The following is a 57,671-nucleotide window of genomic DNA, read 5'->3' on the forward strand; positions in this document are numbered from 1 at the left end:
GGGTTGATATCAAAATCACGAGATACAGCACCGTACACATCGTCACTCACCTGGTTCAAGGTACCAGGTGCGCGCTGATCACGAATAGAAGCATTACCAATCAGACCAATCTGTAACTTATCGTTTATCTGCGTACTCCCTCTAGCATTAAAAGTATATCTATTGGCATTGTCGGCAATACTCCAACCATTATCCCTAAGATAGCTGGTAGAGAAATAAAATGTTGAATTCTCTCCTCCACCGGACATATTTAGCGAGTGATCGGTCATCAGAGAGTTTTTAAAGAGTAGATCAAACCAATCTGTATTGGCATAAATAAATTTGTTCAAAAACTTACCTCGTCCTTCGACAGTATTATCGATTAAAGGTCTTCCATCCTTCCAAGTAACTAGACCTTCGGCCAACTTGCCATATGGTCCGGAACTAGGCATGTTTTTAAACATCGCAAAATCAATGAGTCCCTTTCGTTCCAACTCTGCCAAAACGGAAATCTGGTCATACGAATTCATAATATCGTATTCGGCATAAGTAGGCTTTAGATAGGTCGTAAAATTGCCTGTATAATTGACCACCGTAGGCCCTCTTTTTCCCTTTTTGGTTGTAATCAAAATAACTCCATTCATAGCCCTAGCACCATACATCGCAGTCGCAGCAGCATCTTTGAGCACTTGAAAGGTTTCAATGTCATCTGGATTTAAGCCTGCCACTGAAGATCCTTGCAACGTGGAAACATCGCCTGTAGCCAATTGATCGTTGGAGACGTTTACAACATCTTCGAGGACAACACCATCTACCACCCATAGGGGCTTATTGTCGCCAGTTATTGAAGTGGAACCTCGAACACGTATTTTTGGAGCCGCGCCAAATGTCGCTGAAACGTTCTGTACCGATACGCCTGCCACTTGTCCTTCAAGCATTCTGGATACATCAGGAATACCCGAACGTTCTGCTTCTGAAGCCTTAAGGGTTGTAGCAGCTCCAGTAAATTTGCGGCGGTCGAAGCTTTGGTACCCTGTGCTGACTATTTGTACTTCTTCTATTTCAGCAGGAGACTCTTGAAGTACAATTTCTATGTCTTTTTTCCCATGGACTGTAATATACTCGTCCCGATACCCGATAAATACAACTCTTAGTCTTTCCTCCCCACTGACTGATATCCCAAACCTACCTAATTCATTAGAAACCACTGCTTTATTACTACCTAGCACATATATGGACGCCCCACTGATACGCTTCCCTTGCCTATCCTTTATTATCCCCTGGAGAATATATTGTTGTTGGACAGCTCTATCTAATTTATGAAGTATAATGGTCTTATCATCTATTTCGTAATGCCAACCTTTAGATAACGTAACCTGGCTCAAAACATCGTCTAGAGGAGTATTCTTAAAATTGATATTATCCAAATATTCTCGGTCCAACATAAAACCCGAGTAAAAAGTCGAATAACCTATTTGTTTTCTAATTTCAGAAAAGAACTGTTCAGCAGATATCCGATCCTTTTTTAATGATATCTTTTGAGCTTTTCCTCCTGCAGAGACATGCACTAGTCCATAGAGCATTAGAATAGCCATTAAATTAATTTTCATAAATACGGTTCTTGCCGGGGGTCTTCTTACCTCCCGAATACTAAAACTTCGTTTAAAATTCATAATTTTGGTTGTCTGATTAAATTTTTGTTTTTATTAGCAATGATTCATTATTAATTAGATTTTAGGTGAGTGCTGCAAACACTCACCTTTTTTATTTTTCTTTTCTCGAACTAATTATAAGCTTTCCAGACTTATAATCGATATTTACAGGTCCTGCCTTCTTTATCATATCCAATACTTTTCGAACGTCCTCATATTTTGAGATGGTGCCTCCAAAGGGTAGTCGCTTTACTTCTTCGTCAGCATAGTACACTGATACATCATACCAACGGCTTATTTTATCAACAACACGCTCTAACGGTTCATTTTCGAAAATGAAATACCCATTTTTCCAAGAGACTACCTGCTCTACATCTGTATTTCGAATAGTTAACTCCCCATTGACTAAGCGCGCCTGCTGACCAGGAACCAAAAGCTTACCATTGACCTTTACGGCCCCCTCCACCAGTGTGGTACGGACGATGGGTTCATTATCATAACTGCTTACATTAAAATGTGTACCTAGCACTTCGACTTTCTGTCCGCGACTCTTAACGATAAATAAACGGCGCTTATCTTTAGCTACTTCAAAATATCCTTCTCCTGTTAATTGAACCTCCCGCTGTTCTTGGTTGGTAAATCGAGTCGGATAATGTAAGGATGATTCTGCATTAAGATACACATGAGTATTGTCTGGAAGCATAACCTGAATCTCTTGTCCACGGCTAGTTCTAATGGTATTGTATCCGATAGGACCACTTTCATTGGACATCACTTCGTAACGAATCTGTCCACTATGGGTTCGCGAGATCTTCACACCAGATTGTTCGGCTATGTTTCCTCTTATTGCGTTGTTAATAGGTACATTGCTGCCATCAGCCAAAGTCAAAGTGGCTCCGTAATGTCCTGGTACGATCTCCTGAATAGTGCGAGGACCTTCATGATTATTAACAGCACGATAGCTTTGATACATATAGAATCCGGCAAAAGCTAAGAAAAGGAGTATAGCTGCTGCCACCATCTGTCTTAAATAGGTTATGAATGATACTGAAGATCTTTCTTCGCTTTGTCCTTCTACCTCGACAGAAGTATGCACTGGATGAAGTTTTCTAGAAAGTTCAACACGGACAGCTTCTCTAATCTGACGCTTTTCTAAAGAAGGAAGATCATCCCAAAGACTACTGTTCTCATCAAGCCAATTTAAACAATGTATATACTGTTCAATTTCCTCAATGGTCGCTGTACCTTCCGCAATCTTGTCTGCAATCGCTATAAATTCTTCTTTACGCATATACAATCTTAAAAAAGTTACGATTCTATCCGATAGTCGGTCTTAGGAAACTATATATAACATTAAACATGAGTATCTCCTACTATGGACTTATAATAGTAAAGCGATAATACGAATAGCAACCCCTAAAGAAATAATTCGATTTTAAAAAAAAAGAAGTAACACACTGATTATTAAATCAAAAAAAACAATAAAAAATAACAATTGCCCAAAGAACCTTTCAGTCTCTTTAACGCAATAGTCATCTGTGCTTCAACTGTTTTTTCGGAAATTCCCATCTTTTTCGCTATTTCCTTATTTGAGTAGTATTCTAATCGACTAAGCTTGAAGACCTCTTTGCATCTATCGGGCAAGGTTTCAACTAAAGATTCGATCAACTCCTTTAGTTGTTTAGCCTCAAAATACAGACTGTCGTCTTGGTATTTTGAGGGGATAGACCTTATCTGTTGAAAAAAAACATCCTGGGCTTTACATGATCTAAAATAACTTACAGCTTTATACTTTACTGCCGTAAGCAAATAACCTTTACATGTGGTGAGTTTCCACAAGGATCTGTTGCTCCAAAACCATGTAAAAATTTCTTGAATAATATCCTTTGCTACATGTTTATCACGCGTTACATTGTAGGCGTAACCTATTAGTAGGTCGAAATGTCTGGCATATAGTTCTTCAAAAGCCTGATAATCGTCCTCTTTAACAAGTTGCAACAATATCTCTTCACGCTGTTCAGAATAGGCTATCATTAATCTATAGGTTGGATCCAATAAAAGTAAGTTACAGCAATTATAACAAAAAAAAATCATATAATCTTCAGAAACCACAACAGGCAAAAAATCCCTGAAGATCCCCACTTCGGGGTGTTTTTTTAAAGGTTATCAAATGTGGTATATAATTTGATGATTCAATAATGCTAAATTTGCTATTATGAGGTTATTCTGTTTTCTAACTGTCCTATCAAGTATAATATTTCTTTCCTTCAACAGGCAACAACACCCTTTGCATAAAAAATGGCAACTGGTAGCCGAACGGATGACCTATTTCAACCTGGATCATACGCCTTATGAGGAAGGCAGAGAGCGGCTGGATTCGGTAAAGAATGTAACGGTACAATTTCTACCGGACGGCTCATTCCAGTCGCCCGAAGGCAATGGAAGCTATACGTTATCCAAGGATTCCATATACCTAAACCTCAATGGTAAAAAAACTGCTTTCAAATACGAGGTAAACAATTCGAAGCTCATGATAGAAAGCTATATCAAGAGGCCTGAATATTTGATCAGGTCAAGGCTGTACCTGGAATAGAAACGCTATAAATTAAAAGGTTTCTTAGCATCGCCAGACCATTGGTATTTATAAATCGTACTTTGCTGCTGCCCCTCTTTGGTTCTTCTATTATGGGAGATATAGAACCATCCATTGCCGATAGGACATAAACCGGTAGCGCCCCACGCAAAATGCCATCCTGAAATACCTGAATTCATATCCTTATTTCCACCTTCGGCCAAATGTAAGATAGCGACTTTTTCTTCCTTGTTATCAGACTGGATGATTCCCTTTGTAGGCTTCTTTTTACCATCGATGGCAAACAGGTCATAATTGGGATAGATGGATTTCTTTCCTTTATAAACCGCAGCGAAAAAATTACCGGTATAACTATCATAGGCTAGATTCTGAATACCATAGGTCGTATTTCCTGTTTTTAAAAAATACTTTGCCTTTGGTTTTTTGGGTCCCGACTGATGCAACTTGCCTAATAAAAGTTGCTGTCCATATTTATCCCAATCCTTGATATCATACTGTAAAATAACCTGATGATCGTTGTCATTTCTAGTGGTATCACCGTACACACCATATGCTACGTAGAGGTAGTCTTTTTTGCTTTTTGGGTGACCAAAAGCAGGCCCAAAAGTAAGCCCATCGATACCCGAGCACGCATAGCGATGCTTCTTGATCTGTGCACCTACCCTGACCGAAGATTCGTGATCTATGACGGGTTCAGCCAGATACACTGTCTTTAGCAAATCTTCCTTCTCGGCATTCATACCGGGACGTACAATCTTAGCGCCGTCAAAAACAGCTACGTAAAATCCATTTTGCTTTGAAACAGCTACCCCCAGTTCCTTGCTGATGCCCTGCCCTATACCATCGCTTTTATATTCGAGAGAACCGTATACTTTTCCATCTTTGAAATCAAGATCGCCCAAGTGTCCGGAAAATCCGACCACGCTGCCGATCAATTTGCCCGACAAATCCATCTTAATCAAACTGTTGGTAAACGAGAAGTAGACACATTCATTTATACTGTCTATCGCCCCCCCTTGCACATGAAACTTTCCTCGATCTCCGGTGGCAATAGAGTCCGGCCAGGCGGTCATCATTTTTTGACTATACAGTGAACCTATGCAAGCTATATAACAGAATAAGATTAGAATTGATTTTTTCATAGTACAAATGTAAACTTATTATACCTTAATGAACAGTACTATTTAATCTTCCCACATTCTAAATTGAAAACACGAATAGAAATATAGCCCACCTCTAAAAATGGCGCATTTTTTGTAATTTGGCTCATCATGATTGTCGAATGCAGTCAGTAACAAATTAAGTATATGAAAAACATCGGAAGAAAAATCAGTTGCACAGTAGCTCTGGCCGCTGTCCTATTAACCCCTAGCCTTAAAACAGAGGCCTGCACCCGTGTAGTCTACAAAGGTCCCAACAACACGGTAATAACCGCCCGCAGTATGGACTTTTCACTTGAAATAGCGGCCAACATGTGGGTATTTCCTCGGGGAATCGCACGCGATGGCGCTACTGGTACCAACACAGCAAAATGGACATCGAAATATGGAAGTGTAGTCACCAGCTCTTGGGACATCGCCGTATCCGATGGTATGAATGAAAAAGGATTGGTAGCCAATATGCTCTGGCTTGTCAGTTCTCAGTATCCTAAATTTGAAAAAGATGGGAAAGGAAAGAAAGGCTTGGCCATATCCCTATGGGCACAGTATGCCCTGGATAACTTTGGCACCGTAGCCGAAGCCGTCCAAGAATTGCGCAAAGAAGATTTCGTGGTTGTCACGGATTTTATCCCTGGCACGGACAAGTTTACCACGGTACACCTGTCGCTGTCAGATGCTAACGGTGACAATGCGATTTTTGAATATATTGACGGCAAGCTCGTGATCCATCATGACACTTCCTACACGGTCATGACCAATGATCCTACATTCGAAGAGCAGCTAGCTATCAATAAATATTGGAAAACCATTCCAGGAAACATCTTCCTGCCGGGCACCAATAAAGCAGTAGATCGATTTGTTCGCGCTTCCTATTATATCACTGCCATTCCACAAACGGATAATACCCGAGTAGCCGTCGCCGGTGCATTCAGTGTCATCAGGCAATGTTCAGTACCTTATGGTATTTCTACCGAAGGATTTCCGAATCTTTCGACAACACGGTGGCGAACCGTTTCGGACCAAAAGAATCTGGTATATTATTTTGAAGATGCATTAAGTCCCAATGCGATATGGGTAGATTTCAAGAAGCTGGACTTCGACAAAAAAGCTAATGTTAAGAAGCTTGCTTTGGACAAAAACCAAATTTATGCGGGAGAGACGTCCATGCAGTTTGCAAACGCCAAACCTTTTGTCTTTCAAGGAATATAACAGCATTTCTGTCTATAAGCACGAACGGGTATAAATATACCTATTCGTGCTTATTGCGTTCTCAGGATCTTCTCTATCTTCTTACCCTTTGCCAGTTCATCGACCAGTTTATCCAGATAACGCACCTTTTGCGTTAACGGATCAGCGATCTCTTCAACGCGATAACCGCAGATTACCCCTTTGATCAGACAGGCATCAGGATGCAGTGTGGCTTTCTCAAAGAACTCTTCAAAAGTCAACTTGTCCCGAATTGCATCGTAGATTTCACTATCGCCCATACCTGTCAGCCAAGCAATCACTTGCAGTAATTCCTCACGCGTCCTTCCTTTTCGTCCTATCTTTGCTAGGTAGTGGGGATATACGGAAGCAAACGTCATCTTTGCGATCCTTTGGTCCTGTGTATTCGAATTATTCATGACAGTGTAGTTTTTTAATTATTTTTCTTTACTAATATCCGATTTGCTGCTTATATTTGATCAAAGAGATACTCTAAATTATAAAATCAGCAGCATACCAACCTAATCATTTACTACATCAACTTCCAAAAAGAAATAATCAAAAATAGAATTACTATTATCATTATACCAACACACTGAATAATAGGCCTATGAAACGTATCCAAAATTATTGGAATATGCTAACGCATATCGGTACCGATACGTCTATGTCATATATGGATTTTAAGCGAGCTCATATGGTCAATCTCATTGCATTGCTCTGTATCCTTCCTGCTTTCTATTTTTCTATTACCAATTTTGTAGAGCAGCGGCCACTATTGGCACTGATAAACCTGTCAAATGGTCTCTGTGATATTGCTGTTCTCTTCTTTCAATATCACCGCAAGCATAATTATGCCAAACTCATGTTATTGGGAAGCAACTTTATTTTCTTTTTTGCCGGCGCCATGCTCTATCAGAATGGAGCTGAATATTTTTTGCTGTGCATCCTGATTTCTTCTACATTGCTGTATGAAGATCGACGTATCCACATGCTTTTTGCGCTAGCCGTCACCTTGGCTATGATACTGATCTATATATACCCAGATCTAAACTCTTTCGAACAGCCAGTCCCGGTGCTTCGGGTACTATACAACATTATCTGTTCGCTTATCTTCATTGTAGTGTCGGTCAATTTTTTTCTGAAGATTATCTACAGCAATATGCGAAAAATCGAAGATCAGCGCCAGACCCTACAAGCCATCAACAAGGATAAGGAAAAAATATTCTCTATCATCGCACATGATATCAAAAGTCCTTTTGCCACACTGGAGACCATGGTACTGGCACTCGAGCAGCAGGTCCTGGACAATAGCGTATCGGCTGATTTTATCAGACAATTACACCTGCGTATAGTCCAACAGAATCAAGTGCTGGATGATCTATTGCAATGGGGCAGCAGCAGTCTTCGAGGAATGGCTGCAGCACCATCTCCTATTGCTGTCAGGCCTGTAATCGTAGATATTCTCCTTGCTTTTGAGGAACAGATTACGGTCAAGCAATTAAAGGTAACAGTGGACATCGAAGAGCAGGAAGAGGTCATGGTCAATAAGGACCATTTGGTGATTATCTTACGCAATTTTATCAGTAACGCTATAAAATTCAGCTATGTGACCGGCGAAATCGGTGTTTTCAGCTCACAGGACAAACATTTTACATATATCCATATCAAAGATCAAGGAATAGGAATTCAACCCTCCACATCCGCCCTGCTGTTCAATGTAATACAGCGCAAATCATTGGGTACAGTGGATGAGCCGGGTACTGGACTGGGGCTGGTCCTGTGCAAGGATCTGATCGAACGCAATAAAGGAGTGGTCAATATCAACAGTACTCCTAATAAAGGTTCCATATTTACGGTAGGGTTGCCTACGGTCGAAAGTCCTCCGCATGATATCGCGACGAAAAGCTCCCCGCTCTCGCAGGTCAAGGAGAAAACTGCAACACCCCAAAAAACAGCCGGATCTTTCGAAATACACTAGAAAAATACTGAACGCTTACATAGAGCTCCACTCCCACACGCTATGATACCCTTCTACAGACTCTGCGTAATCAAAGAATTCCTTATAGAAGATATGTTGTCCGACGGTGCTGCTATCCCCTATTATCACAAGCTTTTTCCGGGCCCGGGTCATCGCAACATTCATACGTCGCACATCTGATAGGAAACCGATATTGCCTGCTGTATTGCTACGTACAAGGCTGATATATATGATATCCTTTTCCTGTCCCTGAAAACCATCTATCGTATTGATCTGGATATCTATGTCTTCGTGAGATCCGCTTTCGGCCAGCATATCCTTCAATAAACTAGCCTGCCTGCGATAAGGGGTGATAATACCAATACTTGGTAAAGGGGTATTCGGACTATTGCTAACGAGATCCGACTGTAGACCGCAGAGATGGTTTATCAAAAAATGGGCTTCTTCTTTATTGGAGATCGCTCCGTCTTCTTCCTGTTCTTCAAAACCCGTGCCTGCCGTATCGATAAACATGAGGGGCTTGGCATCTCCTGCCAATGTCCATTGGGATGCAGTGGATGCACCTTTTAACTTTCCTTCATAAATGACTGCTGCTGGATACGCCATGATCTGCTGGTTCATTCGGTACTGGGTATCCAAGAAGGAAACCGATTCGGGATACAGCTTTACCAACTTTTCAAACAGGGTGTGAAACAGCGCTTTGCTCTCCCGTTGTTCAGACTTAACTGTGGGAGGCAACTGACAGTGGTCTCCTGCCAGGATCAAGCGGTCTGCTTTTAATATTGGTATCCAACATGCGGGTTCTAATGCCTGAGCTGCTTCATCGACAATAACCGTATGGTAATGACGGTCGCGGATGTAGGCATGGTTGGCACCAACCAAAGTCGCGGCAATAACCTGACTTTTGCTCAAGATATCTTCTATGACGTAGTCCTGCATACGATCGATATCTTTTCTTATCTTCTTAGCTTCATTCAGCAACGCTTTCCGCTGTTCGTATTCGGCCCGCCCAAAACTACGCTTATATTTATGAGCCATATCTGTATAGGCTCGAGCTTGCTTTTCTAATGCCTTCACTTCCCGATATCCAGGATGCTTACTCGATTTTTCTTCAAGTGTCAAGTCCTGTAATCTGTCGGATACGCGGACCGGATTACCTATGCGCAGCACATTTACACCTAAGCGATCAAGTCGTTCAGCCAGTACGTCCACAGCGGTATTGCTCGGCGCCACGATCAGCAACTGTTGACCGCTATTGTTCAACAAAGCCGTAATAGCTTTAATCAATGTCGTCGTCTTGCCTGTTCCAGGAGGCCCGTGCAGGATAGTCAGATCTCCTCCTGACAAGATCTGCTGCACAGCTTGATTTTGACTGGAATTTAATGCCATATCTTCAAAGCTGTGATCTAACTCTTCTGTATGGCTTAACGATTCCAATCCAATCAGCTTTCGAACAAGGCTTCCCTTTACAGGATCATTGGCAAGAATCTCAGCATCTTTCATTGCGCTGTTCATCTCTCTGTACGAGTTCTCGTCAAACATGAGGTCTATCCCAAGTTTGCCCTTACGCCCCCATTCGGGCAGTTCTTCTGTACGGAAAGAAACCCGCATTTGATGCTTGTTTACAAAAGTTATGACACCATGAATACGGTCTTGCTGCGAATCATAATTAGAAAAAAGCGCTACTGGCATTCCAAAGCGGAATCTGTGACTATTTTCAAAATCATTGGTTTTATTAAAAGTCACCTGCAGGTAATCACCACGACCGAGTCCGCTATCTGAGATCTGCACAGGGTACCAAGTCATGCCTAGCGATTTTCGATCGCTTGTACTTCTACCTGATAACAGAAGCTCATGTTCTGCCCTATCGTGTGATAATTCTATTTGCAAGAGTCCAGCCAGATTTTTAAAATAATCCATCAACAATCGTTCTTTTTTAGTTACCTGCAAAAGTAACCGCTTTTTTTCTAAAGCAAGTTAATTTTACACTTTTCGCATCAACGATCCCACTTAGAGCAAAGCGATGGTCCTGGTCCGATAATTATAAACAAATGTGCTGCGGATATGTCAGAAAGATTTTTTAGTTTTAGACAGTAGGCAATTAGAGTCAATAAGCGTATAAGAATAATGGAAAAACAAGTAAATGCCGACGAGTATGTAGAGCGGTTCATGGTCGGCAGCCTAGATCATTTAAAGTACAAGCAATTTCCTGTTAAGGTATTCCAGCTTAACGAGATCGCTCCCTTCATCAAATTTCCGACACCGCCTATATTCTTAGCTTACAACTTATTGGTACACCTTACAGAAGGTTACTTTACCTATCAGATCGGCCCCAAAGAATACATGGTCAAAGCGCCAGCAATCCTCATCAGCAGCTATGGCAACATCTCCGCTGTAAAGACTGCCGATAGATCGGTCAAGGGACACTGTATCCTGATCAATGAAAGTGCCATGACTTCCATTTTCAGAGCGCAGGAAATTCTGAATATTTTCAGCATTTCTCCCCTCATCGACCTGTCTCAGGAAGACAGCACCGATATCAACCTGCTATGCCAACTTCTGTACAAGGAGCTGTACGCTACAGATGCTTACAAGGAACTCAACGACACACTTTTAAAGTCTATCCTTTTAAAAGTTATCAAACTGTCATCCTCTGACAAATTACTGAGCAGACGCCAGGAAATCGCGATGATGTTCAAACGTCTGGTGCACAAGAACTTTAAAAAACACAAACATATAGGCTTTTATGCGGATAAACTAGCGGTATCGACAAACTATCTAAACCGCTGTGTCTTTTCCGTATTCAAGCAATCGTCTAAGGAAGTTATCTTGGAAATTTCCGTGATGCACGCCCAACTGTTGCTTTTTGAATCCAACAAGAGCGTAGCCGACATCTGCTATGAACTGGATTTTTCGGATCCTTCTTATTTTTCGCGCGTATTTAAAAAAGTAGTGGGGATGTCCCCTACCGAATACCGCAATAGTGCAAAATAGCGCCAACCCCGAATGCACGATTTGTCCTAGCATTGATACGGGATTAGACACGCGCATATCTATAGAATAAGCTACATTTGTATCAAACGGAGGGAACACCTAGGTTGATAACATGTCTATTCCTTTTGATCAAATAAAAGAACAGTGTTTGATTTTGTGCTAGACCATAACCTATGTTTACCGATCCACATTTTCAATTAAAAAAACGTTTGTTATGCTTAATCTTTTGAAGCAAACCGGTGTACACCAAGATTTCAATCTGTATATAAAATCCTTCAAGGAACGGTTATCTAGTTTGTTTAATACAGAGTATGATTATAATTCAATCAGCTTGTCAAGAGGCTTGCCTCCTACGTTCCTGAGTGAAATTATGGCCATGAATCCTTTGTCGGTAGCTATTCCGGAAGAACACGGTGGCAGAGGTGTACATGTCAAAGAATGCCTCGGTGTACTGTCAGCAGCCTCCTACGAATCGCTGTCACTGTCACTCATGTTTGGGATCAATATTGCTTTATTTCTAGAGCCTTTTGCCAAATATGCTGATCCATCGTTGCATGCCGGTGTTTTTAAGCGTTTTTTGGAAGACAAGGCAATGGGTGGGCTGATGATCACCGAACCTGGATACGGTAGCGATGCCCTCAATATGCGCACAGCCCATGATTTACAAGGTGATACCTACAGTATCAAGGGACAAAAGCATTGGCAAGGATTGACAGGAGCCGCTGATTTTTGGCTGGTTACTGCCCGCAAAACCGTGGCAAATGGAGAGTTGGCAAGGGATATAGATTTTTTCGTAACAGATAATGCGATTGCAGATCAAAAGATAATTGTTCAAAAGAAATTCAACAACCTCGGTCTATACGCTATTCCTTATGGCCTAAATGATATCGATATTAAAGTCCCTGCCAATCAAAAACTGATTGCCGAAAGTACAGGTATTAAGTTGATGCTGGACACCTTGCATCGCAGCAGGCTGCAATTCCCAGGTATGGGAATGGGCTTCATAAAGCGTCTGTTGGACGAGTCCTTATTGCACTGTAAAACCAGACGTGTATCAGGACAGCCTTTAAGTGAGATAGACGCTGTTAAATTTCAGTTATCGCGTATCCAGGCAGCATTCACCATATGTTCGGCTATGTGTTCGTACAGTAGTGGCATGAGTTCTATTAATGCCGATTTATTTGGAAATGCGGTAGATGCCAACAGTGTCAAAGCCTTGGTTACAGACCTTATGCAAGAGTCTGCACAGATCGCATTACAATTAGCTGGTGCAAATGGATACCGACTGGATCACATTGCCGGACGCAGCGTAGTGGACAGCAGACCTTTCCAGATATTCGAAGGCTCTAACGAAATGCTTTACTCACAAGTAGCCGACGCGATCGTTCGTACGATGCGTAAAACAAAAGTCAACAGCCTGTTGGAGTATCTCAAGGGATATGAACTGACAAGACATGCTGCAGGAGTATTTGCTGCCAGCCTAGATATTAATATCGCTGACCAGCCTAAGCAACGTCAGATGGTAACTTTGGGAAGAATGATTGCTAGAGTAGTCTGCTTTCAGTTTGTCATCCAGTCTAACCATCTTGGTTTCAGCAATGAGATGACAGAAATAACACGTCAACACATGCAAATGGACTTGAGCATGTTGGCTGGACAATGGTCTGCAGGCACACAGGCTGACCCACTGATGGATTACGAAGATAGTAGCGATTGGTCCAATTTTATACACCAATAACAAAGTGTAACGATATCACGAGCAAAAAATCACTGCTATAAATAGAAAGAGGCCTGAAACAATATGTTTCAGGCCTCTTGTATACGATAGGTTTCCGTTCCGAAATCTTCGGAAACTAGCTCAAATGATAGCTCTGGTTCTTGAATTCCATGGAGATATAATATTGATACTTTTGCCTATCCAAGGGGTAGTCCCAACAGCCCAACCGATGATAGATATCACCGCCAAAGCCAGACTTAAACCGGTAGAGACCATACATAGGATGCGAAGGGTCCGCTTGAGGAGCCACTCCAAAAAAATCATATTCGGTACACCCCTTATCCCGAGCGATCTGCATCGCACGCCATTGCAGCGCATAGGTCGCCATATAGTTTCTATTCTCCGTAGCCGATGCGCCGTAAAGGTAAGTTCCTCTATTGGCTGCTACAACCAGAAACATCGCTGCCAACGGCTTATCCTCTACTTCGGCCACTAAAAGATATACTTCTGCTGGCGACAATGTATCATTTGCACGGGCAGAAAGAATAATCCTGAAATTATTGATGTCGTGCAGAAAAAAATTATTGCGCTCTGCTGTCTGCCTATATAGATCATACCAAACCTCCAAGCTTTCCAGTCCCAGCGCGCGGATACGCACGCCTTTCCGTGTAGCAAGATTAATATTATACCTGGTCTTGGCCTTCATATTGCCCAACAGGATATCGTCATCATGCTTGAGATTCATAAAAATGGTATTGGACGGCAATATATCTGTATTGGCCTTATGCAGGTTCCAATGCTCGGTATTAAAGTTGAGCCGCATCTCCTGTATACGTCGCTCGGGTACGCCCAGCCAGTTGCCATGCAAATCGTAACAATCATCATCTTTGGCCCAGTGCGATTCCCATGACAGGTCGTAACGGATCATGATACAATTGTGCGGCAGCTGAGAACGCAGACTCTCGGACAGTTGCTCCAGAAAAAAACCTTGATTTTCTTCCGAAGGCTCCACTTCAGGACCATAGGGTACATAGGCGATACAATGGTCTTCATCCACAGCCTGCAAAATCACAAGAAAGTCTCCAACAAAATAACTGGTATCCTCAGTGTCGGTATAGAGATCAGAAAACCTCGTTTTAAAATTGAAAGCCTGAGACTCTAACCCCTGAAGCTTCTTGACTGTAGACCAATAAGCAGTCTGTTGAATAATACCTGTTTTATAGAGGCTGTCGACCTCTTTGTCTTGGATATCCGCTATCATGACACCTGTTTGTAATTCCCTATTATAAAAATGGCCTATCAACAATCGTCCTTTGGGACTTGCTGGTAGGCTAAAGGCGGCAAACATATCCAATATAAATGGATAAAGCTACAGTACATTGTTATTTTAATGTTAAAAAGCGATATCCACTTCGAATCACTTTCTACGATTCTATCATTCGAGATCTATCATCCATGTCGTTTTTTTTATTCTTGACACGCACATAACGGTTGATATAGAACATCAGAACTATCGTCAGCAGTACACAGACAGAAACGACATAGCCGACCATATCGTAGTGCTCCAGCGGAGCCGCTGGACTTTTTTGGTAGACAATAAGACCGGCTACAGTGGCAGCGATACCTCCGGCAATCTGTTGCAGAGAGGATTGAATACTCATATACGCGCCACGGTCACTATCATCTGGTACAGCAGAGATCAACGCCATAGAGGGCACCATACGGCAGAGTACGCCCAACATAATACCCGTATTGAAAATCAACACCATCCAAAAAGGTATCCCGCTAAGGTTAGTATATATAATACAAAACACAATAAGCCAAAGACTTCCCACCCCAAATAGCTTAAATTTATCAACCTTATCACTCAAACGCCCGATTATAGGCATAAACAACAGCGAGACCAGCCCAGATACCATAAAAAGAACAGGCAGTTGATCTTCGTGGACATCGAGGTTATTGACCGCAAAAATAGTTCCGTAAGGCATCATCATAAATCCTCCGAGAGAAAGTAATGATGTTGTCAAAAAACCTCTTTGATAAGCGGGCCGTCTCAGCGTACTAAGCAAGTGCGAGAACACATTACTATCCTTCGACCTTATCCCCAAATGTGCATTGACAGGTTTCAGTAGGAATATAATGCCCAATAATATCAAAACAGAAAATCCCGCTATATAGATAAACGGAGCTTCCCATCCCTGATGGTTGGCTATATATAGGCCTATGGGGATACCTAATACCTGACTGGCTCCAAATCCCATTTGTATAAAGCCCATGACTCGTCCTCGCTTCTGCAAAGGAAACACGTCAGTCAATATAGCCATCGAAATAGATCCGATCACCCCACCAAACAGACCTGTTATAATACGTGCGGCTACTATGGTAGCGTAGCTATCGGCAATACCACAGAACATCGTCCCAATAACAAAGCCCACATAAAAAAAGACCAGCAGCTTCTTACGGTCGAAACGGTCCGCAAATCCAGCGGTCAATAGTCCTGATATCCCTGCACTATAAGCATAAGCTGACACAATGTTCCCAAATGAAGAAGCATTGATATCCATGGACTTGACCAGCATATCTCCCAGAGGCGACATCACCATAAAGTCAAGAACTACCGTAAATTGAGTAATGGACAAGAGGAATATAACAGTTCTTTCGTAGCTTGAAAAGCCGGATAGAGCAGATTTATCGGACATAGCATTTGCTTTTTAAGAGTCCAAAAATAAGGAAATCTACGTAAAAAAGTAAGTAAAATCGAAACGGCTCACTTGGATCAGCTGTCGATCCTACGTACCAAAAGACTATCACATACCAACGAGGTAAGTACAATAGACGTACGTCCTGAATAACTCACATGCATACTGCGATCGAATGATTCGACAGCATCAATAGAGATCACTACGCCCAAAGCAAGCTCTCGTGTATTGAGATACTTCAGTAGAGATGCTGAAGACTGTCCAACGGCCATCAATTCGACCTGATCTCCGACCTGGTAATCACTCAGCTTGAGGTATGGTTGCGTACTTACGGTTCCCTCTTTACTGGGGATGGGGGATCCGTGCGGATCGACTGTTGGATAGCCAAGAAGTTCGTCCATCTTGTTAAAAAACTCAGGCGCATGTATATGTTCTATCTGTTCCGCGATATGATGTACCTCTTCCCAACCAAAGCCCATCTTTTCTACTAGGTACATCTCTGTCAGGCGATGTTTTCTAACAACCAAGGCAGCCTCCAGTTTTCCTTTATCGGTCAACTTAAGCGGTTTATAATTTTCATGAATTACTAAACCTTTCTCCGAAAGACGCTTCATCATACTGTTTACCGTCGGCATTTTTATGTCCAAAAAGCGACTGACCTCGTTGACAGTTGCTTCTCCTTTTGTGCCCGACAACATGAATAGAGCCTTTAGATAATTTTCCTCTATGGATGAGTTCATACACAAAGCTACAAAATATTAGAGCATACTAAGTATCTTTATCGAATAAAACTTTATTACTAACGTCCAACTTACTATTTTTGCATAACAAATAAAACCAGGATCAATCCATTACTATGTTTGACGGCATCATATCTTTTTTTGAACAAACCGATCCTGTCTGGGCTGCATTTTATGCTACCATGTTCACCTGGTTTGTAACAGCATTGGGGGCATCTTTGGTATTTTTCACCAAAGACACGCACAAAAAATTCATGGACAGCATGCTTGGTTTTACCGGCGGTGTCATGGTAGCCGCCAGTATATGGAGCTTACTGATACCCGCCATTGACATGAGCGATGGCGAAGGCTTCCAAAAAGTGATGCCTGCCGTACTGGGATTTCTGGCAGGAGCAGGTTTTCTGTTTACACTCGACAAAGTCCTGCCCCATCTTCACGTAAATTTCAAACAAGTAGAAGGTATCAAGACCCCTTGGCAAAAGACCACTCTTCTGGTATTGGCCATCACCTTGCACAACATTCCTGAGGGGCTTGCTGTAGGTGTACTCTTCGGTGGTGTAGCTGCCGGGATTCCCGAAGCCAGCATCGGTGGAGCGATAGCATTGGCTATCGGTATCGGATTACAGAATTTTCCCGAAGGAATTGCTGTCGCCATGCCACTGCGAAGAATGGGAATGAGCGGACGAAAGAGCTTCTTTTACGGCCAGCTTTCTGCCATAGTAGAACCTATAGCTGGTGTCATCGGTGCGATAGCTGTTGCCGCTTTTACGCCTGTTCTTCCCTATGCCCTGGCATTTGCCGCTGGCGCAATGATATTTGTTGTGGTAGAAGAAGTCATCCCTGAAGCCCAGCAAAATAAAAGCTCCGACATGGCCACTATAGGTTTTATTCTTGGCTTTGTCGTTATGATGACACTGGATGTCGCTTTGAGCGGTTAACTAATGACACCTTATTCAACAACAATCTTCAATTCGAATCCAATCGGAATTAAGGGATAATCGAGACTGTCGGTTCTTGCTTTACTGATTTGCAGCAGGACATCCAATCCCTCATAGACTTCTCCAAATACGGTATAGTCACCATCCAGCCTAGGCTGTCCGCCATAAGTACGGTATATCTCTCTTTGATAATCGGTATACTTTATCCCTTTCTTATGCTCCAGTGCATCCAGGTCCTTATCAGAAACAGGTTTGCCGACAACAAAATAAATCTGGTTAAGAAACGAAGCTTTCCTCGGATTGTCATCACGTCCAGCCCCTAAGGCTCCCACCTTGTGGAACGCACGGTCATCAAACTCGGGATCCAAGCGAGGTTTTATACCAGCAGGATCAGCAGACTCCCGCTTCTCGATATCGACATCGTGTTCACCACCCTGCACCACAAAATCGGCTATAATCCTATTAAAAAAAGCATGGGCATAGGTTTCATCTTTTACCGCCTGCAGTATCAGTTGTCGGTGCTTAGGCGTAAAATCGTAAAGCATCACACCGACATCTCCCAATGATGTACTAAACAGCAGGCGACTCGTCTGTCCGAATGACGACACCTGAACTGTGACCAACAACAGAAAAAACAGAACTACTCTCATACAGCCAGAATATAGTAAAATGTCAACGTCTTGTCATTTGACAAAAAAACAAGACAAAATATTTGCTAAGTGTACAGATTACACTTATATTTGCACTATCATAATTTAGGTTTATAATTGGTTACAAAAGGTTTTCATTCTCCCCGTTTGAAAACCTTTTTTTATTGCCATAATATGCCTTATCAATTGCATCATATATCGCATCCCATAAGGCTATCCTTTTCTTCAGCGCCTCTTTTGATACTGCTTTTATTGCATCCCATTTTGCTTCGTCTTCACCAGCGAGCTCCAAGATCATCTGCATCGCCAATGGCCCATGCTCATCCCCATCCAACTCAATATGACGTTCAAAATAATATATAAACTTCTGCAAATCCGTATCTGGAAACTGGAGCTGTATTTCTTTTAGTATTGCATTGAACATTCCTGGTATCAAGTCTTCGCGACCAAAGGTAAATGCGGCAGCAACCTCATGATCGCCTCCATTAAAAATAACATCAAAAGTGTATAATAGAAATTCTTTGATACGTACATCTATATCCATTTTGCGAATAGCATCTTCGACCTTCGTACCATCCTTGATAACGGAAACAAACTGCTCAATAGCACTTGTATCTGCTCCCATAGACTGCATAGCGTCCAGATACATTTCATAATGACTCAACCTACTGCCATCGATATACTCATCCGACTCCTCTGCCAGCACAATCTCGTTAATCAAGTACCTGGTATTTGGGTAATCCGAAGCTATCCAAGGTACCCGTACACAAGTCAAGCGCCGTTGTAAGCTTTTCAACAGGGACATAAAATCCCAGACTGCATAAACATGGATTTCGGTAAACAGTCGCAAATCTGTAATATTCTTAATATGCGAATACAACGGATGGGTCAAAAGCTGCTCTCTTTCTGCATGGATGCAGGCATTAATCTCTTCAATCTTATTCATATACAAAAGTAGTATTCATTAGGCTATCCTTCCAACAAAAAGTGAGAGAGTTTCGGATCCATCTATCCGACAAAGAGTCATAGTCCCGTAAAAAAACAATATTTTGATTCTTAGACACATAAAAATTACCTGTTATCGGGGATATAAAAAAGACGAAACTATTAGCATATTTGCCTCGTAATTTATACAGAAAGATGAAAAAATTCACATTAACCCTTTTTATGGTACTTCTACTATGTACAAGTATCTGGGCACAATCCCAAAAATCATTTCGGATTGATTATCGCGTCATAACTGATGCAAGTTCCACAACAGAAAATAACGAATCGCTTATCAAAGCATGGGTGAATAAAAGTCACTTCAGAGTGGACAATGCAATGATGGGAAGTATCATATATGTTGGAAACAAAGATGAAAATTCAGCTTTCGCATTGCTACCTGATTCTGAAGAGTACGTAATTATCGCAGACGGCTCACAAGACGATGAGGAAGAGTACGTTTTACCCGTAGAACTGGTAGCAGGTAAACAGAAAAAAATTGCTGGTTACAACTGTAAATTAGCGACCGTCAAAGTTGACTATGGCACAGGAGAAGATGAGAGCACTACTATCGAAATCTGGTATACCGAAGACATTCCTAACCTTTATTGGGGTGAATTTTCCTTCTTCAAACAACTCAAAGGAGCCGTCCTATCATTGAAACTGGGTGACTACGCTTTCACAGCCACCAATGTTGTCTCTGAAAATGTCGACAACAGTTTCTTCGAAATACCAGACAGTTATACAGAAATGGAGGACGAAGGCATGAATGGTATGAATGAGCAGCTTACCGAAGACCGCTTCGTGTACGCTGATGAAGAAGGTGTATTATACGGGATGAGAGATGGCGAAGGTAATGCAATCACCCAACCATTATATACCTATATAAGCGCATTTACAGAGGATAATGTATCCGTCGTTATCGACGACAAGGAGAAATATGGCGCCATAGACAAAGATGGCAAACTATTGGTCCCGTGCAAATATGACTACCTCAGCTATGATGAGGGTACACAGCAATACCTATTCGGCCAAGGCGAAAAATACGGCTTACTCCACAAGGACGGAAAAATCTATGTCCCTGCAAAGTATGATATGATCTCGTTCTTCAATCAAGGGTATGCAACAATCACTCTAAATGACAAAAGTGGTTTGATCGATCAAAATCAGAAAATAGTAGTTCCGGTCCAATATGATGTCATCTTTGAATACAACAAGCATAATTTCACTACCATAGAAGATGAAAAGTATGTTTTAAACAGTATTGCACAGAAGAAAAAAGTAGTAGGTGGTTTTGACTTTCTGTCGCTATCCTTGGATTGTAATGTCATCTTAGCGCAAAAAGACGGTAAATATGGCTATATTGATGAAAATGGAAAAACGATCATTCCTTTTAAATTTACATTCGCAAATACCTTTTCTGACGACATGGCTGCCGTAGCAGAAGATGAAGAAACAGAAGACATATACTACATCAATACAAAAGGCCAACGTATCGATGTAGCACAAAACTAAATGAACAGCACTCTTCCGCTAGGCAATTAGCGGAAGAGTCTTTTTCTACGCTGCGGTTATCCCCACCACTACAGCAGCGCTGTTTTATTTCCAATAGAAAACTTATATTCGTTTACTGATTTGAAGAAATCAATGCTATTTGGCATGAAAGAAAAAGTGATAAGACATATCCTCCATTACGTTATATGCATTTTTAGCATGACATCCCTCTTCTTATGTCCGCACAGCAGTCACGCCCAAGATTTATTACAACAACTGAAAGCAGATTATGATAAGACAAAAGTAGCCAGCATACCACGTTTCCAATTAACAGGAAAATATGCCCAGGCCCTTTTCTTCAATAATGAACAGGATAAAGCGATTACTATTCTAGAGGAAAATGTAAAACAGGCTTCAAAGCTCGCTGAAGGAAAATATGCAGCCTATCTCTACACCGTCCTAGCCATCAATAATCGTATTTTAGAACACATTAATAATTCGGAAAAAAATATAGAAAGAGCAAAACTCTTTTCTACAAAAACAACCGATTTAGAGACTAAGGGTTATGTCAAATATGGTGAAGGATGGCTCGCTGCAAGAAATAATAAAGAAGCGGAAGCAGTACGCAATTTCTTACAGGCTACACACTACTTCGACAAAGCCCCTCCTTCCCCATCTTTAGATTCCAGAAAATCTTCCGTCTATAAGGAGCTGACCTCTATATACGCCAATTGGAATGAATATGAACTGCAGGAAAAGTATGGTAACCTTTCCCTTCAGGTCGCACTTAAACAGAAAGATGCTTCCTCTATTTTTGAAGCTTATATGTCCATGGGATATATACATGAGCAACAATTCACCCAAAATCCACACCAAGAAAAACACCGGGATCTGGCCGAGAAGTATTATCTCAAAGCAATAGACCTATACTACAAGAACAAGCAGTCCTTCGCTATCGCTTCCAACCTTTCATTTGTCGCCAACAACCTGGCCAACCTCTACCTTCGGTTCTATCCCGATAGCTATCGAGAAAAGGTCAGATATTATGCACAATTAGCACAATCACAGGGTCAAGCATCAGAACAGCGCAACCATATCGCCTCTTCCTACGGTATACAGGCCGAGCTCGCAATTCAAGACGGCGACCTTCTTAAAGCCAGGGTCTATCTTCTTTCCTCGCTTGAAGAGATCAACAGCGAGCCCGTGGCCGATCAGCACATTCTACTCAGTATATACGAAAATCTGAGTGACATTTGTGAGCGGGACAAAGACTATAAAGAATCCCTACATTACTACAAACTCTACGTAGAAACCTTTCAAAGCATCTATAACAAAGAAAAATTAGGTCTAAGCAAGCGTCTTGAGGCTCAATACGAGAAAGAAAAGCAAATGCAAGAGCTACAGAATCTCCAATTAGAAGCCCAGAAGAAGGAACAGAAACTACAATTGATGCAAGTCCTTGATCTGCAGCAGCGACAAGAACTGGAAAATCTAAAGCTACGCGACGAGAATAACCTCAAACGCTTAGAGCTTTCCCGCATGGAGGGGGACCAACAGCGACAGGCCCTCCGTCTCTCCAAGTTAGAAAGTGAGACAAGAGCCAATGAAGCACAAAACTATCGCAAGGAGCTCTCCTATCGCGAAAATATAAACCGCTTTTACACGGTCCTCATGATTGCTTCCTTTTTGCTACTACTTGTTTTGCTGTATGCGTACAGGCAACGCACCCGTCGCATGAAACAACGCGAAAAACTGCATAATCTTGAGTTAGAGAAGGAAAAACAAAGATCCAACATCTCCACCTTAACAGCTATGCTCGATGGACAGGAACAAGAACGGGGACGCCTGGCCCGAGATTTACACGATGGTCTTGGAGGCTTATTGTCTGGCACAAAACTGCATCTATCCCATATTACGGAGCAGTCTGACCCTAGCGTAAAAAACCAGCTTTCCAAATCAATCGACCAACTTGATATTGCAGTGGATGAGTTACGACGGGTAGCCCACAATCTAATGCCAGACCTCCTACAGAACTATGGCCTGGAAGAAGCTCTAGCCGATTATGCTTCCCGCATGTCCAATGACAACATCGAAATCGATGTACAATTTCTACACTACACCTTTCCCATGACTAAGGAACAGGAATTGATTACCTATAGAATCATCCAAGAATTGGTCAATAATGCGATCAAGCACGCCTCTCCGCATCAGATCATTATACAGCTGGTGGAAGAAGAAGAACGCTACAGCATTACCGTAGAAGACGACGGCAGAGGGTTTGAAATAGATAAATTAAAAAACAACAATAGTGCAGGCTTGCACAACATCAACTCTAGAATACGCTTTTTAAATGGCAATCTGCATATTCAATCAAGCGTAGAACTGGGTACCAGTATCGAGTTTTACTTTCCTAAAAAGACGACACATGATTAAAATCGCAATCACCGATGATCACCCCTTATTGCTAGAGGGTTTAAAAAACATTTTATCCCAAGATACAGACCTACAGATTATGGGATGTTACGAAAGCGCTACAGCCCTAAAAGACGGCTTACAGCACCATCCTATAGATGTACTCTTACTCGATATTAATCTTTCGGACAGCAATGGAATAGACCTCATCAAGCCGCTCCGCAGCCAGTATCCCAGCATGCAGATCATTATCCTGAGCGTACACAACGAGTATGCAGTCATCAATACAGCCTTTCAGGAAGGCGCCCTTGGCTACATCCAGAAAAATGCCGGAGTAGAAGAGATTTTAACAGGTATCAAGACTGTACTCTATGGAGATCGTTTTACTTGTTCGCAGACCAAGACAATAATCGATAAAAAAGCGAAAGATGGACTTAGCAGCGTACCAAAGCTCACCCGCAGAGAGAAAGAAATATTAGTTGAAGCCGCTATGGGACTTACTACTGCTCAAATTGCTGAAAAGCTATTTATCAGCCCACATACGGTAGAGAGTCACCGTAAAAACCTCATCGAAAAATTCAAGACATCCAACTTAAGCTCAGCCATAAAACTAGCGATCGAGTATGGTTTAGTCCGTGCTTAGTATAATAACTAATCTACTTTGGGGTCGACGAAAAGCTTGTTTTCAATGCGGATCGTCGATCTATACCCAATATTTCGTAGATCGCTTTCAAGTGGTACTTTACTGTATTTTCCGAAATAAACAAAATCATCCCAATTTCTTTATTGGTCTTACCTTGATTGACAAGATCAATAATTTCTTGTTGCCGGGATGTAAACGAAAAATCTTTAAGCTCTACTTGAGTCTTCTCTAAAGTTTTAGTCTCTGATGCTATTTGCTGCAATGTAATGCGCATACGTTCGTTATCTTCTTCTACCAAAATACGTTTCTGTCTATTAACCCTATATAGAAGGCATAATACCAACAGCAATAACAGTAAAACAAAAGTAAAGCTTATCAGATAGTACTTAAAATAACGTTCGCTCTTTATTTCTAAATCCTTATGTTCTTTTAAGAGACTGTTTTCGATCAAGTTCAATTTGCCGACCTGGTTATTCGCATCGTAATTAGTCCTTGCTTCACTAACACGTTTTTGCGAATACAAAGCATTCTTATAATCCTTGATATGCTCATAATACCGAGTTATGGTTTCCTCCATAATTATCTTATAGATTGCCATATCGTATTCATTGGCATAGAACATTCCGTCCTTGTAAGCCTTCAGCGCCGCATCGTGATTACCCATCTCCTGAAATAGCCTAACCTTAATACGGTATATACTGGGGAGATTTTTCGGATTATCAGCCTTTTGGATTTCGATTGCACGATTCAACTCCATATCCGCAGCAGCATAATCCTTATTCCGCATCGCGACAATCGCAAGTATACATACAAAGAAAGACTGTGTTTCAGCAGGGAGCAGTCTCAATTTGTTTTGGTCTATCGACTTAAAGATCGCTTCAAACTCTTTTTGCTGTTGCAGGTCAAAATAAACAAATAGACGCTCGATCTGTACTCTAAAATCAACTTCTTCTCTCAGCCTATCCGGTACAGGTTCCGCGACGGCTAAATCCAGATTTCTTAATGCCCCCGTATAATTATAGAGTCTTTTATAGGTCAATGTTTTTTGTAAGTAGGCATTATATCGTGCATAAGCAGTAGCCTCCTTGTCATTCAGGATGTGTTCTAATTTTAAGATTACTTTTTCATACTCCCGCTTATCATTCAAATCACCTATTTCTTTTGCAAACACAAGAGGATCGAATTCTTTGGAATAGGCAGTTCCCATATAGATCATTCCAAGAAAAACTGCAAAAAAATATGTATATAGCTTCATTACAAGATAAATGTTGTCATCTTGTCAACTAAATTGATGACAAACAAGCAAAAAGTTAATCGTTCGGGCTTCAAAGGTAGGCCTTTTGTATTAAAATACAATATTGACTTATGATAAAGATTACTTCGTATCCCAGACCATACAAGGACAACTGCTGGACAAATAGGCTAAACTACCCGAGCACTACCCATCTTTATTCGTCCTCTTACCTGCATATTTATGATATTTGCCGCACAGCACCAAAACAATCATAGTATGACAGAAAAAACGAAAGCCCTTCTCAAAATAACCATTTATGGAGAAACAGCTTCTGAACAGAAAAGAGTGTATGTGATCGACAATCAATCCTTGAAAATCGATTTGAACAACCTTTGCCCCATCGGAGAACAGGTCAATCTTAAAATGATACCGAACTATGGGACTAAGCCCAGCAACTTATCCCCCATAGCCCCAGAGTAAAGCCTATCTCCACAACAGCTGTGCTTTGAAAACACAGGTTTTATCCAATAGATTATAAGACTCATCATAAGTTGGGGTATAAAAGAACAGATACACCGGCTTTTTCATACTCCCGACAGACACTGTTTCTTCCGTGTCCATAAAATAGAAGCTATTGACCGTCCGGGTAGCCTGCCACAATTTCTCGTTTCCTTTAGCCCCTACATCAAAGCGATGGTCTTTTGTTGAAGTAAAATACCAATAGCTTGGCGCCTCATCGTTGACAAACACCTCTTTATCGGCATTAAAGAAAGATTCAGCCATCCCCGTCTCCTCAAACCACATCACCTCCAGGTCGGCTTCGCCCAATGCAGACTTATAAATATACTCATCTGTCGTCACCCCTACCAAAAAACCCTCCACTCCGGCAGACTTGAACTCAAAGGAAAATGTATTGGGTGAAAGTACATACTGATCTCCCTTGGGTAACACCACCTTTCCCTCTTGTAGAATCTTAACCTCTAGCTTTTGCGCCTTAGCCATACCTAATGTACACATCAGGGTCAAACAACAAAACAGTTTCTTCATATATCGTTTTCTATTATAATTTCAAAACTACTCGACAGTCCGCACAGCTTACAGGTTTTGATTGTTTTCGATACACATCAAAATGCACCGTATTCAACATTTTATCTAGCATTTCATCCCCCGTTGCTGTGCTTTCCTCTTTGACAGCCTCCATTCTTAGGTTCCCCTTCTCGTCCATCTGCAAGAGATAGTATCCAAAATATCCCCGCGAATCGAGCATCAGTGTATCCCCTTCCAACCTCCACTGATACGTCTCCACCTCCGCTACATAACAGGTATCCAGATTTCCCTCATAGTAGGTATAGTCCACCGTATTATCCGATCTAAACACAAAATTCCGAGACAGACGGCATGCATCAAAATCCTTAATCACCTCCTTGCCCTCCTCGATAAAGCCCGACCGCTCCAATTTCCATACACCGATTAACCCAGCAGCATCTATTTCCTGTGCGCTCACCTTAGCACAACATGCAACCAGTAGCAATAAGACCATTCTCCAGTACATCATATAGCTACAAAAATAACAATTTCCGTCAGCTTCTTCCCTCCCTGTTTCCAGTGATTTCTGCTGTTATCCCGCCAGCGAACTGACTCCAATATGACAGAGATAAGTACCGACTCCTTCTAAAAAAGGCTATCTTTACCCTGGCTTTAGGGGTGTCCATTGTTATGGACTGAGATAGACCCTTTGAACCTGACACGGTTGGTACCGTCGTAGGGAAAAGCAAGAACCTATCCAGAAGGCACAATATATTATATTGCTGCCAACTATTCCTTAAAGCCTTTAAAAACATATATCTTTTTAAATCAGGCTTACACATGGCACATTCTATCATTAAACAACTAGAGGAACTAAGAGAGCTCAATCCTCTGGTACACAACATCACCAATCTGGTAGTGATGAACAACACCGCCAATGCCTTACTGGCATTGGGCGCATCTCCAGTCATGGCGCACAGTCCTGCCGAGGTCAAAAACGTAGTGGAAATATCCAGATCTTTAGTGATCAATATAGGCACACTTAGCGCGTCGTGGATCGAATCCATGTATCAAGCCGCATCCCATGCCACAACCATAGGATGCCCTTGGGTCCTCGACCCCGTCGGTGCTGGCATCTCCGCACTCCGTAATGATGCACTCCAACAGCTCTTGAACCTACGACCGACCGTCATCCGGGGCAATGCTTCCGAAATACTGGCTCTAGCCGATTTCAGCCAAGCTACCACAAAAGGCGTAGACAGTACTGCCCACAGTTCCACCGCCCTCCAAGCCGCCATTAAGCTTCAGAACAGCTACAACGCCATCATATGTGTCTCCGGAGAGATTGATTATATCGTCTCTGCCAACGAAATCATCGAAGTACACAATGGCCATATCATGATGACAAAAGTTACAGGACTGGGATGTACCTCCTCGGCGCTCATCGGAGCCTTTTTGGGTCTCCGCAACGATACCGTCGAAGAAACTATTGCCGGAGTCGCTGTACTAAGCCTGACAGGAGAGCTGGCCGCACGAACCGCTAAAGGTCCCGGAAGCCTACAGATGCATTTGTTGGACGCCCTGTACAACCTGGATCCCCTTACCTTACAACGTGAACTTAGTATACAGCGCTATGCCCGAAGAGATTAACTTTCCATATTCCCTGTATCTGGTTCTCTCCGAACAGGACTGCATACACCTACCTTGGCTCCAAGTTGCTGAGGAGGCCATCCTTGGTGGTGTTGATATGATACAGCTGCGCGAAAAAAATGCAGATTATCAAGAGTTTGCAAAAAAGGCAAAAGCACTAAAGGAAATAACAGATCGATACCGAGTACCCCTAGTTATCAACGATGCTGTTGATATAGCCGCTGCCGTGGATGCTTGGGGCATCCATGTCGGACAGCAAGATACCCCTCCCAGTGAGATTGTAACCCAATACGGAACCAAATTTCGCATCGGATGGTCTATAGAATCCCTCTCACAGTTGGATCCTCCCGAGATCAAGTATGTACATCATCTAGGCGTAAGCCCCGTGTTCCGTACAGATACAAAAAAAGACACGATTACCGAATGGGGGCTCTCCGGCATCAGGCAGCTGAAGACTCTGACACCATTACCACTGATCGCCATTGGCCATATCAACGAATCCAACATTGCCCAGGCACATCAGGCCGGAGCCTCCAGTATGGCTGTCGTATCCGCTATATGCCACAGTGACAATCCCAGAGAGGCCGCATTGGCCTTAAAGCAAAAAATCAAAAACCAGCTATTGTAATGGAAACAAAGAAATACACCGTAGTCTCCGTACTCTCCATTGCCGGCTTTGACGGCAGTGGTGGTGCAGGCATACAAGCAGATACCAAAACCATCTCCGCATTAGGCTGCTACGCCATGAATGTACTCACAGCCCTACCCGTACAGAATACGCAGGGCGTCAAAAGCATCTACGAGATACCTACCCAAGCGATAAAAGATCAACTCGAGACCATATTTGAAGATATATATCCTACTGCTATCAAAATCGGTATGGTGCACAGCACCGCTCTGGTAGAACTTATCGCTGATTTTCTAAAAGACTACAGAGGACCGATTATCTTTGACCCGGTAATGGTATCCACCAGTGGACACCGCTTGATCCAAGCAGAAACCATACAGGCCTGTATTGACAGGTTATTTCCACTAGCCACATTGATCACGCCCAATCTGGACGAAGTTGCTGTCCTGATCAACGAACCCGTAGACAGTCTGGCAAAGATGCGTACGGCCGGAGCGAAGCTCCTTCAGATGGGCTGTCAGGCCGTGCTTGTCAAAGGAGGACATCTTCCGGGAAATGACCTTTCCTCAATACTCCTCTGTGCAGATCAGGACATCCAGTTTGACACCACAAAAATAGAAACACGCAATACCCATGGTTCGGGCTGCACCCTGTCTTCGGCCATAGCGAGCTACCTAGCACGTGGCGAGGACCTCCCGACCGCCGTTGGCAATGCGCTTGACTATGTCAACAAAGCCATACAGGGAAGCCAGCGCCTCACCATAGGCCACGGTAGCGGACCACTCAATCATTTTCATAACCCTCAAAAACTCATAACATATGACATGGACTAATCAAGCTTGGCAAACCATACAGCCTTTATATCAGGAAATACTGGACATGCCTTTTATACACGAACTCAAAAACGGTACACTACCATTAGCTAAGTTTCAGTTTTACATGCAACAGGATGCCCGTTATCTCGAGCACTATGGCCGTGTACTTGCTTACATGGGCAGTAAATGCACGGACAACGACCAGGCATTGGATTTTTTCGATTTCGGCAAGAATGCGCTGATCGTAGAGCGAGCGCTCCACGAGAGCTATTTTACACAATTTGGCATTACTAAAGATAGCGTAACAGCAGATCTCGAACCCGTATGCCACCATTATGTACATTTTCTAAAAAGCACAGCAGCCTTTGATCCTCTAGAGGTCGCATTGGCAGCCGTACTGCCCTGCTTTGTCATTTACAAAGAAGTCGGTGATTATATCATCAGCACACAGACCCGTGCAGACAATCCCTACAAAAACTGGATCGATACCTACAGCGGTCCCGAATTTGGTATAGGTGTACAAAAAGCATTAGGTTATGTCAATGCTGCTGCCGAGCGTACTACAGACGCTATTCGTAAGCAAATGTTGGACGCCTACGTAACTGCCTCCCGGATGGAATTTAAGTTTTGGGACGCAGCCTACAACAAGACAACTTGGTAACGATTAAGAAGCAGAACAAAGCAAGGGTGTCTGAAAGTAGTTCAGACACCCTTGGTTAATTATACGCGCTTCAGGATCATCGCTGAAGCACCACCACCACCATTACAGATCGCGGCTAGACCATAGGTACCCTGCTCCTGCTCCAGCACGCTGCTCAGCGTCACGAGAATACGTGCACCCGAGCACCCTAGCGGATGTCCTAGAGACACCGCTCCGCCGTATATATTTACCTTGTTGAGATCAATGCCCAATAGCTGCGCATTAGCTAAAGCTACGACCGAAAAAGCCTCATTGAACTCGAAGAAATCAATATCAGCAATCGTCAATCCAGCCTTTTTCAGCACCTTCTCCGTCGCCACACTCGGCGTAGTCGTAAACCACTCTGGTGCCTGTTCTGCATCCGCACAGGCAATCACCTCCACCAATGGCTTCAGTCCCAAAGCGTGCATCTTCTCTTCACTCATCAAAAGCAACACCGCAGCACCGTCACTGATTGTCGATGCATTTGCTGCTGTAACCGTCCCGTCCTTTTTAAAAGCCGGTCTCAGCGAAGGAATCTTATCATAATTCACCTGGCCAAACTCCTCGTCCTGTCCTACCGTCACATCCCCCTTGCGTCCTTGTATGGTCACCGGGACAACTTCCTTTTTAAACTTACCCGCTTCCCAAGCCTCCTTACTACGCTGGTATGAAGAAATAGCATAGGCATCCTGCGCCTCCCGTGTTATCGAATATTTATCCGCACACAACTCTGCAAATACCCCCATTGCATCCTGACTGTACGCATCAGAGAGACCGTCTTTCTGAAGTCCATCCACTAGTGTCTGATCGCCAAACTTCGCTCCCCACCTCGTTGATGTCGCATAGTATGGCGCCTGACTCATACTCTCCATCCCTCCGGCCAGTACTGTATCGGCATCTCCCAATCGAATGGCCTGCGCCGCCAATGCTACTGCTTTCATACCACTCGCGCAGACCTTATTAATGGTCGTTGCCGGCACATGATCAGGCAGTCCGCCTTTTTTCGCAACCTGTCTTGCCGGAGCCTGACCTAGATTCGCCTGTATAACGTTTCCCATCAACAATTCATCCACCTCATTGGCTTCCACCTGCATATCTTTTAACATGTGTTCGACGACTTTAGCACCTAGATCCGTGGCCGACAGACCGGACAATCCACCCCCAAAACCACCTATGGCAGTTCGCTGTGCAGCAACGATAAATACTCTTCTTGACATAACGTAAAACCCTATATATGATTATTTAAAAGTTTATAATTGGGATTGCCCCAACACCCACAGTGTGCAAACAAAGCGCTCCATTGTGATAAGCAACAAATTTAGTATTAAATATCAAAATAAATAGGAAATACAAAACCTTTTTGGCTAAATTAGCAATTATCCCGAATTATTAACAAAACATCGGGAGGTTATAACCAGTAAACTTAAACGTATATGCGGGCATCACTATTGACAGCAGAACACGAAACATTCCGAGAGACACTACGTACATTCATACGTAAAGAAATTCTTCCTCACGTCGATCGTTGGGAACAGCAAGGACAGATAGATCGCGAGATCTGGAAGAAAATGGGCGATATGGGCTTTATGGCGCTCAACTATCCCGAAGAATATGGCGGACTCGACCTGGACTTCTATTTTTCCATGATACTCTGCGAAGAGCTGTCTTATTGCTTTTCGGGTGGATTTACCATATCCGCCCTAGTCATCCAATACATGTCAGCCCCCTACCTATTGAAACATGCATCCGAAGAACTGAAACAAAAATACCTACGTCCGGTATTGAGCGGCGATCTCATCAGTGCTGTAGCTATCACCGAACCTGGAGCGGGATCGGATGTCCAACACATCAAAACAACAGCACGTCGGGAAGGCGACTATTATCTAGTCAACGGTTCAAAGACCTTTATCACCAATGGTTATTACGGCGATTTCTTTATTACCGCTGTAAAAACAAGTCCCGAAAAAGGACACAAGGGAATCAGCCTGCTCCTTATCAACCGCAACAGCCCAGGGGTAACGGCTACCAAGATCACAAAAATGGGCTGGCTGGCCTCAGATACTGCCGAGCTCGGCTTTAACCAGGTCAAAGTACCGGTCTCCCATCTCATCGGAGAGGAAGACGCCGGCTTCAAATATCTGATGGGCGGACTACAATTAGAACGCCTCACCGCCGCCATACACAGTTTAGCCACCGCAGAATCTGCTCTAGACTACACCCTAGACTATATGCGACAACGCGAAGCCTTTGGCAGAAAGCTACAGGAGTTTCAGGCCCTACGCCACCGTGTCGCTCAGATGGTAGCCGATATCACAACAACCAAAGCATTTATACAGCATTGCTGCGACCTACAGCAACAGGGTGAATATGCTGTTAAAGAATGTTCCATTGCCAAATTACAGGCCAGTGAACTCGCTGTCAGAGTCGTCAGTCAGTGTTTACAGCTATTCGGCGGCTACGGTTTTACCGAAGATTATAAGATAGCCCGACTGTACCGCGATGTACGCGTAGGGACCATCATCGGTGGCACATCCGAGATCATGCTCGAAATCATTGCTAAGATAGCCATTGACGACATCCAGTATCAACCCAAGACCAATACATAACGCTATGTCACACCCTCCATTTAATTTTTCCCGTATAGGTATTATTGGTGCCGGTATGATGGGCGCCGGAATTGCCTTCGAAGCGGCAAAGGCCGGTATCCAGGTATTGCTCAAAGATGTAACCATCGAGCAGGCACAACAGGGCAAATCCTATTCCGAACGTGTCTGCCTAAAGCTCATCGAACTCGGGAAAATGCAGGCCGAGCAAATGGCACCACTTTTAGCAAATATCCACCCCGTGGCCGATTACGATACATTCCACGACCTGGATATGATCGTTGAGGCTGTGTTCGAAGACATGGACCTGAAAAAGACGGTGATTGAAGCATCGCAGTCCGGTCTTCGGCCCGGAGCCTTTTTTGCTTCCAACACCACATCCCTTCTGATCAGTGAGCTGGCCGAATCAAGTCAAGATCCGACAAACTTTATAGGCATGCACTTCTTCTCACCTGTAGACCGGATGAAACTAGTAGAGATTATCCGTGGCAAGGAAACAAGTCCACAAACGGTAGAAAAGGCTACACAATTAGCCCATATATTGGGCAAAACGGTAATCGTCGTCAACGATGGTCCCGGTTTTTATACCTCACGCGTTTTTTTCAACTACCTGCTTGAAGCCATCAGCATGCTACTGGAGGGCATACCTGCCGAGATGATTGAGGCACAAGCCCGTCAGGCGGGATTTGGAGCCAGCCCACTTGCGGTGTTGGATGAGATCTCCCTTCCGCTGATGCTGCATGTCTATGACCAACTCCCATCTCTGAGTAACAGCCAACGGCGAGCATACCGTTATTTAGAAACATTGATTGCTCAAGGCCGATCGGGGCGTAAAACAGGTAAGGGCTTTTATAACTACGGAGAGTCAAAAAACCTATGGAAAGACCCGACATTGCCAACGTCTGCTCCCCTTATCGATGAGGGAACAATAGCTAAAAGACTCTTGCACATAATGGCGTTGGACAGCTACCGCTGCCTAGAAGAAGGTATCTTGGACAGTACAAGCGATGGGGACACAGGCTCTATACTAGGTATCGGGTATCCCCGTCATACCGGCGGTGTATTCCAGCATATCGATCAGGTAGGCTTGCCTCAGTTCGTTCAGGAATGTGAACAATTTGCCGACAAAGGTGAGCAGTGGGAGATTCCGGATTCTTTACGGGAGAGAGGTTAATGGAGTTATCTAGTTAACGTGTTATGGGGTTATCGAGTTATGGAGGTTAAAAAGTTAGAGGATGGACGCCTTTATAGAGTTAATGATAATTACTTCGTCATAGCGCTGCGTCCCGATTTATCGGGTAGCGAAATAGCAGAAAGCGAAGCAATCCCCTTACCAGAAGGAGATTATCTACGATGAGCCCTTCGGGGTTGCTTCATTTCATTACCAATGACAGATTACCTACGGTGAGCTCGCAAGCTCCTTTTGGAAACTATGTCGTCCTCTCGACCGAAGCGGAGAGATCTACAAGCTATATATTAATCCTATGCAGTTGATAAACCCATTCGACTCCACTGCATTCCGCTCACTGATGACTCGGCACATAGCAGGGTGACGTTGACAGTATTACTTCATCATCAGATCGACCATATCATTGACGTCCATCGCGATGAAGGTGTCATAATCCAAGGTTGATTCGCAGATCTGCCGCTGTTGCTTCTCGGAAAAGATCCGAGCTAGATTACGTTTATACTTTTCGATCAGTTTAGGTATCCCTTCCTCTCTGCGTCTAGGATGCCCTATCGGATATTCTACAATCACTTCAGGCAATACCGTTCCGTCTTTCATCTCTACCGTAATCCCGTTGGCGATAGCACGTTTCTCTGGATCATGGTAGTCTTTTGTAAACTGTGGATCTTCCACACAGACCATTTTATCCCTTAACTCGTCTATGCGCGGATCCAGTGCCACTGCATCTTCGTAATCCTCGGCCGTAAGTCTGCCGAACAACAAAGGCACAGCGACCATATACTGTATACAGTGATCCCGATCTGCCGGATTATGCAATGGCCCTTTTTTATCAATGATACGGATAGCCGCCTCATGTGTACGGATAGTGATACGCGCTATATCAGCTGCCGACCGTCCATAAGACTCCAATTGCGCATGCAACTGCATAGCACATTCCACCGCTGTCTGCGCATGGAACTCGGCCGGAAATGAAATTTTGAACAGCACATTTTCCATTACATAAGAGCCGTATGGCCGTTGAAATTTAAACTCCTGCCCTTTAAATGACACATCGTAAAAACCCCATATCGGTGCAGATAACACCGAAGGATACCCCATCTCCCCTGTTTTTGCAATCAATGCCAAACGTACCGCGCGCGAGGTCGCATCCCCTGCAGCCCAGGACTTGCGGCTTCCGGTATTCGGAGCATGTCTGTAGGTACGCAACGCCTGCCCGTCCACAAATGCTAAGGACACCGCATTGATCAACTCTTCACGATCCAGTCCCAATAGCTTACCGACTACTGCTGTCGAGGCCACCTTGACCAATAGCACGTGATCCAGCCCAACCCTATTAAAGGCATTTTCCAATGCCAGCACCCCCTGGATCTCATGCGCCATAATCATCGCATCCAGAACAATATCCGTCTTAAGTGCAGCTTTCCCTTTTGCCACATTCGTACGGCTTATCCAGTCCGCAGCGGCAAGGATTCCTCCTAGATTATCCGACGGATGCCCCCATTCAGCCGCCAACCAGGTATCATTAAAATCCAGCCAACGGATCATTGCACCGATATTGAATGCTGCCTGTATAGGATCCAATTGATAGTTCGTACCTGGCACCTTGGCCCCGTTTGGCACCATTGTTCCTTCGACCACAGGCCCCATAAGCTTCGTACAGGCCGGATAAGTCAATGCTTCAAAGCCGCACCCCAGCGTATCCAGAAAACAGTAAAAAGCAGTTCTTTTGGCGACCGTACTTGTTATATTATAATCCAGCACATAATCCGCAATATCCACCAACACCTGATCAGGTTGAGGTCTTTCATTCGATAGTATAGAAGACATATTAAAATTTAAAAAGTAAAAGTTAAAAAGTGAAAATGTTAAAGAGTTAGAGTTTTAAAGAGTTAAAGCGTGAGAACAGGAATTAACGTTGATTTAAAGGCACAAAAGCTCTATTCTCCGGACCTACATAATTTGCACTAGGCCGTATAATCTTGCCATCCTGCCGTTGTTCGAATACATGAGCCGACCAGCCCGTAATGCGCGACAACACAAATAAAGGTGTAAACATCTCCGTAGGTATGCCCATCAGGTGGTAGGATACTGCCGAATACCAGTCCAGGTTAGGGAACATACGCTTCTCTTCCCACATCACCTTTTCCAATCGTTCGGCAATATAGTACAGGTTCATATCCCCTGCTTCTTCCGATAGCTCTCGGGCGACACGTTTGATGACCTCATTGCGTGGATCCGAAATCGTATACACCGGGTGCCCGAACCCGATGATCACCTCCTTATTGGCCAGCCGCTGCCGTATATCTGCTTCCGCCTCATCCGGATTTGCATATCGGGTCTGTATTTCATAGGCTACCTCATTGGCGCCTCCATGCTTAGGTCCTCGTAACGCGCCAATTGCCCCTGCTATACAAGAATACATATCCGACCCCGTACCTGCGATCACGCGGGCGGTAAATGTCGAGGCATTAAACTCGTGTTCGGCGTAGAGATTGAGTGATATCTGCATGGCACGCACCCAAGAATCCGGTGGCACTGTGCCATGTAGCAGGCGCAAGAAATGTCCTCCCAATGTCACATCATCGGTCTCTACAGCGATCTCACGTCCGTTTTGACTGAAATGGTGCCAGTACAGCAATGCCGACCCCATCGAAGACATCAACCGATTAGCGATATCACGGGCTCCTGCCAGCGGATGACTATCCTTTTCCGGCTGTAGACTCCCGAATACCGAAACATAAGTACGCAATACATCCATCGGATGCGATGTCGTAGGCAACTGCTTTAGTACCTTTTGTATCGCAATAGGCAATCCGCGCTGACTGAGTAGTTGGGTCTGATATGCATTAAGCTGTGCCTGTGTGGGCAGTGTACCGTAGATCAACAGGTAGGCCACCTCTTCAAAAGTAGCCCCATCCGCGAGTTCCAAGATATCATATCCCCTATAGTGCAGATCATTACCTGTCTTCCCCACGGTACTCAGGGCCGTATTTCCTGCAGCCACGCCCGATAGTGCGACACTTTTCTTCGGCTTAAATCCTTGTTCGTTAGTCTCGTTCATCGTATTTAGTTTTGAAAAGGTTATCTAATCGGTTTTCATATGCATAATAGTCTATACTGCGGTACAACTCTTCGCGTGTCTGCATATCCTGGAGTACGGCCTGCTGCCCTCCATCTTTACGGATATGTTCATAGACCTGCGTTGCCGCTTTATTCGCCGCCCGGAATGCCGATAGCGGATACAGAACAATCGAAACACCTGCCTCGCGCAACTGCTCGACAGTAAATAACGGTGTCTGCCCGAATTCCGTAATATTGGCCAGTATCGGTAGCCCTGTTGCTGCTACGAAAGACCGATAATCCGCCAGATCGAGTACCGCCTCGGCAAAGATGAAATCAGCTCCTGCCTCCTTATAAGCCAGTGCCCGCTCTATCGCCCTGTCTACTCCTTCCGAAGCGATAGCATCAGTACGGGCACCGATCACAAAATGAGCATCCGTTTTTGCATCTACAGCCGCCTTAATACGATCACACATCTCGATAGAAGACACCAGCTCCTTACCCGGGCGGTGCCCACAGCGCTTGGCTCCGACCTGATCCTCCATATGTACGGCGGCGGCCCCTGCTTTTATCAGCGACTTGATCGTACGAGCCACATTGAATGCCGATGGGCCAAATCCCGTATCAATATCCACCATAAGTGGTAGGTCGCATACATTCGTAATGCGGTCTACATCAATAAGAACATCCTGTAAGTTGGTAATACCCAGATCGGGTATCCCCAATGAACCGGCGGCAACGCCACCTCCCGATAAATAAATAGCTTGAAATCCAGCCTGTTTGGCCAGCAGGGCATGGTTGGCATTGATAGCGCCGACCACCTGCAAAGGTTTTTCCTTTTCAATAGCTTCCCTAAAAAGAAGCCCTGGAGAGTTTATCATATAATTGGATATTGAACGACTATACGCCAGCACTAGCTACCAGCGTATAGTCTTATTAATTCGTATAAACCTGCTAATACAGGGTTTATTTCTCAACGGATAATATACGAATATAATTTAATCAATACCAAATGATTAGGATTTATTAACATTAAAACTGATAGACCAGACCAGCGGTCAGTCCACCATGGAATGTATTATTTTTCGCATCCGCTTTCCACAGCTTCCAAAGCGGTTTCCCATCTTGGTCGGCAACCTCCGCAGCCTGCGAATAATTGAGAGATGGCGCGACATAAGCACGGAAGTGTGAAGAAAATAACAGCGATGGGATCAATTGCAGCGAACTGCGCGAAGCATCCTTCCATCCCATATCCTTGTCCATATGCATCCGCTGCGTCAGTTCGGCCGATAGGGCGAATCTGTGGCGTTCCAGCAGATTAGCCCCCAATCCGACTTCCACCCCATATTTATAAGCATCATGATCTAGATAGGTACCCATCCCCAAGATACTGTACATAACCCGGCCTCCCGATCTAAAGTTTACACCTATAAAGCCACTCTCATCGGCAACCAGCCCTAGCTGCCTCCTTCCATTCTTTATCCAGTTAAAAAGCGCAATAGGGTAATCACTACTATCTGCAATATTGATTAAACCAGCGACCTGTACACCTTTGACTTTCTTGGCTATATTGATAACCCCTGCCATCTGGTTTCCCGCGGTCTCCGTCGCAATATTAATCCCTCCCGCCATCTGTATCCCCTTCACTACACCTCCGCTATTCATTACCCCGGCCAATTGGTACTGTACGGTATCCTTTGCATAATTGACTCCACCGGCCAGCTGTCCGCCCTTCACCTCTTTCGCCATATTGATCACTCCAGCGAGCTGTAGCCCCCGGGCTGTATCCACTTTATTCCAGCCACCGGCCATCTGTACTCCCTTCACATTACGCAACACCACATTGCCGACTCCAGCGATCTGCACACCTGACACATCCCCGCCGACTACATTCACCCCTCCGGCCATCTGTACACCCCTGACCTTGTATTGATTAAGGTTGAAGCCCCCGGCAAATTCCACACCATCCACACCGGCTGTATATCCACCCAATATATTGATCGACACCTTGTTCACAATCTGCGAATTAAAGAAACCGTGCGTACTCAATCCCGGCGTCAACGACATCTGATACGGGCTATAGATAAAGAACCCACCCAGATTAGCACTCTGTATGCGCTGCGATGCATTACTGAATGCCGCACCCAAGAAAGTCTTGTAGATATTACGGTTCGAATCCACCAGTACATAATAGCCCACTTTCTTCGTTTTGCTGTCTTTAGACACATCAATCGGCAACAAAAGAATCAATGTCGTATCCCTATAGTTTTCCTTATTAAGCCCGATGATCACCTTACTGTCCGGCTTCTTGACGTCTAGTTCAAAAAATCCATCCTTATTCGTCAACGTTGCATTCAGATAAGTCCCCTTGTCATATACACTCGCAAAAGACAAAGGCTTATTGCTACGCAGATCACGCACATATCCCGAGATCATGGTTTTATTATGCTGCTTCAGATCGATATCCACCTGCTCGACCACCATCCGCCAATCCGAGCGGCTGATAATAATATGCGAAGCCGTCTCCTTAAAGGAATACCGTGGACCGAGACAGCGTTCCAAGTAATCGATCAACACCCCATTATGCGCATTCGCCTGGACCACACTATCTAAGTCAATCAATTGGCTATTGTAAGAAAATAACAGTCCCTTGTCCTGCTGTAGCTGCTCCAAGAGCTGTCCTACAGAAGTCTTTCCATAAGCATGCATCTTGACCACCTGCGCCAGTTTTGTCTGTGAAAATGCATCTGCCTGTGCCAGGATAAAAATAGACAATGCTACAAAAAACTTAGCTCTATTTATAAAGTAAACAATCAATTTAAAGCTTTTAATAAACTGGAACATAACCGGGTTACCCTTTAATATAATATACATTACCTTTTTTCTCAATTTTCAATTCAAAAGTTTTCAATATCACGTCCAGCATCTCGTTCAATGTCTGCCGCTCGAATGATGCTGTATAGCGCAGCACTTTGGTCTTATCATCCACCACAACAAACTTTTGGTCGAAAGCCTTGCCCAGTACATCAAATACACGGTTCAGTGGTGTATTCTCAAAAATAAACTGCTGATGGATGTAATACTTGTAGAGCTGATCCTCCACGGTATCCACCTTCACTTTCGTACGTGCCGTATCTTGGATCAGCACCCTATCATTGGGCTTCAGTCGTACACTATTGCCGGCATGATCCACCCGTACCGATCCCGAAGAGACAATGACCTCCGTCTCGCCATCCGCTCTGCGCACATGAAAACTTGTACCCAGCACCGTAATCCTGCTATTCCCACTCTGGATAACAAAAGGCTGTGTCGTATCCCTTTTCACATCAAAAAACGCTTCACCTTTGCTAAGCACCACGGTACGCTCTTTGGCCAGCCAACCTTTTTTATAATCCAATACCGTCTTCTTATTAAGGTACACCGTACTACCGTCCGGCAGTCCTGCCTGTTGCAGCCCATCATTCGAATCCAGGGATAAATCAGTAGACAATGTCCATCTCAAAACACCTACCGAAGACATCAATAGCATCACTATCGCTGCCGCCACCATCCCTGGCCTCCAGCCTCTGGAACGCTTCTCCTCCGTTAATACCAGCACCTTAGTGGGCTGTTCGTCCCGGAGCTTTACAAAATCGGCCCAGGCGCGATCCACGTCCACCTCCGGACTTTGATCCGAAGCACCGCTCCACTCCCATATCTTTTTCATATCCGTATATTCCTTTTCGTTTTCGGCGCTCTCCCTGATCCACGCTTCTACCACAACCTGCCGCTCCGCATTCAAATCACCACTTATATATTTTATCAATTCTTCCTTATTCATAACCCATTGATTAACAAAAAGACAACAACATTTAAATAATCTGCCAGATGAACCCTCAAGTGCCGCAGCGCTTTCGTCATATGTCCTTCGACAGTCTTCAGCGATAACTCGAGCGCTTTGGCTATCTCATGGTATTTCAGCTCCTGAAAGCGGCTCATCTCGAACACCGCTCTGCTTTTTTCCGGCAATTTTGCCAGTGCGACATGCAATTGCTTCTTCAGCTCGGTATCTGTACCGTCGATATGCGTATCCAACGCTCCGCTCCGCTGTTGATAAGCCTCGTAGCGCTGCTTCAACTGGCCTCTTTTCAAGACATTCAGACATTCGTAATAAACCGATTTATAGAGATACGATTTGACGGAAGTATGGATGGTATTTTCCCAGTCCCTTTCCCAAAACCGTAAAAAAACCTGCTGCACAGCTTCTTCCGCAGCATCCGAGTCTTCTAGAATTTTGTAGGCATAGCCATGCAAAGCCTTAAAATGCTCCCGGAATACCTGCTCAAACTTTGTTTCTTTCTGCAAAGACATACATTCAATTTAATTAGTCATTTACTACAACTTACATAGCTAAGACAGTCTATAGCGCTTACCCCCTTATTATTTTTTACATTTTTTTATCCGGTCTTCCATTTCCATCATCTTCGCGCACTTTTTTCAAAATAAAAGTAAGGGTATAGCTGCTATTAATTGTCAAAACTATAAAAAGTAATCTTATGCTACTACTCTTCTTTATCACGATCCTTGTACTCCTCTTCAGTATGGTGACCTACCTTCTGGCCCTATTGATCCGTATGGTACATGAGTTTAGCGAAAACTAAGACACTTATGAACAGGATATATAATTTTGGAGGATTTCTGATCGGTAAGATACTACGCTACCGTAGCGCAGTCGTCACCCAGAATCTCGCCCGCTCCTTTCCACTGTCGGATTACAAGGAGCTATCGCTGCAACATCAAAGGTTCTACCGCAATATGTGCCGTCTGATTGTAGAACTATTACTCCCTGGCCGTCCAGAGCTCATCCTTTCGGCCGATCTGTACCGCACACTGCACCAGCAATACCGTGCGGATCGCCAGATCATTCTACTGCTTGGCCATTATGGCAACTGGGAGATATTGGGCAAACTGCCACTACAATTAGGACTCCCCATACAGTCGCTGTACAAACCTCAAAAAAACCGCTGGGTAGACCGCTTCCTACAAAGAAGACGGGGCCAATACGGATTACGCTTACTTCCCTCCCAGCAGGCGGCCAAAATCCTCCTAGACCAAACGGGCCACCCTTCTATTACACTATTTATAGCGGATCAGTTTCCGGGGACAGCCAATGGACTGGCCATTGATTTTTTACAACAGCCTTCCTATATGTTTATGGGTCCCGAGCGTATTGCCAAGCGCCTTGATGCATATGTAGCCTACATCGAGCTACAGGCCATAGGCAACCACAAATGGAAAGCCAACCTACAGCCCATCTGCCTGCGTGCAACAGATAGTCCCGACGGGCATATTACCACCTCCTACACCCGAAAACTGGAAAAGAGCATACAGCAGGATCCCAGCTGGTGGCTGTGGTCACACAAGCGATGGAAATAAAAATAAAAAAAAGCTAAGGGTATACTTTAGTTCGAGCATCATATATATAAACAGATTAGAGAAATATATTAAATCAATAACAATGAAAAAACAATTAACGTACGGCCTGCTTCTGGCAGCAATGGGATTCGGTCTTAATCAGGAAACAAAAGCACAAGAGGTGGATTTTGGTTTTAAAATCGGTGGCCAGTATCATATGCCATCTTTTGGCTCGGGTATAGTAAAGAGCTCTGATTCGAAGTTCGGTGTTCAGGCAGGCGCATTCGTACGTACCAAAGAACGTCTTTACGGGCAGGTAGATCTTGGCTTATCCCTATACAAATATGCCTACAAGATCGACAATACGGAATACGCACCTAAATTCTATCAGCTGAACCTACCTATTCAACTGGGGTATCGCGTTATAGAAACGGACAATATCACGTTGAGAACAGCTATCGGAGCACAGCTAAACTATCAGTTAAAGAAAAACAAGGCATATACCAATAATTTCAATAATATAACGTACGATGGTCTGATCAATATCGGTACCGATATCAAGCAATTCTCCATCGATCTAAAATACAGCCACGGTATCAACAAACTCAGTAAAGAACTCGAAGCCAAAAACAGAGTCATCGGACTATCTGTAGGCTACCGATTCTAAATACACGAGCGCACTAAATACACAAAGGAGGTTATAGATGATATAACCTCCCTTGGTATTTTACTAGGAATAACGGACAGTACGAACGTGATCTACCCAGGTAAATGTGCACGCTATCTTTTTAGCTTAGCTACTTGGCCTATTCCGAAATACTACATTTTTTATAAAACTGTCCGCTTTTATAATAGCACTCAAATATAGCTGGTAATGCCTCCCTCTGAAACGGTATACGTTGTGTTATACTGTCGCTAGTCAAGTTATGAACTAAATCATAAAGGGTATTTGCAATTTTTAGAAACCCCGTGCCTCTAAAATCAGTGAGGTATATATCGAACTCATTTTCTATACCTGAATCAACATCCCAAAATAGGTAATAGCCATTGTCACTGGCGGCAAAAGGGACCAACCTCTTCAATAGCGCTATCGAACCGTCCGGCTCCAAATCAAACCAAATATCATGATCCAGTAAATCTTGGTAGTAAGTAGACCGAATGCCCTCGCTTCGGATATCCCAAGAATCTCCATAAGTCCCCATAGGGATATAGATGTGAAACTGCCCCATCAATAAGCCATATCCCAAAAAACGAACAAACGCTTTGTAAGAGGCAGGGAAAGATCTACCATTGGAAAACCTATAGCTTTCAAGAAAGTTAGTATCGCCGAATTCGGTAGGCTGACCAACTATTTTTAAATTAAAACCATCCATAAGCTATATGTATCCCTTTTCTGATCCTCGTAGTTGAAAGAACTTAATCTCTACGACAAACTCTTGATTTACATTTTTGTTAATGTCCTCTTCTCTCTATCATATGTATATTCAAAACTCTTATCTTCACCAGGCAACTGGCCTAAAAACAAGCCTTTATCCCCCCATTTTTCGCGTAAAAAGATAAAGGATGGTGCAATGCACCAATTACCATCCAAGTCAATAATTCCAAATAACTCTGTTTTTCTATCTTGTGCAACGGCACAAGAACATCTTTCATGAAATTCTGCTGCCCCTCCATCATACTGATCGGCATGCAAGAAACTCTCCAGCAATATCAGATTATCGTGGAGCATATCCAGACATTCTTGCTTGCTCTGTCCATGTGTACAATTGCTAGTGCCTATAAAAAAAAGGATAAAGACTATTTGATATATATTGCTCATTCCTGACTTCATTATTCCATCATCATTTTACTTTTCCTTTGTATTTTTGATTGTCCCAATTGCTTGCTTTATTGCAGGCTAAATTAATACATAGATGATAAAAAAAAGCTGCCATTTACAATTCGCTAAACTTACCTAACAATTTGAAACCTATCTCCGAAAACTTAGAATGCAAAATCAATTAGTTCCAAGTCAAATTTCTGTCTTCAACAAATTTTATAGAATTTGGTATCTCCATATGATAAAGATACTATTGGCCGTGCCACTTTACCTTATCTTTCCGAACTCGAAAGCAACACGTCTGATGTATCTATTCTAAAAAACAACCACGGAATCAACAAACTCAGCAAAGAGCTCGATGCCAAAAATAGAGTCATTGGACTATCTGTAGGCTACCGACTCTAAATACACAAGGGAGGTTATAGATGATATAATCTCCCTTGATATCTTTAAAATTATTGTTCAGCAGCAATCCCCCCTTTTAACGATACGTCTTCCTCATCTGATACATATCCTTTCCTCTCTTCTTAGTTGCGACGACCAAGTGGCTTTAAGAGATATCACCAGCCCAATGTCGATCAAAGCAATAAAAATCATTCCTATTTTCATACTACTCTTCGCCTTTGTTTTTTAGTGCCATTAGTAGGGTGTATGCTCCCTGCTCTGCAATTTTCTTTTTGTCCAACTCCGCGCTATTAGTGATCGAGATCCAACCATCACCCTGCTCTCCACATTGTACAGCTCTCATTTTGAACTTGTGATTATCTATTATCTCAAAAACATACTTGCCTCCTTCAAAATCGACTACGCTTTCTTCTGGAAGCGCATGAGCTGTGCTTTCTGGAATCACGACATCAGCATTCATATACATCCCTGGAATAAGGGCTGTGCCCCCTCCATTAAGACGAATGCGGACATCTACGGCTCTATCTGTTGAGATGTTTTTTCCGATCAGTATAACCTGCCCTGCGTACGTCTTAGTCGGGTCACTGTTGGTATATGCTGTCAATTGTTGCCCGATTTTCATTTTGTCCCAATCTTTTTCGAAGACTTTTAGATTGAGGTGCAAATCAGATGGGTTTACTAATTCAAACAGAACCTCTGATGGTGACACATATTTACCCGTATTGACGAATACTTGCGACACAAATCCATCAAATGGTGCATAGATTGATATTGTCTGCTTAATATTATGAACCGTCAACTGATCCGGATTGATATGAATGAGTTTTAGCTTTTGAGCTAATGCCTGTCGGTTGATCAACAGTGTATGATAGTCGGCTTTAGCCTGTAGATATACTTTATCACTACTGGCTTTACTCTGATTTAAATCGCGCTGACGGAGGTATTCTGATTCAGCATTTTCCATTTGATTTTTTACAATGAGATAATCCTGCTGAAGTTGAATAAACTGATTATCCTCTAATTCGGCAATTCTTTCCCCTTTCTTAAAAAAGATCCCTGGTAATAGCTTGGTCGATTTGACATAGCCGCCCAATGCGCTGCTTACAGAAACTAAATTTTGAGGAGGAACCTCTATTTTACCATTTAGTTTAAGTGTCTGTGTAATTTTCTTCTCCTGTACCATCGTTGATGACAAGGTAAAAGATGCCAACTGTGTATCCGAAAGCTCAAGGATATTGTCGGCTTCGGTCGTTTCAGCTGATTCATCAGTAACCTGTCTCCCATTGCAACTGTAGAACAGTACAATTATTAAAATACGTGCTAAATATTTCATCGTTTGTTTATTTTGAAATGATATATTGAATCTGAATCGCAGTTTCGTTGAACTGCAGGACAGCATTGTAGTAATCGTTCTGTATCTGGACAGACTGATTATTGAGCATTACCCATTCTAGATAATTGATTTCCCCATTTTTAAATTGTTCCTGAGAAAGAGCAGTTATTTGTCTTGCAGCAGGCAATTGTGTATGCTCAAATACGGTCACTACAGCGAGTTGAGTCTTGTACTGTTGCAACAGTACAGCATACTCACTCTCCAACTGCATTTTTTTTGTATAAAGCTCGTTTTCCGCATATCTTACTCTTTGCTCCTCGGCTCTAATCTGCGCTTTCTGTCCTCCGTAAAATAGAGGAATACCGATCCCTACCTCTACCGAACTAAATCGTGACCGATTTAGTTCCTTGAAGCTTTGGTTAAAATAACCCACAGACAACTCCGGCAAAAGCCTTGATTTCTCTAATCTTACATTTGCTTTTGATTTTTCAATCTCTTGGACTTGCAGCAATAACTGAGGATGCCGGGCCAAAACTGAATCGGAGCCATCTATCGCTGCCTTATAGGTTATATCAGAAGCTGACGGTTCATAACAGGTATCACTATTTAATAGTAACTGTAATTGAATTTTGGCGGTCTCAATTGTTGCAGATAACATCTTGCACTGGACAAGAATATTTTTGCGTTGTATCACAGCTGTAGTTCGCTCCAACTGGTTGCTCACTCCTTTTTCCAACTGTAAATCAGCATTTTCTAAAAAACGGACATATATGTGATCCAGCTCTTTTAACATGTTCTCTTTTTCGCGTAACACGAGGATGTAGTAAAATAACTCCGTTACATTTCTTTTGACCTCAAGGATACTAAGATCTACACCGATAACAGCCGAATCCCACTCCGCACGTAGGACCCTTCTTTGATGTGTATATACAGTCGGAAAGCTGATAGATTGCGATAGACCGATATTATTATCGAAAGCCGTCCCATTGATTTTTCCAAATGTCGTACGTAGAGCCGCCTGTGGAAGGCTATTCGCGGTAGCAATTCGTTTGGCATGATATTCTGCCAGCAAGACCTGACTTTTGGTAGACAGATTATTGCTTGCTGCCATTTCCAATGCTTTGTCTAACGATATCTCCTGACTGTAAAGACTTAAATTCATCCCCACAAAAAAGAAAACAGCTAATGTCCGCTTGCCAAAACGCACTTTTATTTTGGAAAAGTCGAACCGTTCAAACAAAAGGTATAAAACAGGGAGGACATATAAGGTTAAAAATGTAGCCACCATTAACCCTCCAATAACCACTGTCGCTAATGGGCGCTGTACTTCAGCCCCTGCCCCATTACTGATAGCCATGGGCAGAAAACCAAACGATGCTACGAATGCAGTCATCAATACAGGACGCAAGCGGATACAGGTACCTCGAATAACGATATGCCTCAGATCAGTTTCGCCATTTTCCTTGAGACGGTTGAACTCGGTCACCAACACAATTCCATTGAGCACAGCAACACCAAACAAGGCAATAAAACCAACACCTGCACTAATACTGAAAGGCATGCCACGCAATGCCAAAAAATAAATACCTCCGATAGCTGACAAAGGGATAGCACTATAGATTAGGACACTGTATTTGACGGAGTGAAAAGCGAAATACAAAAGAACAAAAATCAAAATGAGTGATATCGGAACAGCAACCATCAACCTATCCTTTGCTTTATTCAGGTTCTCGAATGCACCACCGTAGGTGACATAGTAACCAGGTGAGAACTTCATCTGTTTATCTACCTTAGCCTGAAGCTCGTGAACAATTCCCTGTACATCTCGACCTCGAACATTAAAGCCTACAACAATTCTTCTCTTGGCATCCTCACGTTGAATCTGGGCAGGCCCATTCTCTATGCTGACATCGGCCAGCTGGTACAATGGAACCTGCATCCCACTATTCAGGGGAATGAGTAGATTACGGATATCCTCCAGGTTTTCGCGCTGATTCTCCCCCAATCGGACAGTTAGATCAAATCTCTTCTCACCTTCATAAATCATTCCAGCCCGCTGTCCGGCAAATGCGGTATTTACAACCCTATTAACGGTAGCTATATCTAAATTATACTGGGCTATACGCGCACGGTCATACCTAATAATAACTTGCGGCATCCCCGTTATGGGTTCGATATATAAGTCCTGCGCTCCTTCTACAGTCTTGATAAGCTCTCCAAAACGAGAAGCATAGTGGCTAAGACTATCTAGATCTTCTCCGAATATCTTGCAGACGACATCCTGGCGCGCGCCTGTCATCAACTCATTAAACCGCATCTGCACAGGATACTGAAAACCAGTACTGATACCTGGAATAGCTTCCAACGATTTACTCATCTTGTCAGCGAGCTCAGGAAATGATTTGGCCGAAGTCCATTCTTTCTTATCCTTTAGAATAACCATCATATCGCTGGCCTCCATCGGCATCGGATCTGTAGGTACCTCACCGCTTCCTATTTTCGTAACGACCTTTTCAACTTCTGGGTACTGTTCTTTGAGCAGGTGAGCAGCTTTCTGTGTGTATGCTATCGTAGTCTGAAGGTTGCTTCCTGTCAACACCCGAGTATCTACAGCAAAATCCCCCTCTTCAAGCGCAGGAATAAACTCCCCTCCAAGATTGGACAAGACAATGACTGCCCCTGTAAACAGAAGAAGAACAACACTGATAATCAACTTAGGGAAGTGTAGCACCTTATCCAGCAAATATTGATGTCCTGCTTCAATACGTCTCATTACCCTATCAGACCAAGTGGGCTCTCCTTTTATTTTTTTGCTTAAAAGGAGGGAAGTCATCATAGGTACGTAGGTCAAGGAAAGAATAAAAGCTCCCATGAGCGCAAAGGCTATGGTTTGTGCCATAGGTTTGAACATCTTGCCCTCGATACCTTCCAGTGTAAACAAGGGAAGGTATACAATGAGAATAATCACCTGTCCAAACACAGCACTACTGATCATCTTAGTGGCTGATGTACCTACTTCATTGTTCATCTCTGATTGCGAAATGGCTCTGGTACCGACAAACTTCTTGTCATAATGAAGCTGATGTAGAGCCGCTTCTACAATAATGACAGCCCCATCGACTATCAGTCCAAAATCCAACGCACCTAAGCTCATCAAATTGCCACTGACGCCAAATAGATTCATCATAATGATAGCAAAGAGCATGGATAAAGGAATAACCGAAGCAACCAATAAGCCCGCTCTAAAGTTGCCGAGAAACAAGACCAACACGAAGACAACGATCAAAGCTCCCTCGGCAAGATTTGTCTCTATCGTACCAATTGCATTATTTACCATTTTCGTCCGATCTAAAAATGGTTCCAACACTACGCCTTCTGGCAGTGTCTTTTTGATATTTTCGATCCGTTCTTTTACATCTTTAATGACCTCACTGCTATTCGCCCCTTTGAGCATCATGACTACAGCACCGGATACTTCGCCTTTATCATTATAAGTCATTGCTCCATACCGCGTCGCATAGCCTATTTTCACTTCAGCAACATCCTTCAACAAAATAGGCGTCCCATCGCTCAGGGAGGTTATGGCAATATCAGCCAGATCTTCTTTATTTCCGATAAGCCCCTCACTGCGGATGTATAATACAGTAGGCCCTTTTTCTATATAAGCACCTCCTGTATTTTGATTGTTATTTTCTAATGCAGTGAATATATCGGAGATGGTCAGACCATGGGCCTGCAACTGGTTGGAATTGACGGCAACCTCGTATTGCTTAAGCTTGCCCCCAAAACCACTCACCTCCGCAACTCCTTTTACACCAAGGAGCTGACGCCTCACAATCCAATCCTGAATGCTACGTAATTCCGTAACATCGTAACGATCTTCGTATCCCTCTTTAGCACGTATCACATACTGATAGATCTCGCCCAGACCAGTAGATATAGGGCCTAACTCAGGAACTCCGATCTCTTCGGGGATTTCACTTCGAACAGCCTGCAAACGCTCCGACACCTGTTGCCTAGCCCAATAGACATCGGTATTATCATCGAATACAATGGTGACCAGTGAAAGTCCAAAGCGGGAGAAACTCCTGATTTCTTTAATACCGCTGATATTACTATTGGACTGCTCTATGGGAAATGTAACTAAACGCTCAATATCCGTAGCACCCAATGAGGGGGCTACGGTGATGATCTGAACTTGGTTGTCTGTAATATCGGGCTGAGCGTCAATAGGTAGCTTCGTTGCTTCATACAGGCCTATAGCGACCAAAGCAAGCGTCAACAGCCCGATGATGAGTTTGTTCCGTATGGAAAACTCAATAATCTGATGTAACATATTATCTGTATACTATTAGTAATAAAATGGAATAATGCGATGCTGATATTGTAACAGGTATAGATATAGGTGGGAGCAGGTAGTAGATTATTCGTTTAATCAACTATGCAACTACCATCTCTTCTATATAAGACGATATCAACAAATTTGAGTGTAACTCAATCCAATAAAAAACTAAGCGTATTTCGGCGGTTGCCAGATTGCAGACAAGTAGGTGTTGCTCTTAAAAAGATCGTTATGAACCTGTCTCTTTAACGTACCAGATTGGGGAATTCTTTTCCTTACCTCAAATAAGAAGTTGGGTACTCCGGTACAACAGATTGTCAGCACATTACTATGGGTGATAAATGGAAGTTTTTTATCTTGATCATAATCGTCATCCTCAGGATGATTGTCCAAATGATCACCTTTATAATGAAGCGTGATAAAGGCTGTAAACGTTATGTCAGGATTCTGCGCTTTATGTTCTGCAAAATGCTCTATCAGTACAGGCAACTTCAACAACTGAATAAGCTCTGTTGTAGAAAGCATGTACGTGATTAAAAACAATATAGCAAACATTTTCTTCACAAATGCAAAGCTAGTCAAAAATATAAAGGCTTTTATTTAAACTAGTAATTTGAAATTATTAAAAATTAGAATCATTCAGTCTGAAACAAAATATTCGGCCAGAAACAATGCATTCTCTTTGCTACACCAATCTGCAGTGATACGCTCGCGCGAGAACTTGGCAGAGACTTCCGCACAGCAGATTTTATCATTCTCAAGCTCTACCGAAGTCTGCTTAACCAATTCGATAAGAAGCTTTACACACACTTTATAAGATAACAATAAGTTAAGTATAGGTACACCTCATTATCAGACCGCAGCAAGTTTCGTATATCTATTCTTAAAAAACAAAGCATCATGGTAAACTATGGCATTTTATTTGTAAAGTCAAAAGCAACTATTTTGGACTTGAATCTCACAGAGGCTCATCAGTTTTAAAAAATGAGTTTTACATAGTCACATGAGGTTATTCTTTATTCTTATCAACTTATTTATCCTTCATTTTGCCCATGGACAACAGGGGATAAAAAATTACTTTCCACAAGAGATCATCAAGGTCGATCTGAGTGCAAAGACAGAACAGGAAATCAATCGACAAAATCAGCTTTTACTCCAACCTGAACTAAGCACAAAAGAACAGGCCGAACTAGATATCTTATTGGACAAATACGGCGAAGTCGTCGAGAGTGTATGGGACGTTATAGATGGAGGATGCAGCTGGTATTGTGGCGGTGGAAATTATCTTGTCAAAGCATCCTCATCACTGCGTGAACAAAACGGAATCTCCTATCAGGCGTCCAGTGCAAATGACCTGAACTATAAAACAGCATGGGTGGAGGGAAAAGCCGATGAGGGAATTGGAGAGTATCTAGAATACTATTTTAAGAACAAAAGTCCAAGAATTACAAAAATCATCATATCGAATGGCTATATGAAGTCTGAGGCGGCTTGGAAAAACAACAATCGCGTAAAAAAGTTGAGGTTATATGCTAATGGAAAAACAATCGGCATCTTAAACTTAGAAGACAGCCGGACAGATCAGGCTTTCGAAGTAGGGACACTCGGTCATAATAGCGATGGAACGGATCTGGTTTTAAAATTCGAGATCATGGAGGTTTACAGAGGAGACAAACACAATGACACCGCAATAACGGAAATCTACTTTGACGGAATAGATGTACATTAAGCAGCTTATGGAATTCAACATCTATTAGGTATGAAGAGCCAGTTTATGAATTCAGGATAGCTGTTATAGACTGTCTTGCAAAATGGATGAATGCTGACATTTCTTCGGTATATATTGCAAACTCTTTCTGGCTTCCCATTAAGTAATCTTGTCTTGCTTTGACAAGCAACGATCGATAAGGCATGGACAATCTATCAATCAGCCAAAGAGATGCTTCTTCCTTAGAACCGATCAACTTCGTCGACGCACTGTACCAAATCCGTGCAATAGTTAATACGATATTCCTTTCGTCACCTAACCAATCTTCTTCGGTGTTCCATAAATCCAGTGTGCTCCGGAGGCTATCCACAAAATCATCATCAGGTACGGGTTCAAACCATGTAGATGCAACCGTTCCGAAAACAGCGACACTTGATGCTCTGACTTTCTTTATCAGTATGCATACATCTTTGTCGACCAGTGGCGCTTCGAAGATACCTTCCGAAATATCCTGACGCAACCATTCTCCAAATTGCATCTCCCGTCTAGGCGGATACTTCCAAGGCACAACTTCTGAATAATTGATTACAGTGACCTCTAATGCTCGTTTCCTGGGATTGGTACCTGGCGCCGCTGAACAAGACAGGAGATCCTTCATTAGCCCCATACGTGTTTCGCCATCCATCGATCCGTCCAACGTCACCAATAGATCGATGTCACTATAAGGTTTTAAACCGTCCTCTACAGCAGATCCGTACAAATGAATAGCCAAAAGAGAATCGCTCAGGTACTTGCTGATAATGGTACACGCCTCTACAATTTGTTCTTTCTCAAACAAATTCAACTTTACTTTTTCGATCTGATTACTTATATCCATTACGAGAAAACCAAGTACGAATATAACTATTACTTTATAATCGCGGAGTTAAAAACTCACCACGGGGCAAGCCTTAGTAAATTTTCAGGTAAGTTTACTTAGGAAGTCGCGTTTGATATATAGACTATAAGTCTCACTTTTTTTTCCAAACTTTACCTCCATTATTTCAAACACTTAATCCAGGTATTACTATGTTTTCAGTACAGACTTATCAATCCCGAAGATCAACGCTTCAAAAGCAAGTGTCCAGTGGCGTCCTTCTCTTCTTAGGGAATATTGAGAATCCTATTAATTTCGAGCATAACACCTATCCTTTTCGTCAGGATAGTACTTTTTTATATTACTTCGGCATCCCGGCTCCTTATCTAGCTGCCATTATCGATATAGACAATGATAAGACGATCATCTTTGGCAATGAGCTCAGTATAGATGATATCGTATGGACCGGACAGCAGGAATCGCTGAAAGACAAATCCTTAAAATGTGGCGTGCAGGAAACACGTCCTTTCGCACAATTGGCATCATACTTACAGCAAGCTAAAAAAAGCGATAGGACTATACACTACCTTCCGCCGTATCAATCCAGCAACAAACTATTGCTTGGCGAATTACTGCAGGTCAACCCAAAGGAAATAAACCCCTCTGTTCCATTCATCAAAGCCGTGGTAGCCCAACGATCGATCAAAGAGAACCAAGAGATAGCTGAAATCGAAAAAGCATTGGCGGTGTCCACAGAAATGCATCTATTGGCTATGCGTACGGCTCAGGTCAGTATCCAGGAGCGTCATATCGCTGCTGCTATTCAACACTATGCGTATGACCACAACTGTAACTTTGCCTATCCGCCTATAGTGACTGTACATGGAGAGATTCTTCACAATGCTTATCAACAGAACTTCCTAAAAGAAGGCGACATGATACTGAACGATTCGGGTGCGGAGACGGCTATGGGCTATGCCGCAGATCTCACCCGGACTTTCCCGGTTTCGGGGCGCTTCACTACACGCCAACGGGACTTATATAATGTCGTACTAAAAGCTTTTGAGGGAGCAAGAGAGCGTCTGAAACCAGGGGTACAGTTTAAGGATGTACATCTGCTTTCAGCAAGACATCTTGTCGAAGGTCTTGTGGACGTAGGACTGATGAAGGGAGATCCGGAAGAAGCGGTACAGGCACATGCACACACGCTATTCTTTCAATGTGGATTAGGCCATATGATGGGCCTCGATGTACATGATATGGAAGATCTGGGCGAGCAGTATGTGGGATACACCGAGCAAGAGCCTAAGGATACGAGTACATTTGGTCTTAAATCACTACGTCTGGGACGTGAACTACAAACAGGATTCGTGCTGACTGTCGAACCGGGCATCTACATCATACCGGAACTTATCGATAGGTGGAAGAAAGAAAACAAGCTATCCCAGTTCATTAATTATGACCTGCTGGAGTCGTACCGTGATTTTGGCGGTATACGGATAGAAGATAATTTCTTAATTACCAATGACGGTTTCCGTCTGTTGGGCCCCGAGTTAATCAAATCAGTAGAAGATATAGAAAACTATAGAACCAATCATGTACAATAAGATCACACGCATTTTACTCGCCTTATTCGCAGTTCAGCTCTTTTGTCTATCGTCGGCGGCAGCGCAGACGCAATGGACTGAAGATGGTAACGGATACTACGATTTCTCTAAAGAGGGTATCGTCATTGTCGACCTCTTGCAGGCCAACAAACGAGAAGTATTTCTTGCGGCCAAAGACCTTACTCCAACAGGACAACACTCACCGCTGGAAGTGCAGAGTTTTCAATTGTCACCAGACAAAAAGACGCTCTTGTTATTTGCAAATACCAAACGGGTATGGCGCGAAAACACGAGAGGTGACTATTGGCTGTATAACCTGAACAATAAAGCGCTGACTCAGTTGGGCAAGGGACTGCCAGAATCGTCATTGATGTTTGCCAAATTCTCGCCCGATGGAAAACAGGTGGCTTATGTCTCTAAACATAATATCTACATAGAAGATACCAATACGCTACACTATAAACAGATAACGCAGGATGGCACTGATCGTATGATCAATGGTACCTTCGACTGGGCCTATGAAGAAGAATTTGGTACAAAGGATGGTTTTAGATGGTCTCCTGATGGAAAAAAAATAGCCTACTGGAAGCAGGATGCGAAAGATACACGCCATTTCTATATGATCAATAATACCGATAGCCTGTATTCGTTTATCATCCCTGTAGAGTATCCAAAGGTAGGACTCAAGCCTTCAGCTACCAGTATATGGGTGTATGATCTAAATAACAGCACCAACAAGCCTATGGATATCCCTGGTGATCCCAGCCAGCATTATATCCCACGCATGGAATGGACACTGGATGCGAAGTCTGTGATATTACAACAGCTGAACCGCAAACAGAATGAGAGTAAAATCATGCTTAGCGATGCCAATACAGGAACCAGCCGTACCATACATACCGAAACTGACCCTGCTTGGATAGATATCAAAGCACGTTGGAATGACGGTGATCCCAGTGGCTGGGACTGGATGGACGGAGGCAAAGCTTTTATCTGGCTCTCGGAAAAATCAGGTTGGAGACAGATCTATAAGATCGATCTTCAAGGTAAGGAGACGCTGTTAAGTAAAGACAACTTTGATGTGATCCAGATAGACCGTATTGATCCCCTATCCAAAAATATTTACTTCAGCGCCTCTCCGCTCAACGCAACCCAAAAGCATCTTTATCAGTTGTCTTTTGCAGGAGGTAAAGCAAAACGGATTACACCAGCTGAACTGAAAGGTACGAACAGCTATACGATCTCACCTAATGGAAAATTGGCTATTTTTACCCAAAATAGCACCACGGCTTATAGTAATGGTTCCGTAGTATCCCTGCCTGCTCATTCGCAGCTCATCCCTCCTACGCGGGAGATGCAAGCGGACAAAACCGTACCACAAACGGAATTTTTCCAGGTGACAACGGTGGATGGGGTGACACTGGATGGCTGGATGGTGAAGCCTAAAAACTTTGACCCGAAGAAGAAATACCCGGTAGTCTTTTACGTATACGGTGAGCCTGCTTCGCAAACGGTGACGGATAACTTTTTTGCGGGCAAGAATTTCCTGTATGCCGGCGATATGACCGAGGATGGTTATGTCTATATCTCACTGGAAAACCGTGGAGCTCCTGCTCCTAGGGGCCGTGAGTGGCGCAAATCCATCTATAAAAACATAGGGATAATCAACATCAGGGACCAAGCTATGGGGGCCAAAGAAGTATTCAAGTGGGGATTTATAGATACGGACCGTGTGGCTGTATGGGGATGGTCCGGAGGTGGGGCTTCTACCCTTAATCTATTGGGGCAATATCCGGATATATACCAAACGGGGATCTCGGTAGCGCCCGTGACGAATCAACTCTTGTACGATAATATCTACCAAGAACGATACATGGGATTGCCTCAGGAAAATGAAGCTGATTTTATAAAAGGATCGGCACTGACCTACGCCAAAAATGTACGGGGCAATCTCCTGCTGATTCATGGCACGGGTGATGATAACGTGCACTATCAGAATGCCGAGGTATATATCAATGAGCTTATCAAACATGGTATCACCTTTGACATGATGGCCTATCCGAACCGCAGCCATTCGATCAACGAAGGGGAAGGTACATCGGAGCATTTAGCTAGACTGTACACGCGATACCTAAAGCAACACTGTCCACCGGGCGCTAGATAGTCGATCAAAAAAAAAAATTAAGGACAATTTGTTTTTCTAAATATTCCTAAGTACCTTTAGTCATAAGGAGATAGAGTCGCTCTGATGCTGTCTCCTTATGATATAAATCTAAAGTACATGAGAAAATTCAAATTAGACCAGACGTTGGTTCCTGTAGCAATGCTATTGTTGGTTGTTGGTATGACCAGTACGGAAACGTACATGAAGTTTACACTGATGGGAGCAGCTATCCTCTTAAATTTCACAGCACTTATGCTCAACACGCAAAATATTAAAAACAAGGAATAGCACAAGAATCGCTTTTTTAATAGTATTATTTTATCTTTATTCCGATGAATAAGGTATCGGAAGACTATATTTTAAAACAAGATAATACAAAGGAGAAACAGCGAAGTGCTCTTTTGTTGTTTGTATTATACATTTTTATTTTTTTCCTACTTGCACTCCTCTTTCCTAAAGAGAATGATCAGATCTTTGTTCCCATGTACTACCTAGCGGCAGTTTCAGTGCTACAACTGAGCTATGTTGCTTATTACAGATCCCCTTTAAAATCCTGGTCAGCAGTTTTACTGATTATATTTTTTGTTTTGTTCTGCCTTTTTCTGGCATTTAGTGTTTACATTACCGGCCTTGCAGCTGCCTACCAACATTAAGACATGAATATACTCAATAAAATATACATCATATTGCTTGTAGCTGTGTTCGTGAGTATGGTCTTTTTAGTCCGTCGATCGGCTCAAAAAACAAAGTATAAAGCAGGAACTTTCTCTGCTGTACCTATACATGTCCGAAACCTGTATTTTACAGACCATAGATCTTCTGATCTAGGTTACTTTTATGATACCGATCCCAATTATTTTGCCTGGCGGCAAGTTGACCAGTATTTTGAGAACGACCGTATAGATATACCGGACAGCTTACATATCGAGTATTTCTCTTATACAGACTCGCTTTTCTATAATAGTATACTGCCACTAAACAGGATGGACTCTACCTGGAAAAAATATACAAGCTCTTCCGAGTCTTTGGTATTTACGCTGGGTGTAGCGGACAAAGGGATTGTCAAACTGTGGTGCTCAACCCCGTCACTAGGTACGCAGTTGATCCTCAACGAACAGCTGTCTCCTATCAAACCCAAACCGGAGGACCTATATTATAAGGAACCTCTTTCTGAATCCCGTTACATCACGGAAATGTTTTCCTTATTGAGTGATAGTGTAAAAAATAATATCCGTCAGCAACTGTATATAAAAAGCTATAAGGATAGCAATGACTACAAGCTCCCGGAGTACCTCCTCGATTGAGGACTTCTAC

General features: G+C 43.1%; 54 protein-coding genes and 1 riboswitch (2 of these 55 only partly in view). Of the genes, 25 read left to right on the plus strand and 29 right to left on the minus strand.

Annotated elements, in window-relative coordinates; translation table 11 throughout:
• From M472_RS33895 to M472_RS33900, 3 genes are all read right to left on the minus strand, one after another.
• Positions 1-1,589: the 5' end (the start) of a SusC/RagA family TonB-linked outer membrane protein gene (locus M472_RS33895; protein ID WP_158499906.1), read on the minus strand. The gene continues 1,990 nt to the left of window position 1, outside the view; only the first 1,589 of its 3,579 coding nucleotides appear in the window; the start codon lies at positions 1,587-1,589; its stop codon lies off the left edge, out of view.
• Between the two features lie 154 nt (positions 1,590-1,743).
• On the minus strand, positions 1,744-2,922 hold the full coding sequence (locus M472_RS0122730) for a FecR family protein (RefSeq protein WP_021070365.1): 1,179 nt from the start codon (positions 2,920-2,922) through the stop codon (positions 1,744-1,746).
• 173 nt (positions 2,923-3,095) lie between these two features.
• A complete protein-coding gene (locus tag M472_RS33900; protein WP_021070366.1) occupies positions 3,096-3,665 on the minus strand; it encodes an RNA polymerase sigma-70 factor in 570 nt (189 codons plus the stop codon).
• 181 nt (positions 3,666-3,846) lie between these two features.
• Here M472_RS33900 and M472_RS33905 point away from each other — a divergent pair, with 181 nt between their 5' ends.
• Positions 3,847-4,224 carry a hypothetical protein gene (locus tag M472_RS33905; RefSeq protein ID WP_144062706.1) on the plus strand — a complete coding sequence of 126 codons (378 nt, stop codon included), beginning with the start codon at positions 3,847-3,849 and terminating at the stop codon, positions 4,222-4,224.
• A 5-nt stretch (positions 4,225-4,229) separates the two neighbouring features.
• Here the strand turns inward: M472_RS33905 and M472_RS33910 are convergent, their stop codons facing one another.
• Positions 4,230-5,300, minus strand: coding sequence for a hypothetical protein (locus tag M472_RS33910; RefSeq protein WP_021070368.1), 1,071 nt, complete (start codon positions 5,298-5,300; stop codon positions 4,230-4,232).
• Positions 5,301-5,531: 231 nt separating this feature from the next.
• Here M472_RS33910 and M472_RS33915 point away from each other — a divergent pair, with 231 nt between their 5' ends.
• Positions 5,532-6,593 (plus strand): linear amide C-N hydrolase, encoded by a 1,062-nt coding sequence (locus tag M472_RS33915; RefSeq protein WP_021070369.1) that lies wholly within the window; start codon positions 5,532-5,534, stop codon positions 6,591-6,593.
• Positions 6,594-6,643: 50 nt separating this feature from the next.
• Here the strand turns inward: M472_RS33915 and M472_RS33920 are convergent, their stop codons facing one another.
• Entirely contained in the window at positions 6,644-7,009 is a 366-nt protein-coding gene (locus tag M472_RS33920) for a DUF2200 domain-containing protein (protein WP_021070370.1), read from the minus strand.
• 191 nt (positions 7,010-7,200) lie between these two features.
• Between M472_RS33920 and M472_RS33925 the strand changes: the two genes are divergently transcribed.
• Complete coding sequence (locus M472_RS33925; RefSeq protein ID WP_021070371.1) at positions 7,201-8,571, plus strand: sensor histidine kinase; 1,371 nt, start codon at positions 7,201-7,203, stop codon at positions 8,569-8,571.
• A gap of 15 nt (positions 8,572-8,586) precedes the next feature.
• Here the strand turns inward: M472_RS33925 and M472_RS33930 are convergent, their stop codons facing one another.
• Positions 8,587-10,521 carry an AAA domain-containing protein gene (locus M472_RS33930; RefSeq protein WP_235049501.1) on the minus strand — a complete coding sequence of 645 codons (1,935 nt, stop codon included), beginning with the start codon at positions 10,519-10,521 and terminating at the stop codon, positions 8,587-8,589.
• Between the two features lie 177 nt (positions 10,522-10,698).
• Here M472_RS33930 and M472_RS33935 point away from each other — a divergent pair, with 177 nt between their 5' ends.
• The gene (locus M472_RS33935) at positions 10,699-11,565 is read left to right on the plus strand and encodes a helix-turn-helix domain-containing protein (RefSeq protein ID WP_021070373.1); all 867 of its coding nucleotides are present in this window, start codon (positions 10,699-10,701) and stop codon (positions 11,563-11,565) included.
• A 214-nt stretch (positions 11,566-11,779) separates the two neighbouring features.
• Positions 11,780-13,303 (plus strand): acyl-CoA dehydrogenase family protein, encoded by a 1,524-nt coding sequence (locus M472_RS33940; protein ID WP_021070374.1) that lies wholly within the window; start codon positions 11,780-11,782, stop codon positions 13,301-13,303.
• Positions 13,304-13,418: 115 nt separating this feature from the next.
• Here M472_RS33940 and M472_RS33945 read toward each other — a convergent pair whose 3' ends face one another.
• From M472_RS33945 to M472_RS33955, 3 genes are all read right to left on the minus strand, one after another.
• Positions 13,419-14,630: a lipid II:glycine glycyltransferase FemX gene (locus tag M472_RS33945; protein ID WP_021070375.1), complete on the minus strand. Its 1,212-nt coding sequence runs from the start codon at positions 14,628-14,630 to the stop codon at positions 13,419-13,421.
• Positions 14,631-14,706: 76 nt separating this feature from the next.
• Entirely contained in the window at positions 14,707-15,981 is a 1,275-nt protein-coding gene (locus tag M472_RS33950) for an MFS transporter (protein WP_021070376.1), read from the minus strand.
• Positions 15,982-16,058: 77 nt separating this feature from the next.
• On the minus strand, positions 16,059-16,721 hold the full coding sequence (locus tag M472_RS33955; protein ID WP_021070377.1) for a metal-dependent transcriptional regulator: 663 nt from the start codon (positions 16,719-16,721) through the stop codon (positions 16,059-16,061).
• A gap of 116 nt (positions 16,722-16,837) precedes the next feature.
• On the opposite strand from M472_RS33955, the gene M472_RS33960 reads away from it, so the two are divergent.
• The gene (locus tag M472_RS33960; RefSeq protein ID WP_021070378.1) at positions 16,838-17,659 is read left to right on the plus strand and encodes a ZIP family metal transporter; all 822 of its coding nucleotides are present in this window, start codon (positions 16,838-16,840) and stop codon (positions 17,657-17,659) included.
• A gap of 11 nt (positions 17,660-17,670) precedes the next feature.
• Here the strand turns inward: M472_RS33960 and M472_RS33965 are convergent, their stop codons facing one another.
• Positions 17,671-18,309, minus strand: coding sequence for a peptidylprolyl isomerase (locus tag M472_RS33965; protein ID WP_021070379.1), 639 nt, complete (start codon positions 18,307-18,309; stop codon positions 17,671-17,673).
• 121 nt (positions 18,310-18,430) lie between these two features.
• The gene (locus M472_RS33970; RefSeq protein WP_021070380.1) at positions 18,431-19,255 is read right to left on the minus strand and encodes a DUF3050 domain-containing protein; all 825 of its coding nucleotides are present in this window, start codon (positions 19,253-19,255) and stop codon (positions 18,431-18,433) included.
• Positions 19,256-19,476: 221 nt separating this feature from the next.
• Here M472_RS33970 and M472_RS33975 point away from each other — a divergent pair, with 221 nt between their 5' ends.
• The 3 genes from M472_RS33975 (at position 19,477) to M472_RS33985 (ending at position 23,842) form a co-directional block, all read left to right on the plus strand.
• Positions 19,477-20,808, plus strand: coding sequence for a WG repeat-containing protein (locus M472_RS33975; RefSeq protein ID WP_158499907.1), 1,332 nt, complete (start codon positions 19,477-19,479; stop codon positions 20,806-20,808).
• A 1,791-nt stretch (positions 20,809-22,599) separates the two neighbouring features.
• Complete coding sequence (locus tag M472_RS45975; protein WP_394330232.1) at positions 22,600-23,220, plus strand: sensor histidine kinase; 621 nt, start codon at positions 22,600-22,602, stop codon at positions 23,218-23,220.
• Entirely contained in the window at positions 23,213-23,842 is a 630-nt protein-coding gene (locus M472_RS33985; RefSeq protein WP_021070383.1) for a response regulator transcription factor, read from the plus strand. Before M472_RS45975 ends, M472_RS33985 begins: the two co-directional genes overlap by 8 nt.
• A gap of 13 nt (positions 23,843-23,855) precedes the next feature.
• On the opposite strand, the gene M472_RS33990 is transcribed toward M472_RS33985, so the two are convergent.
• On the minus strand, positions 23,856-25,097 hold the full coding sequence (locus tag M472_RS33990) for a LuxR C-terminal-related transcriptional regulator (protein WP_021070384.1): 1,242 nt from the start codon (positions 25,095-25,097) through the stop codon (positions 23,856-23,858).
• Positions 25,098-25,352: 255 nt separating this feature from the next.
• On the opposite strand from M472_RS33990, the gene M472_RS33995 reads away from it, so the two are divergent.
• A complete protein-coding gene (locus M472_RS33995) occupies positions 25,353-25,556 on the plus strand; it encodes a hypothetical protein (protein WP_144062707.1) in 204 nt (67 codons plus the stop codon).
• Between the two features lie 3 nt (positions 25,557-25,559).
• Here M472_RS33995 and M472_RS34000 read toward each other — a convergent pair whose 3' ends face one another.
• Complete coding sequence (locus M472_RS34000) at positions 25,560-26,123, minus strand: hypothetical protein (protein ID WP_031301684.1); 564 nt, start codon at positions 26,121-26,123, stop codon at positions 25,560-25,562.
• Between the two features lie 13 nt (positions 26,124-26,136).
• Positions 26,137-26,631 carry a lipocalin-like domain-containing protein gene (locus M472_RS34005; protein WP_081643160.1) on the minus strand — a complete coding sequence of 165 codons (495 nt, stop codon included), beginning with the start codon at positions 26,629-26,631 and terminating at the stop codon, positions 26,137-26,139.
• A 135-nt stretch (positions 26,632-26,766) separates the two neighbouring features.
• A riboswitch (TPP riboswitch) is annotated at positions 26,767-26,861 on the plus strand.
• Positions 26,862-26,942: 81 nt separating this feature from the next.
• Here M472_RS34005 and thiM point away from each other — a divergent pair.
• Genes thiM through M472_RS34030 form a run of 4 tightly spaced genes read left to right on the plus strand, consistent with a single transcriptional unit; the run spans position 26,943 to position 29,856 of the window.
• Positions 26,943-27,752 (plus strand): hydroxyethylthiazole kinase, encoded by an 810-nt coding sequence (gene thiM / locus M472_RS34015; RefSeq protein WP_021070389.1) that lies wholly within the window; start codon positions 26,943-26,945, stop codon positions 27,750-27,752.
• Entirely contained in the window at positions 27,736-28,380 is a 645-nt protein-coding gene (thiE, locus tag M472_RS34020; RefSeq protein WP_021070390.1) for a thiamine phosphate synthase, read from the plus strand. Before thiM ends, thiE begins: the two co-directional genes overlap by 17 nt.
• Positions 28,380-29,213, plus strand: a complete 834-nt coding sequence (gene thiD / locus M472_RS34025) for a bifunctional hydroxymethylpyrimidine kinase/phosphomethylpyrimidine kinase (protein ID WP_021070391.1) — start codon at positions 28,380-28,382, stop codon at positions 29,211-29,213. Before thiE ends, thiD begins: the two co-directional genes overlap by 1 nt.
• A complete protein-coding gene (locus tag M472_RS34030) occupies positions 29,200-29,856 on the plus strand; it encodes a TenA family protein (RefSeq protein WP_021070392.1) in 657 nt (218 codons plus the stop codon). The genes thiD and M472_RS34030 overlap by 14 nt, the downstream gene beginning before the upstream one ends.
• Before the next feature lie 59 nt (positions 29,857-29,915).
• Here the strand turns inward: M472_RS34030 and M472_RS34035 are convergent, their stop codons facing one another.
• Positions 29,916-31,094 (minus strand): thiolase family protein, encoded by a 1,179-nt coding sequence (locus M472_RS34035; protein WP_021070393.1) that lies wholly within the window; start codon positions 31,092-31,094, stop codon positions 29,916-29,918.
• 216 nt (positions 31,095-31,310) lie between these two features.
• On the opposite strand from M472_RS34035, the gene M472_RS34040 reads away from it, so the two are divergent.
• Genes M472_RS34040 through M472_RS45455 form a run of 3 tightly spaced genes read left to right on the plus strand, consistent with a single transcriptional unit; the run spans position 31,311 to position 33,837 of the window.
• Positions 31,311-32,483 (plus strand): acyl-CoA dehydrogenase family protein, encoded by a 1,173-nt coding sequence (locus M472_RS34040; protein ID WP_021070394.1) that lies wholly within the window; start codon positions 31,311-31,313, stop codon positions 32,481-32,483.
• A gap of 4 nt (positions 32,484-32,487) precedes the next feature.
• Positions 32,488-33,654, plus strand: coding sequence for a 3-hydroxyacyl-CoA dehydrogenase family protein (locus M472_RS34045; protein ID WP_022829344.1), 1,167 nt, complete (start codon positions 32,488-32,490; stop codon positions 33,652-33,654).
• A gap of 39 nt (positions 33,655-33,693) precedes the next feature.
• Positions 33,694-33,837 carry a hypothetical protein gene (locus tag M472_RS45455; protein WP_158499908.1) on the plus strand — a complete coding sequence of 48 codons (144 nt, stop codon included), beginning with the start codon at positions 33,694-33,696 and terminating at the stop codon, positions 33,835-33,837.
• A 207-nt stretch (positions 33,838-34,044) separates the two neighbouring features.
• Here M472_RS45455 and M472_RS34050 read toward each other — a convergent pair whose 3' ends face one another.
• From M472_RS34050 to M472_RS34070, 6 genes are all read right to left on the minus strand, one after another.
• A complete protein-coding gene (locus M472_RS34050; protein ID WP_021070396.1) occupies positions 34,045-35,496 on the minus strand; it encodes a bifunctional 2-methylcitrate dehydratase/aconitate hydratase in 1,452 nt (483 codons plus the stop codon).
• Between the two features lie 82 nt (positions 35,497-35,578).
• On the minus strand, positions 35,579-36,730 hold the full coding sequence (gene prpC, locus M472_RS34055; RefSeq protein WP_021070397.1) for a bifunctional 2-methylcitrate synthase/citrate synthase: 1,152 nt from the start codon (positions 36,728-36,730) through the stop codon (positions 35,579-35,581).
• Complete coding sequence (gene prpB, locus M472_RS34060; protein WP_031301688.1) at positions 36,717-37,610, minus strand: methylisocitrate lyase; 894 nt, start codon at positions 37,608-37,610, stop codon at positions 36,717-36,719. Before prpB ends, prpC begins: the two co-directional genes overlap by 14 nt.
• 151 nt (positions 37,611-37,761) lie before the next feature.
• Complete coding sequence (locus tag M472_RS44515; protein WP_144062708.1) at positions 37,762-39,573, minus strand: carboxypeptidase-like regulatory domain-containing protein; 1,812 nt, start codon at positions 39,571-39,573, stop codon at positions 37,762-37,764.
• Positions 39,574-39,580: 7 nt separating this feature from the next.
• Entirely contained in the window at positions 39,581-40,549 is a 969-nt protein-coding gene (locus M472_RS34065) for a FecR family protein (protein WP_021070400.1), read from the minus strand.
• Positions 40,546-41,079, minus strand: a complete 534-nt coding sequence (locus M472_RS34070; protein WP_021070401.1) for an RNA polymerase sigma-70 factor — start codon at positions 41,077-41,079, stop codon at positions 40,546-40,548. Before M472_RS34070 ends, M472_RS34065 begins: the two co-directional genes overlap by 4 nt.
• 297 nt (positions 41,080-41,376) lie before the next feature.
• On the opposite strand from M472_RS34070, the gene M472_RS34075 reads away from it, so the two are divergent.
• A complete protein-coding gene (locus tag M472_RS34075; RefSeq protein ID WP_031301690.1) occupies positions 41,377-42,144 on the plus strand; it encodes a lysophospholipid acyltransferase family protein in 768 nt (255 codons plus the stop codon).
• A gap of 82 nt (positions 42,145-42,226) precedes the next feature.
• On the plus strand, positions 42,227-42,790 hold the full coding sequence (locus M472_RS34080) for an outer membrane beta-barrel protein (RefSeq protein WP_021070403.1): 564 nt from the start codon (positions 42,227-42,229) through the stop codon (positions 42,788-42,790).
• 139 nt (positions 42,791-42,929) lie between these two features.
• Here the strand turns inward: M472_RS34080 and M472_RS34085 are convergent, their stop codons facing one another.
• Both M472_RS34085 and M472_RS34090 read right to left on the minus strand, forming a co-directional pair.
• The gene (locus M472_RS34085; RefSeq protein ID WP_021070404.1) at positions 42,930-43,496 is read right to left on the minus strand and encodes an SMI1/KNR4 family protein; all 567 of its coding nucleotides are present in this window, start codon (positions 43,494-43,496) and stop codon (positions 42,930-42,932) included.
• Between the two features lie 68 nt (positions 43,497-43,564).
• Positions 43,565-43,942 carry a hypothetical protein gene (locus M472_RS34090; protein ID WP_144062709.1) on the minus strand — a complete coding sequence of 126 codons (378 nt, stop codon included), beginning with the start codon at positions 43,940-43,942 and terminating at the stop codon, positions 43,565-43,567.
• A gap of 225 nt (positions 43,943-44,167) precedes the next feature.
• On the opposite strand from M472_RS34090, the gene M472_RS34095 reads away from it, so the two are divergent.
• Positions 44,168-44,347 (plus strand): hypothetical protein, encoded by a 180-nt coding sequence (locus M472_RS34095; protein ID WP_021070406.1) that lies wholly within the window; start codon positions 44,168-44,170, stop codon positions 44,345-44,347.
• A 205-nt stretch (positions 44,348-44,552) separates the two neighbouring features.
• Here the strand turns inward: M472_RS34095 and M472_RS34100 are convergent, their stop codons facing one another.
• The 4 genes from M472_RS34100 to M472_RS45460 all read right to left on the minus strand — a co-directional run bounded on the left by M472_RS34100 (position 44,553) and on the right by M472_RS45460 (position 50,832).
• On the minus strand, positions 44,553-45,680 hold the full coding sequence (locus tag M472_RS34100) for an efflux RND transporter periplasmic adaptor subunit (protein WP_021070407.1): 1,128 nt from the start codon (positions 45,678-45,680) through the stop codon (positions 44,553-44,555).
• A gap of 7 nt (positions 45,681-45,687) precedes the next feature.
• Positions 45,688-50,016, minus strand: a complete 4,329-nt coding sequence (locus M472_RS34105) for a CusA/CzcA family heavy metal efflux RND transporter (protein WP_021070408.1) — start codon at positions 50,014-50,016, stop codon at positions 45,688-45,690.
• Positions 50,017-50,190: 174 nt separating this feature from the next.
• A complete protein-coding gene (locus M472_RS34110; RefSeq protein ID WP_144062710.1) occupies positions 50,191-50,547 on the minus strand; it encodes a hypothetical protein in 357 nt (118 codons plus the stop codon).
• A 114-nt stretch (positions 50,548-50,661) separates the two neighbouring features.
• The gene (locus tag M472_RS45460; protein ID WP_158499909.1) at positions 50,662-50,832 is read right to left on the minus strand and encodes a hypothetical protein; all 171 of its coding nucleotides are present in this window, start codon (positions 50,830-50,832) and stop codon (positions 50,662-50,664) included.
• 193 nt (positions 50,833-51,025) lie between these two features.
• Between M472_RS45460 and M472_RS34115 the strand changes: the two genes are divergently transcribed.
• The gene (locus M472_RS34115) at positions 51,026-51,751 is read left to right on the plus strand and encodes an NADase-type glycan-binding domain-containing protein (RefSeq protein ID WP_021070410.1); all 726 of its coding nucleotides are present in this window, start codon (positions 51,026-51,028) and stop codon (positions 51,749-51,751) included.
• 43 nt (positions 51,752-51,794) lie between these two features.
• On the opposite strand, the gene M472_RS34120 is transcribed toward M472_RS34115, so the two are convergent.
• Positions 51,795-52,607, minus strand: a complete 813-nt coding sequence (locus tag M472_RS34120; protein ID WP_021070411.1) for an aminoglycoside adenylyltransferase family protein — start codon at positions 52,605-52,607, stop codon at positions 51,795-51,797.
• 191 nt (positions 52,608-52,798) lie between these two features.
• Between M472_RS34120 and M472_RS34125 the strand changes: the two genes are divergently transcribed.
• The 4 genes from M472_RS34125 to M472_RS34145 all read left to right on the plus strand — a co-directional run bounded on the left by M472_RS34125 (position 52,799) and on the right by M472_RS34145 (position 57,661).
• On the plus strand, positions 52,799-54,193 hold the full coding sequence (locus M472_RS34125; RefSeq protein WP_021070412.1) for an aminopeptidase P family protein: 1,395 nt from the start codon (positions 52,799-52,801) through the stop codon (positions 54,191-54,193).
• Complete coding sequence (locus M472_RS34130; RefSeq protein ID WP_021070413.1) at positions 54,183-56,357, plus strand: S9 family peptidase; 2,175 nt, start codon at positions 54,183-54,185, stop codon at positions 56,355-56,357. Before M472_RS34125 ends, M472_RS34130 begins: the two co-directional genes overlap by 11 nt.
• A gap of 117 nt (positions 56,358-56,474) precedes the next feature.
• The gene (locus M472_RS45465; RefSeq protein ID WP_158499910.1) at positions 56,475-56,645 is read left to right on the plus strand and encodes a hypothetical protein; all 171 of its coding nucleotides are present in this window, start codon (positions 56,475-56,477) and stop codon (positions 56,643-56,645) included.
• A gap of 368 nt (positions 56,646-57,013) precedes the next feature.
• On the plus strand, positions 57,014-57,661 hold the full coding sequence (locus M472_RS34145) for a DUF2931 family protein (protein WP_021070416.1): 648 nt from the start codon (positions 57,014-57,016) through the stop codon (positions 57,659-57,661).
• 6 nt (positions 57,662-57,667) lie between these two features.
• On the opposite strand, the gene M472_RS34150 is transcribed toward M472_RS34145, so the two are convergent.
• Positions 57,668-57,671 carry the 3' portion of an outer membrane protein assembly factor BamB family protein gene (locus M472_RS34150; protein WP_021070417.1) on the minus strand. Its footprint extends 1,142 nt past the window's final position, so the window shows 4 of its 1,146 coding nt (coding positions 1,143-1,146); the start codon falls outside the window, past its right edge — the gene reads right to left on this strand; its stop codon occupies positions 57,668-57,670.

Source organism: Sphingobacterium paucimobilis HER1398 (assembly GCF_000416985.1).
Taxonomy (GTDB): Bacteria; Bacteroidota; Bacteroidia; order Sphingobacteriales; family Sphingobacteriaceae; genus Sphingobacterium; species Sphingobacterium paucimobilis.

Bases quoted from the DNA above. Each gene is read 5' to 3' on its own strand.
- M472_RS0122730 (WP_021070365.1), bottom strand. From the start codon at position 2,922: ATGCGTAAAGAAGAATTTATAGCGATTGCAGACAAGATTGCGGAAGGT.
- M472_RS33900 (WP_021070366.1), bottom strand. From the start codon at position 3,665: ATGATAGCCTATTCTGAACAGCGTGAAGAGATATTGTTGCAACTTGTT.
- M472_RS33905 (WP_144062706.1), top strand. From the start codon at position 3,847: ATGAGGTTATTCTGTTTTCTAACTGTCCTATCAAGTATAATATTTCTT.
- M472_RS33910 (WP_021070368.1), bottom strand. From the start codon at position 5,300: ATGATGACCGCCTGGCCGGACTCTATTGCCACCGGAGATCGAGGAAAG.
- M472_RS33915 (WP_021070369.1), top strand. From the start codon at position 5,532: ATGAAAAACATCGGAAGAAAAATCAGTTGCACAGTAGCTCTGGCCGCT.
- M472_RS33920 (WP_021070370.1), bottom strand. From the start codon at position 7,009: ATGAATAATTCGAATACACAGGACCAAAGGATCGCAAAGATGACGTTT.
- M472_RS33925 (WP_021070371.1), top strand. From the start codon at position 7,201: ATGAAACGTATCCAAAATTATTGGAATATGCTAACGCATATCGGTACC.
- M472_RS33935 (WP_021070373.1), top strand. From the start codon at position 10,699: ATGGAAAAACAAGTAAATGCCGACGAGTATGTAGAGCGGTTCATGGTC.
- M472_RS33940 (WP_021070374.1), top strand. From the start codon at position 11,780: ATGCTTAATCTTTTGAAGCAAACCGGTGTACACCAAGATTTCAATCTG.
- M472_RS33945 (WP_021070375.1), bottom strand. From the start codon at position 14,630: ATGTTTGCCGCCTTTAGCCTACCAGCAAGTCCCAAAGGACGATTGTTG.
- M472_RS33950 (WP_021070376.1), bottom strand. From the start codon at position 15,981: ATGTCCGATAAATCTGCTCTATCCGGCTTTTCAAGCTACGAAAGAACT.
- M472_RS33955 (WP_021070377.1), bottom strand. From the start codon at position 16,721: ATGAACTCATCCATAGAGGAAAATTATCTAAAGGCTCTATTCATGTTG.
- M472_RS33960 (WP_021070378.1), top strand. From the start codon at position 16,838: ATGTTTGACGGCATCATATCTTTTTTTGAACAAACCGATCCTGTCTGG.
- M472_RS33965 (WP_021070379.1), bottom strand. From the start codon at position 18,309: ATGAGAGTAGTTCTGTTTTTTCTGTTGTTGGTCACAGTTCAGGTGTCG.
- M472_RS33970 (WP_021070380.1), bottom strand. From the start codon at position 19,255: ATGAATAAGATTGAAGAGATTAATGCCTGCATCCATGCAGAAAGAGAG.
- M472_RS33975 (WP_158499907.1), top strand. From the start codon at position 19,477: ATGGTACTTCTACTATGTACAAGTATCTGGGCACAATCCCAAAAATCA.
- M472_RS45975 (WP_394330232.1), top strand. From the start codon at position 22,600: ATGCTCGATGGACAGGAACAAGAACGGGGACGCCTGGCCCGAGATTTA.
- M472_RS33985 (WP_021070383.1), top strand. From the start codon at position 23,213: ATGATTAAAATCGCAATCACCGATGATCACCCCTTATTGCTAGAGGGT.
- M472_RS33990 (WP_021070384.1), bottom strand. From the start codon at position 25,097: ATGAAGCTATATACATATTTTTTTGCAGTTTTTCTTGGAATGATCTAT.
- M472_RS33995 (WP_144062707.1), top strand. From the start codon at position 25,353: ATGACAGAAAAAACGAAAGCCCTTCTCAAAATAACCATTTATGGAGAA.
- M472_RS34000 (WP_031301684.1), bottom strand. From the start codon at position 26,123: ATGAAGAAACTGTTTTGTTGTTTGACCCTGATGTGTACATTAGGTATG.
- M472_RS34005 (WP_081643160.1), bottom strand. From the start codon at position 26,631: ATGATGTACTGGAGAATGGTCTTATTGCTACTGGTTGCATGTTGTGCT.
- thiM (WP_021070389.1), top strand. From the start codon at position 26,943: ATGGCACATTCTATCATTAAACAACTAGAGGAACTAAGAGAGCTCAAT.
- thiE (WP_021070390.1), top strand. From the start codon at position 27,736: ATGCCCGAAGAGATTAACTTTCCATATTCCCTGTATCTGGTTCTCTCC.
- thiD (WP_021070391.1), top strand. From the start codon at position 28,380: ATGGAAACAAAGAAATACACCGTAGTCTCCGTACTCTCCATTGCCGGC.
- M472_RS34030 (WP_021070392.1), top strand. From the start codon at position 29,200: ATGACATGGACTAATCAAGCTTGGCAAACCATACAGCCTTTATATCAG.
- M472_RS34035 (WP_021070393.1), bottom strand. From the start codon at position 31,094: ATGTCAAGAAGAGTATTTATCGTTGCTGCACAGCGAACTGCCATAGGT.
- M472_RS34040 (WP_021070394.1), top strand. From the start codon at position 31,311: ATGCGGGCATCACTATTGACAGCAGAACACGAAACATTCCGAGAGACA.
- M472_RS34045 (WP_022829344.1), top strand. From the start codon at position 32,488: ATGTCACACCCTCCATTTAATTTTTCCCGTATAGGTATTATTGGTGCC.
- M472_RS45455 (WP_158499908.1), top strand. From the start codon at position 33,694: ATGGAGGTTAAAAAGTTAGAGGATGGACGCCTTTATAGAGTTAATGAT.
- M472_RS34050 (WP_021070396.1), bottom strand. From the start codon at position 35,496: ATGTCTTCTATACTATCGAATGAAAGACCTCAACCTGATCAGGTGTTG.
- prpC (WP_021070397.1), bottom strand. From the start codon at position 36,730: ATGAACGAGACTAACGAACAAGGATTTAAGCCGAAGAAAAGTGTCGCA.
- prpB (WP_031301688.1), bottom strand. From the start codon at position 37,610: ATGATAAACTCTCCAGGGCTTCTTTTTAGGGAAGCTATTGAAAAGGAA.
- M472_RS44515 (WP_144062708.1), bottom strand. From the start codon at position 39,573: ATGTTCCAGTTTATTAAAAGCTTTAAATTGATTGTTTACTTTATAAAT.
- M472_RS34065 (WP_021070400.1), bottom strand. From the start codon at position 40,549: ATGAATAAGGAAGAATTGATAAAATATATAAGTGGTGATTTGAATGCG.
- M472_RS34070 (WP_021070401.1), bottom strand. From the start codon at position 41,079: ATGTCTTTGCAGAAAGAAACAAAGTTTGAGCAGGTATTCCGGGAGCAT.
- M472_RS34075 (WP_031301690.1), top strand. From the start codon at position 41,377: ATGAACAGGATATATAATTTTGGAGGATTTCTGATCGGTAAGATACTA.
- M472_RS34080 (WP_021070403.1), top strand. From the start codon at position 42,227: ATGAAAAAACAATTAACGTACGGCCTGCTTCTGGCAGCAATGGGATTC.
- M472_RS34085 (WP_021070404.1), bottom strand. From the start codon at position 43,496: ATGGATGGTTTTAATTTAAAAATAGTTGGTCAGCCTACCGAATTCGGC.
- M472_RS34090 (WP_144062709.1), bottom strand. From the start codon at position 43,942: ATGAGCAATATATATCAAATAGTCTTTATCCTTTTTTTTATAGGCACT.
- M472_RS34100 (WP_021070407.1), bottom strand. From the start codon at position 45,680: ATGAAATATTTAGCACGTATTTTAATAATTGTACTGTTCTACAGTTGC.
- M472_RS34105 (WP_021070408.1), bottom strand. From the start codon at position 50,016: ATGTTACATCAGATTATTGAGTTTTCCATACGGAACAAACTCATCATC.
- M472_RS34110 (WP_144062710.1), bottom strand. From the start codon at position 50,547: ATGCTTTCTACAACAGAGCTTATTCAGTTGTTGAAGTTGCCTGTACTG.
- M472_RS34115 (WP_021070410.1), top strand. From the start codon at position 51,026: ATGAGGTTATTCTTTATTCTTATCAACTTATTTATCCTTCATTTTGCC.
- M472_RS34120 (WP_021070411.1), bottom strand. From the start codon at position 52,607: ATGGATATAAGTAATCAGATCGAAAAAGTAAAGTTGAATTTGTTTGAG.
- M472_RS34125 (WP_021070412.1), top strand. From the start codon at position 52,799: ATGTTTTCAGTACAGACTTATCAATCCCGAAGATCAACGCTTCAAAAG.
- M472_RS34130 (WP_021070413.1), top strand. From the start codon at position 54,183: ATGTACAATAAGATCACACGCATTTTACTCGCCTTATTCGCAGTTCAG.
- M472_RS45465 (WP_158499910.1), top strand. From the start codon at position 56,475: ATGAGAAAATTCAAATTAGACCAGACGTTGGTTCCTGTAGCAATGCTA.
- M472_RS34145 (WP_021070416.1), top strand. From the start codon at position 57,014: ATGAATATACTCAATAAAATATACATCATATTGCTTGTAGCTGTGTTC.